Genomic DNA, 56,734 nt, shown 5'->3' on the forward strand with positions numbered 1-56,734 from the left:
GGCGGACGACGGCGACCAGGCGCTGCTCACCTGCCCCGGCGCGCCCGCGCCGGGGCCGTCGTACGGTCCGCGGGACTCAGCCGCGCCCGCGCCCGTGGTCCAGCCGGTCCAGCACGGCCCGCGCCATGGCGTCCTCGCCGCACGCGTTGGGGTGCGCGGGGGCCGCGGGCGCGGCCGGCCGCAGCGGCTCGATCCAGCGGTCGGCGGGTGCCTTGCACATGTCGTGGGCCACCGTGGGTCCGTAGGTGTCGACGTACTCGGCCCGGTTCCACGCGGCGACCGTGCGCAGCATCAGGTTCAGCCGCTTCTCGGTGTCCCGGAGGTAGGGGAAGTCCCTGGCCGCGAACGGCACCGCCGGGAAGCAGCCCACGCCGTCGTCGGGGAGCAGGTCCGGGTAGCCGACGAGGAGGACCCGCGCGTGCGGTGCGCGCCGGTGCACGGCCCGCAGCACCTGGTCGATCTTCGGCGCGGTGCGCAGGACGTTCAGCGCCAGCTGGTCGTACCCGCCGGCCTTGTACGAGCGCTCGCAGGGGTTGCCGGCCGGCTCCTGGGCGCCGAGACGGGCGCAGGTGCTGATGATCGAGCCGAACCCGACGTCGTTGCCGCCGATCTGGACCGTCACCAGGCCGGTGTTCCGGTCCAGCGCGTCGAGCTGCGCCGCGTTGCCGCCCTGCGCCTGCCACATCTCGTTCGTCGTGGCCCCGGCGCAGCTCACGTCCTTGAACGACTTCACCCCGCGCCACGACGCCAGCAACGAGGGGTAGTTCTGGTCGGAGCGGCCGCATTCGGCGTTCACCTGACGCGGGATGAGCGGGCCCGAGGTGTAGGAGTCCCCGAGGGAGACGTAGGTGAGCTCGTGGCCGTGTCCGGCGGGATGGGCGGCGGCGGGCACCGTGGCGGCGGCGACGAGGGCGCAGCCTCCGAGTGCCGTCCCCAGTACGGTCGTCCGCCGCCGGCCTCTCGCCCCGTCGGCCGCGCGCGTGTCGTTCGCCATGGTTCCTCCCCCAGAGGCCGGGCACACGGCCCCGCCCCGAGCGGCGGTCCGCGTTTCAACTGGGCCTGTATACCGCCCGGTAGGTCGCGCGGGCCATAAGCGGGAAGGAACATTCGCGGCCGCCGGGGGAGAGGCGGGCACGAATGCGCGCGCCGCCCCGGCGGCCGTACCGTCAGACCCCGGACGCCGGTTCCGCCATGGCGGCCGGGTCCGTCAGGCCGGCCGGCTCCACCGCGGGAGCCGGGTCCAGCACGGCCGTCGGCCACACCAGCGAGTCGTCCTCGGGGCGCGCCCCGGACAGCCGGTGCCGGGCGGCGATCAGCGCCATGTCGACGTCCTTGGTCCCCGTGGCCACGCACAGCGAGTAGGCGATGTCCGCCAGCCGCTGCCGGGCCTGCGGAGTGCTCTCCCCGGCTCCGAGCAGTGTGAGGGTCTCGTACTGGGCGATCAGGTCCTTCAGTACCGCGGGGTGTGCCATCAGCATGAGATCCGCCTTCCTGGTGCGAAGCCGAGGTCGATCAATTCGAGAGCCGACTACCCGCGCCCCGGCCCGGCATGTCCCCCGGTCCGCCGCGATACCGGCCCGCCCGGCGGCCCCGGCGAAGCCGATCACGCCGTCGCGGGGATGTGAAAAGCTGGAGGTGCCCATGTCCCCGCGACCCAGGAGGAGTTGCCGCGTGGCCGTCATCCACCGCACCACCCTCACGCCCACCAAGCTGGAACTCCTCGCCGAATGGCTGCCCACCCGCCCCTGGTACCGCGGGGGACCCGCGCCCGAACTGGAGAAGTCGGGCGGCTTCCGGCTGGACGACCCGGCGGGCGAGGTCGGGATCGAGTTCATGGTGACCACCGACACCTCCGGCCCCGAGCCGGTCGCCTACCTGGTCCCGCTCACCTACCGCGGCGCCCAGCGGGCCGGCGACGGGCACGGGCTGATCGGCACCTCGGAGCACGGTGTGCTGGGCAAGCGCTGGGTCTACGACGGCTGCCACGACCCGGTGCTGGTCACCGAGCTGCTCTCGCTGATCGAGGGCCGGGCCGGGGCCATGGCGCAGAGCATCACCGACACACCCGACCGGGAGGTGACCCGCGCCTACGCCGGCGAGCCGTTCCCCCGGACCGAACTCACCCCGCACCCCGCCGACGACGAACGAGGCACCCACCTGCCCGCGCCGCACGGCACGACCCTCCGTGTCCACCGTGTCCCCGTGCCCGTCGCCGGGAACCCGCCGCTCCCGGGCGGTGACCCGCTCGGTCATGTCGCCGGCGGCTGGGAGGGACCGGACGGCACCCGCCTCCGCGCCGTCCTCATGACCCTGGGCACCCGCTGAGCGCCGCACCCGCATGGCCCAATGTCCGGCCGGAGTGACACCGCACGGCCGTATCCGGAGTGCGGCCCGGCCCGACCCCGGGTCAGATGGATTGCGTGCGAAGCCATATAACCCTTCACCGCCGCCGCTCCCGCTGGTGTGTCACCGGCGCTCTGACCGGCCTTCTGCTCTCCCTGACGACACCCGCGGCCGCGCCCTCGCCGGCCGGCGGGTCCACGCCCGAGCGCGGCAGCGCCTACATGGGCATCGGAGTACTGACCCACGACGGCACCGGTCCCACGGACGAGGCCACGCCGACGGTCCCCCGGGCCACCCAGACCGAAGGCGTGGACGTCGCCAGCTACCAGGGCAACGTCGCCTGGCCGACGCTGTGGAACAGCGGCGTCCGCTGGGCCTACACCAAGGCCTCCGAGGGGACGTACTACACCAACCCCTACTTCACGCAGCAGTACACCGGGTCCCGTGACGCCGGCATGATCCGCGGCGCCTACCACTTCGCGACCCCCGACACCACCAACGGCGCCACCCAGGCCGACTACTTCGTCGACCACGGCGGCGGCTGGTCCAAGGACGGCAAGACCCTGCCCGGTGTGCTCGACATCGAGTGGAACCCGTACGGCGACGACTGCTACGGGAAGTCGAAGAGCGGGATGGTCACCTGGATCCGTGACTTCCTGAACCGCTACAAGACCCGCACCGGCCGCCACGCCGTCATCTACACGGCCACCAGCTGGTGGACCCAGTGCACCGGCAACTACAGCGGCTTCGGCGCGAACAACCCGCTCTGGATCGCCCGTTACGCCTCGTCGGCGGGGACACTGCCCGCGGGCTGGCCGGCCTACACCATGTGGCAGTACACCTCCACCGGTCCGACCGTCGGCGACCACGACAGGTTCGACGGGTCGGTGGACAAGGTCGCCGCGCTCGCCAAGGGCTGACGTGCCGCCGGCGGCGGGCGGCGGACCACGCCCGCCGCCCGGCCGGCGTCAGGACGGCACGACGAGGCGGTCGGCCAGCCGGTGGGCCTGGGCGAGCAGCGCCCCGTAGGTGGCGATGTCGTCAGGGTCGTCCGTCGTCGAACGGACCAGGTCCCGGCGCAGTTCCTCCAGCGTGTCGCGCAGGTCCGCCACGGCCTCACAGAGCCCGTCCTCGCTCGACTGACCGAACCGGCTGTGGCTGTAGAGCCGCAGGGCGTGGGCGGTCTGGTACAGGAACGCCGCGTAGCGCCGGGCGAGTTCCGGGTGCGGCCTCGGTGCCGGGCGGTCCTGCGCCGCGGCCTCGAGCACCGTACGGGTCACGCCCGCGGTGTGCACGGCCGCGTAGTCCAGCACCAGGACGGCGTCGTCGTACCCCTTGCCGGGCAGCGCCGTGGCTCCCCTCCGGCGGCGGGGATTGACCCGCAGGCTCTCCCTTCCGAGGTCCACCGCGGCATGGGCCCGGTCCACCCGTGAGCGCAGACGCAGGGCGCGCTCGTGCCGGGCACCGGCCTCCTCGGCGTCCCAGCGGCCCTCGGCCAGACCGTCGGCCACGTCACGCAGGATGGCGTGGGCCTCGTCGGTGGCGTCCCGCAGCACCGCACTGGTGTCGCGCAGGTACACCGGCGGCCGGATCAGCGCGTTGACGGTGATGCCGACCAGCGCGCCGAACAGGGCTTCACCGAGCCGGGCCGCCGAGGTGCCGACCGACACGGACCCCCCGGTCAGGACGAACAGGGCGCCGGTGGCCGCGTAGATCCCCTGGCTGCCCAGGCGCCGCCAGTACCCCAGCAGCATCGCCGCGGGCAGGACGATCGCCATCGCGGTCATCGTGTCGCGCAGCAGCAGCCCGACCGCGGTGGCGACGACCGTGCCCGCCGCGATCGCGCCGAGCTGCTGCAGTCCGCGCGCGATGGACCGGTACACGGTCGACTCCACCAGGACCACCGCAACCCAGGGCGCGACGAACGCCACCGGCGCCTTCAGCCACCAGCCCGCCACCGCCCACGCCACCCAGGCGGCCAGCGCTGCCTTCAGCGCCTGCACCACCAGATCCCGCTCGCGGCCGGGCCCCGCGGCGGCCCGGCGCACGGCCGCCACCGCCTCCGACAGGTCCCGCCGTACCCCTTGCCACATCAATCGCATTCCACGCACGACGCACCGAGTGCCACCCGGAGCGGGTACCCATGCCCGGGCAGCCCCGCTCAGGGCGGAGCCGGCCGCAGCGCGCGCAGCACCGCCCAGACCACCGAGACGAACGGGACGGCCACCACCGCCCCGATCACTCCCCCCACGATGCTGCCCGCGATGACGGACACGGCGACGACGAGCGGATGCAGGCGGACCGCCCAGCTCAGCACCAGCGGGTGCAGCACATGCCCCTCGAACTGGCCGATGACGACGATGAGCGCCAGCACGGCGAGGGCCGTCAGCGGCCCGCGCCCGGCCAGGGCCACCACGGTGGCCACCCCGAGCGCCACCGGCGAGCCGACCAGGGGCACGAACGCGGCGAAGAACTCCAGCAATGTCAGGGGCAGCGCCAGCGGTACCCGCAGCACGAGCAGGGCGATGCCCACGAGCACGGCGTTGGTGGCCGCGACGATGATGATCCCCCGGGTGTACCCGGCGAACGTCCGCCAGGCCGTGCTTCCCGCCCGGTCCCAGGCGACGCGGGCTCCGCTCGGCAGCAGCTGGTCGCGCACCCAGGACCACAGGCGCTCACCGGAGTGGATGAAGAACACCGAGGCGAAGAGCGCGAGCGCGCCGCCCGTGACCAGTTCCACCACCTTGCCCAGCTGGGTCACCGCGCTGCTGAGCAGCCTGGACCGGTGGGCGTCGAGGTAGTTCGTCACCTGGTTCTCCAGGGCGGAGAGCCGGCCCGGGCTGAGCCGCAGCGGTGGGCGCCGCAGCCACAGCTCGATCCGGTGCACCCCGCCGCGGAACTCACCCGCCAGCGTGGCCGACTCGCTCGCCACCGCGTTGCCCACGAGGGCGAGCAGGGAGAGCAGCAGCAACAGGCTGCCGGCCAGGGCGACGGCGACGCTCAGCGGCCGGGGCAGGACACGGCCGAGCAGATCGGCGAGCGGGCGCAGGACCGAGGTGACGACGAGAGCCAGGAACAGCGCCACTGCGATGAGCTGGAAACGGCCGAGCACGGTGAAGACGCCGTACACCACGACGCCGACCAGGATGAGCCGCCAGGCGTAGGCCGCGGTGATCCGCAGCCACGGAACCACCCGCGCCGCCACCGCGGCGTCGGGTCCGGTGCGGGCGCCCGGCGGCAGCCGTACGGAGTGCGCCGGGCGGCTGCCCGGCACCGTCCCACGCGTCCGGCGTCCCCGGACCGTCCGCCGTCCCGGACCGCCCATCCGGCCTCCCGTGCGCTCACCGTGCTCATGGTGTGACCATCGGTCACCGGCGAGAACGTTACGGGCAGCCGGGCGCCGTACCGGCACAACGCGCCCGTGCCCGGTCGGCGCCATCCGTTTCCACCGGCGCGCCGGGGCATCACAGGACCTTCACGCGCCGTGGACGTTGGGACGGCGGCGGCACGGGCACTCGCCTGCCCTACTCGCAGGGAGGAGTCCCTCCAGTGATCTTTGTCGCACTCCTGCTGCTTCCCGCGCTCGGCGTGCTGCTCTTCGGCCTCGACCAGGTCGAGGACCGCTGGGTCACCCGGCCGACCGGAGCACGGCACGCCCGGCGGCGGCCGTTCTTCCGGCGCCCCTGGACACGGGTACCGCACCAGCGGTGACGGCCGGCCGCTCCCGGCCGGCCGTCACCGTCCTCTCACTCCGCGCCCTCTTCCGCGGCGCGCTCCACCGGGAGCAGCTCCCGGATGTCCGCGGGGAGCGCGCCGGCCATCCGTTCGGTCAGTTCCGGGGCGAGGGCCGCGTCGAGCACCTCCAGAACGGCCGCGGCCTCCCTGAGGGCCGTGTCCTCGTCCGTGCCCGCCCGGTCGGCGATCCGGCCCGCGAACACCGCGAGACCGAAACGCTCACCCGCGTGACCCGAGTCGGCGCCGGCCTCGTCGGCCGCCCGGCGCATGGGGGCCGCCAGGTCCGGTGGCAGCTGGGCGGCCACATGGCGGGCCAGTCCGGACGGCAGCCGTTCCGACAGCGTGCACACCACCGCCCGCGTCGCCCGCTCCGCCGTGCCGCTGTCGGGCAGCCGGGCCAGCGTCCGCACCTTTCCGATCATCTCGTCGTGATGCATCAGATCGGTTCCTTCCTCGTGGGCGGCGGCCCGGCTGCCAGGACCGGCGGCCGGCTCAGTCGTCGGCCGCCTGCTGGGTCCACGTCCACGCGTACTGCAGCCAGTCCGCCACCGTCAGCGCGCCGAAGCCCCCGCCGACCAGCCGGGTCAGCCGCGGCGAGGCGGCGTAGGAGCACATCAGAGCCGTCGCCACCCAGGCCGAGGTGCAGAACGGGCACGCCAGCAGGTCGCCCACCGCCCTGCGCATGCCGGTGCCCCGCGGCTCGTCCATGACCTCGCCGGCCTCGCCCTCGTCGGCGCGGCGGGTGAACGGGGCGCGCAGAAAACTGGTGATCTTGTCCCTGGTCAGCAGCCGGGACACCTTGTACGTCGCCGTGCCCAGCAGGGCGACGTCCCACGGCGGCAGCTCCCGCGGCAACCGCACGCCCCGGCGCCGGGCGACCACCGCGTACGTGCCCACGCCCGTGGCGAACACGGAGGCGAGAGCGGCGTAACCCGCCAGGGGCACCTCGCCCCGGTCGTCGTACTGTGCGTCGTCCGTCGTCATGGGGCCTCCCGGTGCGCGCCCCGCCCGGCGGCGGGCCCGTCCCGAGTTCCCTGGGCGCCCCGGGCCACACGTCACCGCCGCGCCGTGACGTGGCCGAAGCCACATATGACGAACTTCCCAGCCGTCCCACGGCCGCCCGGCCCGGGGCTACCGTGGCGTGGAGCCCCCTGTTCCCATACTCATCTCGGACGGCCCGGCAGTGCTCACAGACCTCTCTCCCCTCATCGCCGCGACGGCCCGCTGGCTGACGGGCGCCTACCCGGCGAACGGCGGCGCGCTGGCCACGGCCCGCTGCGAGGCGCAGGCCCGGCAGGCCGTGACGGCCGCCGCGTGGCTGCGGTACCCGACCGAGATCGACGCGGCCCTGGTCGCCATGGCCGGCCCCGGCGGCGCGATGCGCCTGGACTGGGCGACCGGCGCGGACTCGGGCGGCGGCGGCACGGCCGAGGAGTGGGCCTGGCGCACCTGGGTCGACGAGGTCGTGGCCAGCTGGGCCGCGGGCCTGCTGACCGACCCCGCGCTGGCCGTGCTGGCCGTCGGCGCACTCGCCGGCTCGGAGCACACCTGCGGCCCGCCGGAGGAGTTCCGGCGCCTCCTCGCCCCCGACGACGGCGACCGCAGTGCCGCCGCGCTGCTGCGCCACCCCGACCTGCTCGCCCCCGTGGCCGCGCTCCACCACGATCAGCTCCTGGACCGCCTCACGGGCGGACCGGCGCTCGCCGCCTGACGGCCGGACCGGTCCTCAGGCGGCGAGCGCCCGACGGCCGGCCGAACCCCGCTTCCGCCGCGCGCCGCCCCCGGCGAACGCCAAGCGACACCGAACGTTCAGAAAGCGCGCGGTGCGAGCCGGTTGGCGGAAGGTATCCGACCGACCCTGACGAAACGCCGCACCGGTTCTTCACGGCACCCCGTGAAAGGGCGAACATGCCGCGTCATGGACATTCTGCTCGTCGCAAGCGCGTTCAACAGCCTCTCCCAACGGGTGTACGCCGAGCTGTCGGACCTGGGCCACCGGGTGGACGTCGTGCTCGCCACGCAGGGCACCGAACCGGTCCGGGCCGCCGTCCGCGAGCTGCGCCCCGACCTGGTCGTCGCGCCGATGCTGAAATCGGCCCTGCCCGAGGACGTCTGGCGCGACCACACCTGCCTGATCGTGCACCCGGGACCGCCCGGTGACCGCGGCCCGTCCGCACTGGACTGGGCGATCGCCGAACGGGCCCCGCACTGGGGCGTGACCGTCCTCCAGGCCGAGGCCGCCATGGACGCCGGCGACATCTGGGCCTCGGAACCCTTCCCGGTACCGCCCGTCGGCAAGAGCGACCTGTACCGCAACGAGGTCTCCGACGCCGCCGTGGCCGCCGTCCTGCTCGCCGTGCGCCGCTACGCCGACGCCTCCTACAAACCCCGCCCGCAGACCGGCGACCCGGGCACCACCCCGCACATCGTGTGGCGCGACTTCTTCCGGCAGGAACGGCGCCGCATCGACTGGGAGAACGACGGCACCGAGGACGTACTGCGCAAGCTGCGAGGCGCCGACTCCCAGCCGGGCGTCCTCGACGAACTCCTCGGCCGGGAGGTGTTCCTGCACGGCGGCCACCCCGAGGACCTGCTCCGCGGCCGCCCCGGCGACCTGCTCGCCACCCGGTCCGGCGCGGTCTGCCGCGCCACCCGCGACGGCGCCGTGTGGATCCCGGAGCTGCGCCCGCGCAGAGGCTCCGGCGACCCCGCGCCCTTCCGGCGCCCGGCCGTCTCCGTACTCACCTCCTTCCCGGACGCTCCCCGCCTGCCTGAGGACACCGTCCCCCTGGAACCGTCCCCGGGCCGGCGCACCTGGAGCGACATCCGCTACCGCACGCGCGGCGACACGGGCTTCCTGAGCTTCGCCTTCCCCGGCGGCGCGATGAGCACCGAGCAGTGCCGCAGGCTGCTCACCGCCTACCGGTACGCGCTCGCCCGCCCCACCTCCGTACTGGTGCTGGGCCCGGACCGGGACTTCTTCTCCAACGGCATCCACCTGAACGTCATCGAGGCGGCCGCCGACCCGGCCGAGGAGTCCTGGATCAACCTCAACGCCATGGACGACCTGGTGGAGGCGGTGCTGCGGACCACCGACCGGCTGGTGGTCGCCGCGCTCCCCGGCAACGCGGCCGCCGGCGGAGCCATGCTCGCCCTCGCCGCCGACGAGGTGTGGTGCCGCACCGGCACCGTCCTCAACCCGCACTACCGGCGCATGGGCCTGTACGGCTCAGAGTTCTGGACCTACACCCTGCCGCGCCGGGTGGGAGACGGCCTGGCGCACCGGCTGACCGGCGAGGCGCTGCCGCTCAGCGCCGCCTCGGCCGCCCGGATCGGACTGGTGGACCGGCTGGTGCCCGCCGCGCCCGGGGAGTTCGGGCCCCAGGTCGAGCGGCTGGCCGCGGACCTCGCCGCCGCCCCGGACCTCGCCCTGCGGATCGCCGCCAAGGACGCGGCCCGCCGCCTGGACGAGGCGCGGCGGCCGCTCGCGGAGTACCGGCGCGAGGAGCTCACCCGTATGCACGCCGTCTTCTTCGACCCCGGAGCCCCGTACCACGCCCTGCGCTCCGCCTTCGTGCGCAAGAAGCCGGCCGGTTCCGTCCGGCCACTGGCACCGGTCGCGGGAGACCTCGGATGAGCGCCCCGCCCGGCCGGCTGCTCGTGGCGGGCGTCGGCAACATCTTCCTCGGCGACGACGCCTTCGGCCCGGAGGTGATCACCGCCCTCGACCGGCGTCCGCTGCCCCCCGGCGCCACGGTGCGGGACTTCGGCATCCGCGGCATGGACCTCGCCTACGCCCTGCTCGGCGGCTGCGCCATCGCCGTCCTGGTCGACGCGGCCGCGCGCGGGCACCGCCCCGGCACCCTCACCCTGCTCGAGGCCGAACCGCCCGACGCGAGCGTCGCGCCCGAGGCGCACGGCCTCGACCCGGAGAAGGTGCTGGCCCTCGCCACCCACCTGGGCGAGGAGCCACTGCCCCGCGTCCTCGTGCTCGCCTGCGAACCCGCCGTCCTGCCCTCGGGCGACGAGGACATCCTGCCGGGACTGAGCGCACCGGTGCGGGAGGCCGTCGACCGGGCCGTCGACGCGCTGCACACGCTCGTCCCCGTCCTGCTGGCCGATCCAGCCGCACCCGCGCCGCCGTTGGGCCGCCCGATGGAATCCGGGCCCCCGCACACGGCTGCGCTGCCCCGCCTCACGGCCGGAGCGGCCGAAGATCGGTGAGACCCCGGGCCGCACAGGGCGTGGCCGGGACCTTCCGCCCCACGACCGCGAGGAGCTGCGCCCATGTGCCGGTCCGACGTCAAGCAGGCCGTCCTGGCGAAGAACGACGACCTGGCCGCGAGTCTGCGCGAGGACCTGGCGCTGAGGGGCGTGGCGGTGGTCAACCTGCTGTCCAGCCCCGGCAGCGGCAAGACGGAACTCCTCGGCCGGGTCCTGGCGCGGGCGGTGGAGCGGGGCGTGCCCGTCGCCGCGCTCACCGCCGACCTCGCCACCGAGAACGACGCCGTCCGGCTGGCCCGCTCGGGCGCGCCGGTCCGGCAGCTGCTCACCGACGGACTGTGCCATCTGGAAGCCCGGCAGGTGCGCGGGCACCTGGAGGGCTGGCTGCCGGATGACACCGCGGTGCTCTTCGTGGAGAACGTCGGCAACCTCGTCTGCCCGGCCTCCTACGACCTCGGCGAGACCCTGCGGATCGCGCTGATGGCGGTCACCGAGGGCGAGGACAAACCGCTGAAGTACCCGACCGCGTTCGGCTCCGCCCATCTGGTCGTCATCACCAAGACCGACCTGGCCGAGGCGGCCGGCTTCGACGAGGACGCCTTCCGGGCCAACGTCCAGCGCGTCAACCCGGGCGTGCAGATCGTACGGTCCTGTGCCCGCACGGGCGACGGTTCCGACACCCTCCTGGAGCACGCCCTCGCCGCCCGCGACACGGCCCCGCCGCACCGGCCGCCGCTCGCCCCGCACCCCCACGGGCACCACCACCCCGCCTCCGCCCCCGCCTCGTGACCGCGCCCGTCACCGGCCGGGTGCGCCGCCGGATCACCGTGTACGGCACGGTGCAGGGCGTGGGCTTCCGGCCGTACGTGCACCGCCTGGCCGCCGAGCTGGGCCTGGCCGGGTTCGTCGGCAACAGCGCGAGCGGCGTGCTCATCGAGGTCGAGGGCCGGGCGGAGGACGTGGTTCTCTTCCACGACAGGCTGGTGAAGGAGCCGCCCCCGCTGGCCGTCGTGACCGGCGTCGGCTGCGAGGACGTCCCCGCCACCGGTGCCGCCGGACCCTTCACCATCCGTCCCACCGGTGCGTCCACGGGCCGCACCCAGCTCCCGCCGGACACCGCGACCTGCCCGGACTGCCTGCGCGAGCTGGCCGATCCCGCGGACCGCAGACACCGGCACCCGTTCATCACCTGCACCCACTGCGGCCCCCGCTTCACCATCGCCACCGCGATGCCCTACGACCGCGCCGCCACGACCATGGCCGGCTTCCCGCTCTGCCCCCCCTGCGCCCGGGAGTACGGCGACCCCGCCGACCGGCGCTTCCACGCCCAGCCCGTCGCCTGCCCCGACTGCGGCCCCCGGCTCACCCTGATCCCGGCCGCCGGTACCGGCGTCCGCCCGGCCCGGGACGCCGGTGCCCTGGCCACGGCACGGGCGCTGCTGGCCGCCGGCCGGATCGTCGCAGTCAAGGGCGTCGGCGGCTACCACCTGGCCTGCGACGCCACCGACGCCCGGGCGGTCGCCGCCCTGCGGGACCGCAAGGAGCGCGGCGGCAAGGCCTTCGCCGTGATGTGCGCCGACCTCGGCACCGTCCAGGACATCGCCGTCCTCGCCCCCGCCGAACGCGCCGCCCTCACCAGTGCCCGCCGCCCCATCGTCCTGCTGCGCCGCCGCCGGACCACAGCGGGCCCCCGGCTCGCCGACCAGGTCTGCCCGGGCAGCCCGCACGTGGGCGTCATGCTGCCCTACACCCCCCTGCACACCCTGCTCCTCGGACTGCCCGGCGATCCGCCCGGGCCGCGCGTCCTGGTCATGACGAGCGGCAACCGCTCCGGCGAACCCATCGTCACCGACGACACCGAGGCGCTGGACCGCCTCGCCGGCCTCGCCGACGCCTGGCTCGTCCACGACCGGTCCATCGCCTCCCCGTGCGACGACTCCCTGCTGCGGGTCCGCGCCGACGGCAGCGAACAGGTGCTGCGCCGCTCCCGCGGCTACGTCCCCCGCCCGCTGCGCCTGCCGGTACCGGTGCGCCCCGTGCTCGCCGTCGGCGGGGACCTGAAGAACGCCCTGTGCCTCGGCGACGGCGACCAGGCCTGGTTCGGGCCGCACATCGGCGACATGGGCGACCTCGCCACCCTCGACGCCGCCGCGCGGGCCGAACGCCATGTCACCGGCCTCACCGGCGTCACCCCCGCGCTGGTCGCCGCCGACCGGCACCCCCGCTACCACTCGACCGGCTGGGCCCGGCGGCTGTCCGCGGACCGCGGCCTGCCGGCGCCCGCGCTGGTCCAGCACCACCACGCCCACATCGCCGCCGCGATGGCCGAACACGGCCTCGACGGCAGCACACCGGTGATCGGCGTCGCCTTCGACGGCACCGGCTACGGCGACGACGGCACGGTGTGGGGCGGCGAGGTGCTGCTGGCCGACTACTCCGGCTTCCGCCGCTTCGCCCACCTGGCCACGGCCCCGCTGCCCGGCGGCGACGCGGGCGTGGCCAACCCGTGCCGGCTGGCGCTGGCCCGGCTGTGGGCCGCCGGACTGCCGTGGGAACCGGACCTGCCGAGCCTGCTCGCCTGTACCGACGCCGAACTCTTCGTACTGCGGCAGCAGTTGGAACGTGACGTCGCCTGCGTACCCACCTCCAGCATGGGCCGCCTCTTCGACGCCGTGTCCTCACTGGCCGGGGTCTGCCACCGCACCGGGTACGAGGCGCAGGCCGCGCTGGAGCTGGAAGCCGCGGCGGCCGAGGCCTGGGGCGCGGACACCGGGGCCTACCCCTTCCGCTTCGGCGCCGGCCACCGGATGGAGGCCGCGCCCCTGCTGGAGGCGCTCCTCGCCGACCGGCGGCGCGGCACCCCCGCGCCGGTGCTCGCGGCCCGCTTCCACCGCGGGGTCGCACGGGCCGTCGCCGAGGTCTGCCGGCGGGCCCGCCGGTCCGCCGGCCCGACCACCGTGGCCCTCACCGGCGGTGTCTTCGCCAACGGACTGCTGGAGGAGGACTGCGCCGCCCTGCTGGACGCGGACGGCTTCACCGTCCTGCGGCACCACGAAGTGCCGCCCAACGACGGCGGGCTGGCGCTCGGCCAGCTCATGGTCGCGGGAACGGCAAACCACCACGAGACGGAGTGACCCATGTGTCTGGCAGTGCCCGGCAAGGTCGTGTCCATCGACCATCGTGCCGACCCGCTCACCGGGCTGATCGACTTCGGCGGAGTGCAGAAACAGGCGTGCCTGGAGTACCTGCCCGATGTGCGGGTGGGGGAGTACGTCATCGTCCACGTCGGCTTCGCCCTGCAGCGTCTGGACGAGGAGTCCGCCCGGGCCTCCCTGGAGCTCTTCGAGCAACTCGGACTGCTGGAGGAGGAGTTCGGCGACGCCTGGGAGCAGGCGGCCCGGCAGGAGAGCGGGAGTGAGGTCCAGTGAAGTACATCGACGAGTTCAACGACCCGGAACTGGCACGCCGGCTGCTGGACGAGATCCGCGTCACGGCCACCCGTCCCTGGGCGCTGATGGAGGTCTGCGGCGGCCAGACGCACTCCATCATCCGGCACGGCATCGACCAGCTCCTGCCGGAGCAGGTGGAGTTGATCCACGGGCCCGGCTGCCCCGTGTGTGTCACGCCGCTCGACGTCATCGACAAGGCGCTCGCGATCGCCGCCCGCCCCGACGTCATCTTCTGCTCCTTCGGCGACATGCTGCGGGTGCCCGGCACCGACCGCGACCTGTTCCGGGTCAAGAGCGAGGGCGGTGACGTACGGGTGGTGTACTCGCCGCTCGACGCCCTCGAACTCGCCCGCAGGAACCCCGGCCGGCAGGTCGTGTTCTTCGCGATCGGGTTCGAGACCACCGCCCCCGCCAACGCCATGGCCGTCCACCAGGCCCGCCGGCTGGGCCTGACCAACTTCAGCCTGCTGGTCTCCCACGTCCGGGTCCCCCCGGCGATCGAGGCCATCATGACCGCCCCCGCCTGCCGGGTGCAGGGCTTCCTCGCCGCCGGGCACGTGTGCAGCGTGATGGGCACCGCCGAGTACCCGGAACTGGCCGAGAAGCACCGGGTGCCGATCGTCGTCACCGGCTTCGAACCGCTGGACATCCTCGAAGGCATCCGCCGCGCCGTCCACCAGCTCGAACGCGGTGAGCACCGCGTCGACAACGCCTACGCCCGGGCCGTGCGCGACCAGGGCAACCCGGCGGCCCAGCGGATGATCGAGGACGTCTTCGAGGTCGCCGACCGCAACTGGCGCGGCATCGGCCGCATCCCGGCCAGCGGCTGGCGGCTCAGCGAGGCCTTCCGCGACCACGACGCCGAGCACCGCTTCGACGTCACGGACATCCGCACCGAGGAACCCGCCGTGTGCCGCGCCGGCGAGGTCCTCCAGGGCCTGATCAAGCCGACCGAGTGCGAGGCGTTCGGCAAGGCCTGCACCCCGCGCACCCCGCTCGGCGCCACCATGGTCTCCAGCGAGGGCGCCTGCGCGGCCTACTACCTGTACCGCCGGATGAGCGGCGGCCCGGCACCCCGGGGATCCCGCATTCCGCAGGAGGAGATGAACCCCGTTGGCTGACCTCGCCACCGAAAAAGCCCCCGACCCCGCGCAGGCGCCCGCGGACACCGCCGCAGCGCCCGTCGATCCCGCGAACTGGACCTGTCCCGCCCCCCTGCGCGACCAGCCGGTCGTGGTCATGGGCCACGGCGGGGGCGGCGCGCTGTCCGCCGAGCTGATCGACCAGGTCTTCGCCCCCGCCTACGGCAACCCCACGCTCGCCACGATGGCCGACTCCGCCGTGTTCGACCTCGGCGGCGCCCGCCTCGCCTTCTCCACCGACTCCTACGTCGTACGGCCGCTGTTCTTCCCCGGCGGCTGCCTCGGCGACCTCGCCGTCAACGGCACCGTCAACGACCTGGCGATGAGCGGCGCCCGGCCGGCCTACCTCTCCACGGCCTTCGTCCTGGAGGAGGGCGTGGAACTGGCCGTCGTCGGCCGGATCGCCCGCGCCATCGGCTCGGCGGCCGAGGCGGCCGGGGTCACCGTCGCCACCGGCGACACCAAGGTGGTGGAGTCCGGACACGGTGACGGCGTCTACGTCACCACCGCCGGCGTCGGCCTCGTCCCCGACGGGGTCGACATCCGCCCGCAGCGCGCCCGGCCGGGCGACGCCGTCATCGTCAGCGGGCCGATCGGGCTGCACGGCGTGGCGATCATGAGCGTGCGGGAGGGCCTGGAGTTCGGTGTGGAGATCGCCTCCGACACCGCGCCGCTGGCCGGTCTGGTGGCGGCCATGCTGACGGTCACCAAGGACATCCACGCACTGCGCGACCCCACCCGGGGCGGGCTCGGCGCCTCGCTCAACGAGATCGCCCGCGCCTCCGGCACCGGCGTACGGCTCCAGGAGCGCGCGCTCCCCGTGCCCGACGAGGTCGCGAACGCCTGCGGTTTCCTCGGCCTCGACCCGCTCTACGTCGCCAACGAGGGACGGCTCGTCGCCTTCGTGCCCCAGGACCGGGTCGAGGCCGTGCTCGCGGCGATGCGGGAACATCCGCAGGGCGCCGGGGCGACGGTCATCGGCAGTTGCGTCGAGGAACACCCGGGCATGGTCGTCGTCGCCACCGGACTCGGCGGCACCCGGGTGCTCGACCTGCCGCTCGGCGAGCAACTGCCGCGCATCTGCTGAAACGGCCCCGTGACGGGAACGGCCCCGCGCTCAGCGCGGGGCCGGCACCGCTTCCACTTCCGTGATCTCCAGCTCCCGTCCGCTGCGCAGCTCCTGCGAGGGACGGTCGCAGCGCGGGCACCAGAAGAACGGCGGCATGCCCACCGCGAACTCCTCGGCGCACCCGCCGCACCAGGCCCGTGCCGTCACCTGTTCGACGACGAGCCGGGCCCCGGACAGTGCCGTACCGTCCCGGGCCATCTCGAAGGCGAACCGCAGCGCGTCGGGCACCACACCGGCCAGTTCCCCGACCCGGACGGTCACCGCCGACACACCGTCGGCGCCGTCCGCCCGGGCGATCTCCTCCGCCTGCTCCACGATCGCGGTCGCGATCGACAGCTCGTGCATGCGGCGGACTCAGGGGTACCGGCGGTGCGCGCGGAGCCCACCGGTCATCCGGTAGATCCGCACCTCCCGCAGCAGGCCGGGCAGCTCCTTCAGGAACAGGGCCACCACCACGCCGCCCGCCAGGGCGGCCTGCGCGAGCAGCACCTGCCGTCCGGTCGTCACCGACCTCGTCGGCGTCCTCGCCGTTTTACAGCGCTTCGTCACGTTCCGCCCTCTCATCCCGGTGAGATGTTCGGCATGGCGTCGATCAGGGCGTCATGCCGCTTCCAGTGGATCCCGGTGGAGCGGCGGGCGTCGGACGTGCCGTCCTCGTGGAATCCGGTCTGCCGGTCGCGCGGGCCGATGTTGCCCTGGTGCAGACCGGGCACATGGCTGGGTGTGTCGGGCTTCGCCTGGGGGCGGCCCACTCGGATGCTGCCCATCGTGTCTCTCCTTCCAGGTTCTCAGCGCCGCTCGGTGAGCTCCGCGAAGAACCGTTCCACGGCCGGCCAGACCAGGCCGCCACCGGACAGGCCCCGCCACTCGCGGCGGACCAGGGCGACCATCCGGAAGCAGTCGTCGACCGGCACGATCCAGTGTTGCTCGGAACCGCGCGCCGTGTTCACCAGCAGCGCCTCCACATCGGGTGCCATCCCGGCGAGCGGCGCACAGGTGCCCGCCAGTCGCTGCCAGGCCGCCGCGTCCACCTCCCACCGCATGGCCCCGGCGGGGCTCGGGCCCTGCGCGGTGACCGTGCCGTCGGAGCGCGGCACGAAGAACACCAGGCCCACCGGCACGCCCAGCACCGCCGTGTCGACCGGCGGCAGCCGCAGCCTGCGCCGCGGCACCAGCCGGTAGCGGCCCTCGCCCGCCCCGTCGTCGGCGAACAGCACCGAGCAGGGGCCGCACACGCACCGCACGTCCGCGTCCGCGGTGTCGTACAGATGCGGGTGCGTCTCGGCCACCGGGGCGGCGCACAGCTCGCACGCCTCGGTCTCGGCGGCCGCCCGGCTCCCGGCCGAGCGGATGACCCGGGCCAGCGCTCCCTCGGCGGTCACCGGGTCTCCTGTGCCGCGGCCCGGCGCCTGATCGAGCCCAGCGGTACGAACGCGGGGGCGGCCCGCCGCTCCTCGGCGACCGGCTCCACCGCCGTCAGTTCCGGGGCGGCGGCCAGCACCGCAGCCCGGACGACCTCGGTGACGTCGGCGGACCCGCCGCCGCACCCGGAGCCGCATCCGCCGCCGCCCGTGACCCGCACCCGGGCCACCTGACCCTCGATGCCGGCCCACTCGAGGTCGCCGCCGCGCTCGCGCACCGCGGGGCGCAGCTTCTCGACCGCGCGGGCGGCCCGGCGCTCGGCCGGTTCGGGGTGCACGGAGTGCAGCACCAGCAGGTGTCCCAGCAGCTCGTCCTCGGCCAGCCGTTCGCTCAGCCGCTCGTCCGCCACGTCGACGACCCGGGCCAGCGCCTCGCCGTAGACCTCGGTCAGCAGCCGCACCGACTCCAGGGCCTCGCGGGCGGCCGGGCCCGGCGCGGACTCCAGTCCCGCCAGCACCTCGTCGAGCCGGGCGAGCCGCGCCTCCACCGCCGGGTCCGGGAGCCGGACGGCGGCCTCAGCCATGGTTGGCCCCGTACGTCGGCGAGTGCACGGTGGTCAGGGTCTTGCCCTTGCCCATGTACATGTGGACGCCGCACGGCAGACAGGGGTCGAAGCTGCGCACGGTGCGCATGATGTCGACGCCCTTGAAGTCGTCCGGCCCGTTCTCCTCGAAGATGGGCTGGCCCTGCACGGCGTCCTCGTACGGCCCGGGGGTGCCGTAGATGTCGCGGGGGCTGGCGTTCCACGGGGTGGGTGGGTACGGGTGGTAGTTGGCGATCTTCTTGTCGCGGATCACCAGGTGGTGCGAGAGGACACCGCGGACCGCCTCGTGGAACCCGCAGCCGATCGCGTCGTCCGGCACCTCGAAGTTCTCGAAGACCTTGGTGTCGCCGTTGCGCAGCATGCCCATGGCCTCCTCCAGGAACTGCAGGGCCATGGCGGCGGCGTAGGCCACGAAGTACGGCCGGGCGCGGTCCCGTTCGATGGTGTTGCTCCACTTCGGGATGTGCCACTCCAGCGTGGTCTCCGGCAGCGACTCGCCCTTGGGCAGCGAGATCCGCACGCTGTTGCCGGTGGCCTTGACGTAGGGGGTGTCGACCAGGCCGCTCAGCGCGGTCGACCACAGACGTGCCAGGGGGCCGCCGCCGGTGTCCAGGGCGAGGTGCTCGCCGCTGTCCTGGTGGTACCAGCGCGGGCTCATCACCCAGCTGTAGTTGCCGTCGAAGTCGCGCTTCTGCGGTACGGGGACGGTGGTCTGGTTCCACGGGTGGCGCATGTCGACGGGGTTGCCGAGCGGGTCGTGGGTGACGAACGGCTGCTCGTTGACCCAGTCCTCGTAGAAGGAGCTGCCCAGCATGATGCGCAGGCCCAGGTTGATGTCGACCAGGTTGTTGGTGACGAGCTTGCCGTCCACGATGATGCCGGGGGTGACGTACATCGCCTTGCCCCACCGGTTCATGTTCTCGTACCGGTAGTCGACGACGTCCGGGTTCTGCCAGGCGCCCCAGCAGCCGAGCATGATGCGGCGCTTGCCGACCTCCTCGTAGCCGGGCAGCGCCTCGTAGAAGAAGTCGAAGACGTCGTCGTTCATCGCCACCGCCTTCTTCACGAAGTCGATGACGTGCATCAGCCGGCTGAGGTAGTCGGTGAAGGTGTTCGGCTGCGGCATCGTGCCGACGCCGCCCGGGTACAGCGTGGAGGGGTGCACATGGCGTCCCTCCATCAGGCAGAACATCTCCCGGGTGACCCGGCTGACCTTCAGCGCCTCCTTGTAGACCTCGCCCTCGAAGGGGTTGAAGGCCTTCATGATGTCGGCGATGGTCCGGTAGCCGTGGATGTCGCCGCGGGGCGCGTCGGTCCGCTCGGCGCGCGCCAGCACCCCGGGATTGGTGGCCTTGACCATCGCCTCGCAGAAGTCCACGAACACCAGGTTGTCCTGGAAGATCGTGTGGTCGAACATGTACTCGGCGGCCTCGCCGAGGTTGGTGATGTGCTCGGCCAGCTTCGGCGGCTTCACGCCGTACGCCATCTGCTGGGCGTAGTTGGAGCACGTGGTGTGGTTGTCGCCGCAGATACCGCAGATGCGCGAGGTGATGAAGCCCGCGTCACGCGGGTCCTTGCCCTTCATGAACACCGAGTAGCCGCGGAACAGCGACGAGGTGCTGTGGCATTCCACGACTTCCTGGTTCGCGAAGTCGATCTTCGTGTAGATGCCCAGGTTGCCGATGATCCGGGTGATCGGATCCCAGGACATGTCCACGATCTGGGCGGGTTTGCGCTGTGTCTGCCGGGACTCGGTGGTCGTCATCTGCGGTACTGCCCCTCGCTGTTCGGGATCGGCGGTTCGGTGGGGGGTGCGGGACGAAAGCGGTCACGGGCGGTAGCGCGGGTCGTAACCGCTGGTGAGCTTCCGCTTGTTGTGGCGCCACCTGGGCTCGTGGTTCACCATGTCGTTGGTCAGGCCGCGCAGCCGGCGGATGACCGCCCCGTAGGGCTTGATGACCATGGACGAGAGCGTGCCGCCGGGCGGCTCGTCCATGAACGGCATGAAGGCGTCGGGGAAGCCGGGCATCGTGCACCCGATGCAGATACCGCCGACGTTGGGGCAGCCGCCGATCCCCGCCATCCAGCCGCGCTTGGGCACGTTGCAGTTGACGACCGGGCCCCAGCAGCCGGTCTTCACCAGGCACTTGGGTGAGTTGTAGTCGAGCCCGAAGTCGGCCTGCTCGTAGTACGAGCCCCGGTCGCAGCCCTCGTGCACCGTCTTGCCGAACAGCCACTGCGGACGCAGCATGTGGTCCAGCGGGGGCGGGGGAGCGGAACCGGCCGCGTGCTGGAGCACCCAGATCAGGGTCTCCATGAAGTTCTCCGGCTGGATGGGGCAGCCGGGCACGTTGACCACCGGCAGACCGGCCTGCGACTTGAACTCCCAGCCCAGGTAGTCCGCGAGGCCCATGCAGCCGGTCGGGTTGCCGGCCATGGCGTGGATGCCGCCGTAGGTCGCGCAGGTGCCGGCGGCCACCACCGCCCAGGCCTTGGGCGCCAGTTGGTCGATCCACCAGTTCAGGGTCTGCGGTTCCCCGGTCTCCGGGTCGTTGCCGAACGACGTCCAGTAGCCGTCGCCGTCGATGATGTTCTGGTTCGGGATCGAGCCCTCGATCACCAGGATGAACGGGGCCAACTCGCCTCGGGCCGCCGCCCGGTAGGGCGCCAGGAAGTCCTCGCCGCCCAGGCTGGGCGAGAGCACCTTGTTGACCAGGTTGACCTTGGGCAGGCCCGGGATGAGGCCGAGGACGACGTCCTCGATCGAGGGCTGGTCGGCGGCCGTCAGGGAGACGGTGTCGCCGTCGCAGCTCATTCCCTCCGAGATCCAGAGGATGTGGATCTCGTCGATCCCCTCACGCGCCTCGGCCCGGCTGGGCTCGCGGCTGACTTCGGTGGTACCGCTCTGGGTGCTCATGTCGTCGGCCTTTGCTGCAGTCGGTCGGGGAGTCGGCCGGCTGCTTGCGCCGGCGTCTCGGAGGCGTCCGTCGCGCCGTCCATCGAGCCGTCCCTCCTCCGGCCTGCCGGCCGGACGTCGGGGCCGCGTGGACCGCGGCCGGGTGGGGCAACCGGGTCCACGGAGGCGAGTGGTTCGACCTCGTCGGGCCGGAAGTAGTGGAATCGGCCGTACCAGCCGTGTAGTTCGGCCGCGGGATCGTCGTCCACGGTCACCGCGAGGTGTGTGCTGCCGTCCACGTCGTGGAAGACCGCCGCCACCCGCGCGGTCCGGCCGGCCAGGAACATGTCCTGGGCGTCGGCGCCCCGGCCGCGCGGCCGCAGCCGCACCCGGCTGCCGCCGCCCACGTCGACGCCGTCGACCACGACCGTGTCGGTGGCCGGGGACAGCCCGTCGTCGGCGCCCTCCTGCCACCAGGCGGGCCGGGTGGCGGGGGCGCCGGCCGGGGCGGGCCGCGCCGGGGTGAGCGAGCGGATGGCACCGTGCAGCCGGGCGAAGACCTCGGGAGGCATGCTGTCGACGCGGTCCAGGATCCGGGCGGCGCGCGGGTCGGTGGCGCGGGCCTCGGCCTTCTCCTCGTCGGTCAGCAGCATCGTGCGCAGCGTCAGGATCTCGTCGATCTCCGCCGCGTCGTGCAGATCGCCCGGACTCTCCGGCGCCACCTGGGGACGGTCCGGGAGGATGATCGGACAGGACAATACGACCGGCCCGGTGGGGCCCGTGTCCTCGGGCGCGCCGCCCAGCACCGGGTACGTGAACGCGTTGACGCAGCCGCGTGCCTGCTCCGCCAGGCCGGCCGGCGGATCGACGAGCGACACGAACTCCAGGCCTTCGCCGCCGACCAGGGTGTGCGCGGCGAGCAGCGCGTGCCGCAGCGCCTCGCCGCGCACGGCCCGGACATCCGGTGCCCGCCCGGTGTTCTCGGTGCGCACCCGCAGCCGGTACACGTCCTCGGTGAGCCGCTCGGCGACCACCGCGGTGTGCGCCCGGATCTCCTCGCGCCGTCGCACCACCCGCCCGGCACCGCCGGGCAGTACCTCCGTCTCCTCACCGGCCGGCGCCCCGGCCGCGGCGCCGCACTCGCCGCGCAGCAGATCCGCCAGCGGCCACGCGAGGTCGACCTCGTGCGGCACCGCCTCGTCGAAGGTGAGGTGGTCGCGCCCGTCGTCCGTCCGCAGCGACTCGACCGGGAGGTCCCGGCCGTCCGGGCCGGCCGCCCGCACCTGTTTGTGCTGCATCTGCAGATACCGCACGCGCACCCGTACGACCGCGCCGGGGCGCCGCACGCGCACCAGGCACTCGGTGCGCTGGTACCAGGAGTCGGCGGAGCCGGAGATGCCCGGGACCACGGGGCCGTCCGCCTCCGCCCAGTCCCGGGGCAGCAGCACCCCGAACTGCCACCGCACACGGTTCTTGGCCGAGGAACGGCGGTAGGGGTAGAGCAGATAGCCCTCGTAGAGGACGGCGTCGGCGACGCCGCTCACTCGTGCGAAGGCGTCGCCGGGACCGCCGTCCGGCGTGTCACCGCCCATCAGGGCGGCACCCGCCACGCCGCCAACGCCGCCCGACTCCGGCATACCGCCTCCTCGTCACAGGTGTACCGGCCCATCCCTTCCACCACGGAAACACCCCTCACCGGACCTCGCCCCTCCGGCGGAGCCTCGTTGGGCCGGTCAGGCGATGGCTGAATTCTCGAGGGCTTCGAAACTTTCGAATCTAGTTGATCAGATGTCGATCACATGGGACTCGGATGCGAGGGTCGCTTTCGGCAGGAGTCTCGAACATGGGATTTGAACTGCTACTTGTCGCTCACATTGCCGGAAGGTCGAGTGCGAATGTTTCGAAACATCTACCGAAACCATTGACAGTCCCCGCGGCCGATCCAACACTCCTCGACGTCGGCGGAGACCTGAGGAGGCTGCCTTGGCATGCGCACGTCTTACTTGAACGGCCGCGGAGGCGATCGCCTCATGTCACTCGTCAGGAGCGCCTGCGCCCTGGTGCTGGTGGCCATGGCGGCGCTGCTCCTGCCCGGCACCGCGAGCGCGGACACCGTGATCACGTCCAGCCGGACCGGCACCGACAACGGGTACTACTACTCGTTCTGGACCGACGGCGGCGGTTCGGTCTCCATGAACCTGGGCTCGGGCGGGGCTTACGGCACCAAGTGGAGCAACAGCGGGAACTTCGTCGCGGGCAAGGGCTGGAGCACCGGGGCCCGCCGGAACGTCACCTACTCGGGCAGCTTCAACCCGTCGGGCAACGCCTACCTCGCCCTCTACGGCTGGACCACCAGTCCGCTCGTGGAGTACTACGTCGTCGACGACTGGGGCACGTACCGGCCCACGGGAACCTACAAGGGCACCGTCACCAGCGACGGCGGCACGTACGACATCTACGAGACCACCCGGGTCAACGCCCCCTCCATCGAGGGCACCAGGACCTTCAACCAGTACTGGAGCGTCCGGCAGTCCAAGCGCACCGGCGGGACCATCACCGCCGGCAACCACTTCGACGCCTGGGCGCGCAACGGCATGAACCTGGGCACCTTCAACTACCAGATCCTCGCCACCGAGGGGTACCAGAGCAGCGGGAACTCCAGCATCACGGTGGCCGACTCCGGCTCCTCCGGCGGTGGCGGCACCGGCGGCGGTGGCAGCGGCGGCGGCTGTACGGCGACCCTGTCCGCGGGGCAGCAGTGGAGCGACCGCTACAACCTGAACGTGTCGGTGAGCGGGGCCGCCAACTGGACCGTCACGATGAAGGTCCCGTCCCCGGAGAAGGTCCTCTCCACCTGGAACGTCGGCACCAGCTACCCCGACGCGCAGACACTCGTCGCGAAACCCGACGGCAACGGCAGCAACTGGGGCGTGACCCTGCAGACCAACGGCACCTGGACCTGGCCCGCCGTGACGTGCGTCGCGAGCTGAAGTGACCACCGGAGCAACGGAGTCGAGGAGGAACGAACCCCCATGCGAACCAGCCCGCGCCTGCCCTTACGGGCCCTCGTCACCACACTCGCCGTAGCCGTGACGGCCGTGGCGAGCACCATGACCGCCGCCGGCGCCACCACTCCGCGCGCCGCCGGCTGCGCCGGGTACGTCGGACTCACCTTCGACGACGGCCCGTCCGACGCCCACACCCCCGCCCTGCTGGCCGCCCTGCGGCAGAGCGGGCTCAGGGCCATCATGTTCAACGAGGGCCAGTACGCCGCCGCTCACCCGGCCCAGGTGCGGGCCGAGGCCGCCGCCGGCATGTGGATCGGCAACCACAGCTACACCCATCCGCACCTGACCCGGCTCGGCCAGGCGCAGATGGACTCGGAGGTCTCCCGCACCCAGCAGGCGATAGCGGGCGCCGGCGGCGGCACCCCGCGGCTGTTCCGCCCGCCGTACGGTGAGACCAACGGCACGCTGCAGGCCGTGGAGGCCGGATACGGCCTGCGGCAGGTCATCTGGGACGTCGACTCGCAGGACTGGAACGGGGCGAGCACCGACGCGATAGTCCAGGCGGTCTCACGGCTGACCAACGGCCAGGTCATCCTGATGCACGAGTGGCCGGGCAACACGCTCGCCGCCGTCCCGCGCATCGCCCAGGTGCTGGCCTCCCGCGGTCTGTGCGCGGGGATGATCTCCCCGCAGACCGGCCGCGCGGTCGCACCCGGCAGCGCCGTCCTCGGCACGCGCTGAGCACACCGGCCACGATCGCCGCACCACCGGGGACGGCCCGGTCTCCGGTGGGCGATCGTGGCCCACTCGCGGGCTCGGCCGCGCCCGGGGCCCGCTGACGCTCAGCCGTCCCGCCGGCGTTCCTCGTCCCGCCGGAGGCGACGCGTCCGGCGGGCCTCCGCGAGCAGCGGCAGCAGCGAGAGCGCCACGATGACGGCGACCAGCGGCAGCAGGTAGTCGTCGACGTGGGAGACCGACGAACCCAGGAGGTACCCGGCCAGCACGAAACTCTGGGACCACAGCAGCCCGCCCACCGTCTGCCAGAACGTGAACGACCGCACCGGCACCCCCAGCGCGCCGGCCGCCGGATGCAGCACGGTGCGCACCATCGGGACGAAACGGCCGATCACCAGCGCCTTGCCGTATCCGTACCGGGCCAGGAGCTGCTCCGCCCGCGCCGTGCCGGCCTTCACCCGCCGGCTCGACGAGCGCTCCAGCAGGGGCCGCCCGCCGTGCCGCCCGAGCAGATAGCCCACCTGGCCGCCCACCACGGAGCCGACGGCCGCGCACAGCATCACCTGCCACAACTCCAGCCGCGGCCCCTGGCCGTCGCCCGCCGCGCACAGCACCCCGGCGGGGAACAGGAGCGTGTCGCCGGGCAGGAAGAACCCCACGACGAGCAGGCCCGACTCGGCGAAGATCACCGCCAGGACGCCCAGCGCCCCGAAGGCAGCGAGCAGTGAGGCGCTGTCCGTCGGATTGACGGCGATCACCACGCTCGCCTCCCTGCACTCGCTCGGCGGCCCGCTTTCCCCAGTGTCCCGTGCCCGGGGTCCTACGCCTTTCCGACAGCCCGACCAGGCATTCCATCGTCCGGAACCGACGCTCTTTGTCCTGGGAGAGGAAAAAGTCTGCGGGAATCCGTGCACGACTTCTTCCCAGGTTCAACGACCACTGCTACTTTCCCTGTGAAAGCCAGCCACTGGCGGCCGAAAACTGGCGGGGAGGGGCACGTGAGACGCATGACGGCACGACCGGCGAACACGCACCAGGCCCGCCTGCTGAAGCTGCTGCGTGACGGCGGCCCCAACTCCCGTGCCCAGCTCGGCGACCAGGTCGACCTGTCCCGGTCCAAGCTGGCGGTGGAGGTGGACCGGCTGCTGGAGACCGGCCTGGTGGTGGCCGACGGGCTCGCCGCCTCGCGCGGTGGCCGCCGCTCCCACAACGTCCGGCTCAACCCGGGCCTCAGGTTCCTCGGTGTCGACATCGGCGCGACCTCGGTCGACGTCGCCGTCACCAACGCCGAGCTGGAGATCCTCGGTCATCTCAACCAGCCGATGGACGTCCGTGAGGGCCCCGTCGCCGTCTTCGAGCAAGTCCTTGACATGGCTGGGAAGTTGAAGGCCACCGGGCTCGCCGAGGGCTTCGACGGCGCCGGCATCGGCGTCCCCGGACCGGTCCGGTTCCCCGAGGGCGTCCCGGTCGCCCCGCCGATCATGCCGGGCTGGGACGGCTTCCCGGTCCGGGAGGCGCTCAGCCAGGAACTCGGCTGCCCGGTCATGGTCGACAACGACGTGAACCTCATGGCCATGGGCGAGCAGCACGCCGGAGTCGCCCGCACCGTCGCGGACTTCCTCTGCGTCAAGATCGGCACCGGCATCGGCTGCGGCATCGTCGTGGGCGGGACCGTGCACCGCGGTACCACCGGCAGCGCGGGCGACATCGGCCACATCCAGGCCGTGCCCGACGGCCGTCCCTGCGCCTGCGGCAACCGGGGCTGCCTGGAGGCCCACTTCAGCGGCGCCGCGCTGGCCCGGGACGCGGTGCAGGCGGCCGGCCAGGGCCTGTCCGCCGAGCTCGCGGCCCGGCTGGCGGCGAACGGCACCCTGTCCGCCGTCGACGTGGCCGCCGCGGCCGCGGCGGGCGACGCCACCGCGCTCGACCTGATCCGCGAGGGCGGCACCCACGTCGGCCAGGTCATCGCCGGCCTCGTCTCCTTCTTCAACCCCGGCCTGGTGGTGATCGGCGGCGGGGTGACCGGCCTCGGCCACACCCTGCTCGCCGCGATCCGCACCCAGGTCTACCGCCAGTCGCTGCCCCTGGCGACCGGCAACCTGCCCATCGTCCTCGGGGAGCTCGGACCCACCGCCGGTGTGACCGGCGCGGCCCGGCTGATCAGCGACCACCTCTTCTCACCCGCGTAACGAGCGACCGCCCACCCGTCCGAGCCGCCCGCACCGCCCGCACTGACTCGTGTAGACAGCACCACCGCCCGCGCCCCCGAGCCCACCCCGTCCGCCGCACCCGAGCACGCTCCACCCCGAGCACACCCCACCGCCTCACCGCCCGGCAGCCAAGGCGGCCGGCCCTGCCACGGGCCCGCTCCGCCCTGCCGTCTCCACCCACACCCACACCCGCACCGACAGCGCTCAGCCCTGCCCGAACGACGTCTGCCCGGCACCGCGCCCGGCAGCAGGCGCGGCACGCCCTGACACCGGCCCGCACGTCCGCCGAGGGGTATCCGATGGCACCAGAAGCACCGCTGCTCAGCATGACCGGCATCACCAAGTCGTTCCCCGGCGTCCGCGCCCTCGACGGTGTCGACCTCGACGTCCAGGCGGGAGAAGTGCACTGCCTCCTCGGCCAGAACGGCGCCGGGAAGTCCACCCTCATCAAGGTCCTGGCCGGCGCCCACCAGCCGGACGGCGGCACCATCCACTGGCGCGGCGAACCCGTCACCCTGCGCTCGCCGATCGCCGCCATGCGCCTCGGCATCGCCACCATCTACCAGGAACTCGACCTGGTGGAGCACATGTCGGTGGCCGAGAACGTCCACCTCGGCCACGAGCCGACGGCCGCCGGGTTCGTCGTACGCGGGAAGACCGCCCGTACCTCGACGAGCGCGCTGCTGGGCCGCCTCGGGCATCCCGAGATCGATCCGGGCCGCCTGGTCGGGGACCTGTCGGCGGCCCAGCAGCAGATCGTCTCCATGGCCCGGGCGCTCTCCCACGACGTGCGGCTCATCGTGATGGACGAGCCGTCCGCCGCGCTCGACCCCGACGAGGTCGACAACCTCTTCCGGATCGTCGGGAACCTCACCGCCGAAGGCGTCGCCGTCGTCTACATCTCGCACCGGCTGGAGGAGATCCGGCGCATCGGCGACCGGGTGACCGTCCTCAAGGACGGCCGGGCCGTGGCCCGCGGACTGCCCGCCAGGACCACCCCGACCAGGGACGTCGTCGCCCTGATGACCGGACGCGACGTCGAGTACGTGTTCCCCGCCCGGCCCGCGGCGCCACCCGCCGGAGAGCCCGTGCTGCGGATCCGCCGGCTGGCCCGGGACGGCGAGTTCGCGCCGCTCGACCTCGACGTACGGCCGGGAGAGATCGTCGGCCTGGCCGGGCTGGTCGGATCCGGGCGCTCCGAGATCCTGGAAACGGTCTACGGGGCGCGCAGGCCCAGCGCGGGCCAAGTCCTGGTCGACGGCAAGTCGTTGCGGACCGGCAGTGTGCGCGCCGCCGTACGGGCCGGGCTCGGGCTGGCCCCCGAGGAACGCAAGGCGCAGGCGCTGCTGATGCTGGAGTCCGTCACCCGCAACGTGTCCGTCTCCACCCTCTCCCGCTTCTCCCGGGCCGGCTGGGTCGACCGGGGAGCCGAGCGGGGCGCCGCACACGCCGCCACCCGCGAGCTGTCGCTGCGGCCCGACAACCCGGACGTGCCCGTGCGCACCCTGTCCGGTGGCAACCAGCAGAAGGCGGTCCTCGCCCGCTGGCTGCTGCGCGGCTGCCGGGTGCTGCTGCTGGACGAACCCACCCGCGGCGTCGACGTGGGCGCCCGCGCCGAACTGTACGCCGTCGTCCGCCGCCTGGCCGAGGAAGGCCTCGCCGTGCTCCTCGTCTCCAGCGAGGTGCCCGAGGTCCTCGGTCTCGCCGACCGCGTCCTGGTGCTCCGCGAGGGCCGGGTCGTGCACACGGCACCCGCCCAGGAACTCGACGAACACCAGGTCCTCGACCTCGTCATGGAAGGAAGCCCGGCGTCATGACGCAGCCCGTCTCCCCGCCCCGGGACACCACCGGCAAGCCACCGTCCGCCGGCCGGCTCCCCGCCTGGCGCGGCCTGCCGGCCCGCGCCGACGTGCGCACCCTGTCCCTGCTCGGCGTGCTCGCCGCCCTCGTCGTCATCGGCGGCGTCACCAGACCCGACGAGTTCCTGGACACCCGCAACCTCCAACTCGTCCTCACCCAGGCCTCGGTGATCGGCGTGGTCACCGTCGGCATGACCTTCGTCATCACCGCCGGCGGCATCGACCTCTCCGTGGGCGCGATCGTAGCCCTCGCCTCGGTGTGGGCCACCTCCGTCGCCACCCAGGACTACGGTTTCACCGGCATCCTCTTCACCGCGCTGGTCGTGGGCCTCGGCTGCGGACTGGTCAACGGGCTGCTGGTCGCCTACGGCGGCATGGTCCCGTTCATCGCCACCCTCGCCATGCTCGCCTCGGCGCGCGGCCTCGCCCTGCAGATCACCGACGGCCGCACCCAGGTCGTCACCGTCGACGGCGTCCTGAAGCTCGGCGAGCGCGACTCCTACGTCCTGGGCGTCCCGCCGCTCGTGCTGGTCTTCGCGCTGGTCACCATCGCCGGCTGGCTGCTGCTGAACCGCACCACCTTCGGCCGCCGCACCGTCGCCGTCGGCGGCAACGCCGAGGCCGCCCGGCTCGCCGGCATCGACGTCCGCCGGCAGCGCCTCTACCTGTACCTGCTGTCCGGGCTGTGCTGCGGCATCGCCGCCTTCCTGCTGATCGTGCTCTCCGGCTCCGGCCAGAACACCAACGGCAACCTCTACGAACTCGACGCCATCGCCGCCGCGATCATCGGCGGCACCCTGCTCAGCGGCGGCCGCGGCACCATCACCGGCTCCGTGCTCGGCGTCCTGATCTTCACCACGATCACCAACATCTTCGCCCTGAACAACCTCCAGAGCGACGTCCAGCAGATCGCCAAGGGCGCGATCATCGTCGCCGCCGTCCTGGTCCAGCGCCGCACCGCGAGAACGAGCTGAGGAAGGGTCCACCGCCATGCCAGAGCACACCAGCCCCACCACGAACGGCCGCACCAGCCGCAGAGGACTCCTCTTCGGGACCGCGGCGGTCTCCGCCGGCGCCTTCCTCACGGCCTGCACCAGCAACGACACCAAGGACGAGAGCGCCGCCGCCGACACCCGCCCGGCCGCCGACGACAAGCCCGGCAAGCACGTCACCATCGGCTTCGCCGGCCCCCAGGCCGACCACGGCTGGCTCAACGCCATCAACGACAACGCCAAGAGCCGGGCGAAGAAGTACTCCGACGTCACCCTGGAGATCACCGAGGGCTCCAACGACACCGCCCAGCAGATCGGCCAGATCGAGACCCTCATCAACAAGAAGGTCGACGTCCTGGTCGTGCTGCCCGCCGACGGCAAGGCCCTCACCCAGGTCGGCCTGAAGGCGATGCGCGCCGGCATCCCGGTCGTCAACCTCGACCGCATCTTCAACTCCGCCCAGGCGTACCGCTGCTGGATCGGCGGCGACAACTACGGCATGGGCCTGAGCGCCGGGAACTACATCGGCGAGAAGCTCAAGGACAAGCCGAACGCCCGGGTGATCGAACTGGCCGGCCTGGACAACCTGGAGCTGACCAAGCAGCGCACCCAGGGGTTCGACGACGCCCTGAAGAACTACCCCAACATCAAGAAGGTGGCCCGGCAGGCGGCCGACTTCACCGTCGAGTCCGGGCAGGCCAAGATGGCCCAGCTCCTGCAGGCCCAGTCCGAGTTCGACGCCCTGTGGAACCACGACGACGACCAGGGCGTGGGCGCGCTGCGCGCCATCGAGCAGGCCGGCCGGGACGGCTTCCTGATGGTCGGCGGGGCCGGCGCGCTCTCCGCCTTCCAGGCCATCAAGCAGGACAACGGCGTACTCAAGGCCACCGTCCTCTACCCGCCGACCATGGCCGCCTCCGCGATCGACCTCGCCCGCGCCCTCGGCCAGGGCAAGGGTGTCGGCGGCCTCGCCGAGTACGAGATCCCCGCCTCGATCACGCTCTACTCGGCCGTCGTGGACAAGGACAACGTCGACCAGTACATGCCCACCGGCTTCCGGTGAGCCCGGGGCCTTCCGGTCCTCGCCCGCACCCCCCACCGCGCCACCACGAAGAGGAGGACGAGCGCATGGAACAGCCGCAGGACTCGACGGAGCAGGCGGCCCCGGCCGGGGACCCGCCGGAGGGGAAACCCCCGCTGCGCGTCGGCATGGTCGGCTACGCCTTCATGGGCGCCGCCCACTCGCAGGGCTGGCGGACCGCGGGCCGGGTCTTCGATCTGCCCCTGCGGCCCGTCCGGGCCGTGATCTGCGGCCGCGACGAGGCCGCGGCCCGCGCGGCGGCCGACCGGCACGGCTGGGCGGCGGTGGAGACCGACTGGCGCGCCCTGATCGCCCGGGACGACATCGACCTGGTCGACATCTGCACCCCCGGCGACAGCCACGCCGAGATCGCACTGGCCGCGCTCGCCGCCGGCAAGCACGTGCTCTGCGAGAAGCCCCTCGCGAACACCGTGGCGGAGGCCGAGACCATGACGGCCGCGGCCGAGGAGGCCCAGGCCCGCGGCCGGGTGGCGATGGTCGGCTTCAACTACCGCCGGGTGCCGGCCACCGCGCTCGCCCGGCGCATGGTCGCCGGCGGTAGGATCGGCACCCTGCGCCATGTGCGGGTGACCTACCTCCAGGACTGGCTGGTGGACCCCCAGTTCCCGCTGACCTGGCGGCTGCGCAGGGAGCTGGCCGGCTCCGGTTCGCTCGGCGACCTCGGCGCGCACATCGTGGACCTCGCGCAGTACCTGGCGGGGGAGCGGCTCGCCGGGGTGTCCGCCCTCACCGAGACCTTCGTACGGGAGCGGCCGCTGCCCGGCGGCGCGGGCAGCGGCCTGACGGCGATGCCGGCGGCCGGCACCGGCACGGTCACCGTCGACGACGCCGCCCTGTTCACCGGCCGGTTCACCTCCGGCGCCCTGGCCTCCTTCGAGGCCACCCGCTACGCCACCGGACGGAAGAACGCCCTGCGCATCGAACTCAACGGCGAGAAGGGCTCGTTGTCCTTCGACCTGGAACGCCTCAACGAGCTGTGGTTCCACGACGCCACCGAACCGGGCGCCGAGGCCGGCTTCCGCCGCATCCTCGTCACCGAACCCGAACACCCCTATCTACAGGCCTGGTGGCCGCCGGGCCACGGACTCGGCTACGAGCACACCTTCGTCCACCAGGTCCGCGACCTCGTCCACGCCATCGCCGAGGGCCGCAGCCCCGAGCCCTCCTTCGCCGACGGACTGCAGGTGCAGCGCGTGCTGGCCGCGGTCGAGGAGAGCGCCGAGAAGAACTCCGTCTACACGTCCGTCGCGGACTGAGGAGGCCCGCCCATGCCGCGCCCGTTCACCCTGTTCACCGGCCAGTGGGCCGACCTGCCCCTGGAGGAGGTCTGCCGGCTCGCCCGCGACTTCGGCTACGACGGCCTCGAACTCGCCTGCTGGGGCGACCACTTCGAGGTGGACAAGGCCCTGTCCGACCCCGCCTACCTCGCCTCCCGCCATCAGCTCCTCGACAAGTACGGCCTGAAGTGCTGGGCCGTCTCCAACCACCTCGTCGGCCAGGCCGTCTGCGACGCCATCATCGACGAGCGCCACCGGGCCATCCTGCCCGCCGCGGTGTGGGGCGACGGCGACCCCGAGGGGGTGCGGCGGCACGCGGCCGACCGGATGCGGGACACCGCCCGCGCCGCTGCCGCCTTCGGGGTCGACACCGTCATCGGCTTCACCGGCTCCGCGATCTGGCATCTCGTCGCGATGTTCCCGCCCGCCCCCGAATCGATGATCGAACGGGGCTACGAGGACTTCGCGACGCGCTGGAACCCGATCCTCGACGTCTTCGACGCCGAGGGGGTGCGGTTCGCCCACGAGGTCCATCCGAGCGAGATCGCCTACGACTACTGGACCACCCATCGCGCACTGGAGGCGATCGGCCACCGCCCCGCCTTCGGGCTGAACTTCGACCCCTCCCACTTCGTCTGGCAGGACCTCGACCCGGTCGGCTTCCTGTGGGACTTCCGCGACCGCATCTACCACGTGGACTGCAAGGAGGCCCGCAAGCGGCTCGACGGCCGCAACGGCCGGCTCGGCTCCCATCTGCCCTGGGGCGACCCGCGCCGCGGCTGGGACTTCGTGTCCGCCGGGCACGGGGACGTGCCCTGGGAGGACGTCTTCCGCATGCTGCGCTCCATCGACTACCGGGGCCCCGTGTCCGTCGAATGGGAGGACGCCGGCATGGACCGGCTGCAGGGCGCCCCCGAGGCCCTGGCCCGCCTCAGGGCCCATGACTTCGAGCCGCCGTCGGCCTCCTTCGACGCGGCCTTCTCCAACTGACCCGCATCTGAAGGTCAGTTCGCAACTCCGGGATGACGGCGCATCCCGGCGCTCGCACCCGCCCGTACAACCAGCCCCTTCTGGAGGCATTTCGTGCACGGGAACGATCGCACCAACCGCACCGGAACCCACAGAACACGTCTGCGCAAGGCGGTCGCGCTGCTGAGCGGCGCCCTGCTCGCCGGCGCCACCCTGACCCTGACCACCCCCCAGGCCGGCGCAGCCGTCACCGGCCAGGACACCACCGCGGCGGCCGAGGACTTCCAGCAGGTCACCCTCGCCAAGGGCGAGGCCGAGGTCGGCGAGCCGATGTCGCTCGCCGTCCTCCCCGACCGCTCGGTGCTGCACACCTCCCGCGACGGCGAGCTCCGCCTCACCGACGCGGCCGGCAACACCAGGATCGCCGGCAAGCTCGACGTGTACTCCCACGACGAGGAGGGCCTCCAAGGTGTGGGCGTCGACCCGGACTTCGCCGACAACCGCTTCATCTACCTCTACTACGCACCCCCGCTGGACACCCCGGCCGGCGACGCCCCCGAGACCGGGACGGCGGCCGACTTCGCGCCCTTCGACGGCGTCAACCGTCTCTCCCGCTTCGTGCTGAAGAGCGACGGCACCCTCGACAAGGCCAGCGAGAAGGAGATCCTCGACGTCAAGACCACCCGTGGCCTGTGCTGCCACGTCGGCGGTGACATCGACTTCGACGCGGCCGGCAACCTGTACCTGTCGACCGGCGACGACTCCAACCCCTTCCAGTCCGACGGCTACAGCCCCCTCGACGAGCGCGCCGACCGCAACCCCGGCTTCGACGCCCAGCGCACCGCGGGCAACACCAACGACCTGCGCGGCAAGATCCTGCGCATCAAGGTCAACGCCGACGGCTCCTACTCCATCCCCGACGGCAACCTCTTCGCGCCGGGCACGGCCAAGACGCGGCCCGAGATCTACGCGATGGGCTTCCGCAACCCGTTCCGGTTCAGCGTCGACAAGAAGACCGGCGTCCTCTACGTCGGCGACTACGGCCCCGACGCCGGCGCCGCCGACCCCAGCCGCGGCCCGGCCGGCCAGGTCGAGTTCGCCCGCGTCACCAAGCCCGGCAACTTCGGCTGGCCGTACTGCACCGGCGCCAACGACCCGTACGTCGACTACGACTTCGCGACGAAGGCCTCCGGCGCCACGTTCGACTGCTCGGCACCGAAGAACGACTCGCCGCACAACACCGGTCTCACCGACCTGCCCCCGGCCCAGCCGGCCTGGATCCCGTACGACGGCCCGTCCGTCCCGGAGTTCGGCACCGGCTCCGAGTCCCCGATGGGCGGCCCGGTCTACCACTACGACGCCACGCTCGACTCACCCGTGAAGTTCCCCGAGGCCTACGACGGCGACTTCTTCGCCGGTGAGTTCGGCCGTCGCTGGATCAAGCGCATCACCAGCGACGCCGACGGCAAGGTCCAGTCGATCAACGACGTCCCCTGGAGCGGCACCCAGGTGATGGACATGGCCTTCGGCCCCGACGGCGCCCTCTACGTGCTCGACTACGGCACCTCCTGGTTCGGCGGCGACGACAACTCGGGCCTGTTCCGCATCGAGAACGCCACCGACGGGCACTCCCCGGTGGCCCAGGCCGCGGCCGACCGCACCTCGGGACAGGCGCCGCTGAAGGTGGCCTTCTCCTCGGCCGGCTCCAGCGACCAGGACGGCGACGCGCTCACCTACAGCTGGGACTTCGGCGACGGAGCCACCTCGTCGGCCACCGACCCCACGCACAAGTACAAGAAGAACGGCACCTACACCGCCACGGTGACCGCCAAGGACACCACCGGCCGCACCGGCAGCGCGAGCGTCCAGGTGGTCGTCGGCAACACCGCGCCCAAGGTCACCCTGGAACTCCCGCAGGACGGACAGCTGTTCAGCTTCGGTGACGCCGTGCCGTTCAAGGTGAAGGTCACCGACCCCGAGGACGGCAAGGCGGTCGACTGCTCCAAGGTAACCGTCAACTTCATCCTCGGCCACGACACCCACGGCCACCCGCTGACCTCCGCACAGGGCTGCTCCGGCACCATCCAGACCAGCGCCGACGGCGGACACGACGAGGACGCGAACATCTTCGGTGTCCTCGACGCCCAGTACACCGACGGCGGAGGCGGCGGCCAGGACGCGCTCACCACGCACGCCCGCAGCGTCCTGCAGCCCCGGCACCGCCAGGCCGAGCACTTCAGCACCTCCTCCGGCGTCACGGTGACCGCCCGGACCGGCGCTCACGGCGCCAGGACCGTCGGCGACATCCACAACGGCGACTGGATCGCCTTCACCCCGTACGTCCTCTCCGACGCCAAGAAGATCACCGCGCGCGTCGCCTCCGCCGGCGCCGGCGGCACCCTCGAGGTCCGCGCCGGATCGGCCACCGGCACCCTGCTCGGCAAGGCCACAGTCCCCGTGACCGGCGGCTGGGACACCTACCAGGACGTCACCGCCGGTCTGTCCCGCGCACCCGGCGGCACCACCACTCTCCACCTCGTCTTCAAGGGCGGCAGCGGCGCCCTGTTCGACGTCGACGACTTCACCTTCACCACCGGCTGAGAGGAGGACACACCGTGCGACCAACAGGCAGGATCACCACCGCGGCGCTCGGCGCCGCCCTGCTCCTCGGCTGCGTGACCGCACCCGCCGTGTCGGACCCGGCCCACGCCAAGCGTGTCCTGGTCTTCTCCAAGACCGCCGGCTTCCGGCACGACTCGATCCCCGAGGGCATCACGGCCGTCAGGCAGCTCGGCGCGGCGAACGGCTTCACCGTCGACGCCACCGAGGACGCCGGAGCCTTCACCGGCAAGAACCTCAGCCGCTACGACGCCGTGCTGTTCATGGCGACCACCGGTGACGTCCTCGACACCGCCCAGCAGGAGGCGTTCGAGGGGTACATCCGGCACGGCGGAGGCTACGTCGGCGTCCACGCCGCCGCCGACACCGAGTACGACTGGGCGTTCTACGGCGGCCTCGCGGGCGCCTGGTTCCAGAACCACCCGGCGATCCAGCCCGCCACCGTGAACGTCGAGGACCGCGCCCACCCGGCCACGGCGCACCTCGGGCGTACCTGGGAGCGCACCGACGAGTGGTACAACTACCGCTCCAACCCCCGCGAGCGGGCGCACGTCCTCGCCTCGCTCGACGAGGCGTCGTACTCCGGCGGCACCATGGCGGGGGACCACCCCATCGCCTGGTGCCAGGAGTACCAGGGCGGCCGCGCCTTCTACACCGGGGGCGGCCACACGAAGGAGTCGTACACCGACCCGGCGTTCCGCGCCCACCTGCTGGGCGGGCTGCGGTACGCGATCGGTGACGTGCGGGCGGACTGCCGCCCGGAGAACGGATACAGCCGGCTGTTCGACGGCACCTCCGCCTCCCTGGACGGCTGGAAGCAGGCCGGCCCCGGCTCCTTCACCCTCTCCGCCGACGGCACGCTCACCTCGACCGGCGGGATGGGCCTGCTCTGGTACGCGGGCAGGAGCTTCGGCTCGTACTCGCTGAAGCTCGACTGGAAGACGGCCGGCGACGACAACTCCGGTGTGTTCGTGGGCTTCCCGCCCTCGGACGACCCGTGGTCGGCCGTGGACAACGGTTACGAGATCCAGATCGACGCCACCGACGTGCCCGAAAAGACCACGGGGTCCGTCTACGGCTTCAAGTCCGCCGACCTGAAGAAGCGCGACCGCGCGCTGAACCCGCCGGGGGAGTGGAACACGTACGAGATCCGGGTCCAGGGCGAACGCCTGCGGATCTGGCTCAACGGCGTGAAGATCAACGATTTCACCAACACCGACCCGGCCCGGAGCCTCACCGACGGACACATCGGCCTGCAGAACCACGGGGCCGGCGACCAGGTGTCCTTCCGTGACGTCCGGATCAAGGAACTGCCCGGCAAGGGCCACTGAACGGCGGCGGGCGGGAGACGCCGGACTCCCGCCCGCCGTCACCTTCCCTTCCCTCACGGGGAGTTCATGCCCTGGACAAGGAGGCTGCTCATGTCCGCGTCCCTCTCCCGCCCCCCTCGCACCGGCGTCTGGCTCGTCGGGGCCCGTGGCTCGGTCGCCACCACCGTCGTCGCCGGATGCGCCGCCGTGACGGCGGGCCTGCGCCCGCCCACGGGTCTGGTCACCGAGGCGCCCGCCTTCGCCGGCAGCGGCCTGCCCGCGTGGTCGTCCCTGGTCTTCGGCGGCCATGACATCACGGACTGCCCGCTGCCCAAGCGCGCCGAGGAACTGGCCGCGGGCGGCGTCCTCCCGCCCGGACTGCCCGCCGCCGTCGAGGCCGAACTCGCCGAGGCCGAACGGGAGATCAGGCCGGGCGGCCCGCTGCCCGGCGACACCCGGGACGAGGACGGGCTGATCGCCGCGTTCGCCGCCGACATCCAGGACTTCGTACGACGGCACGGGCTGGCCCGCGCGGTCGTCGTGAACGTCGCCTCCACGGAACCGGTCCCGGCCGGACCGCACTTGCCGCCCAGCGCCCTGTACGCGGCGGCCGCCCTGCGCGCCGGCTGCCCCTACGTCAACTTCACCCCGTCGGCCGGCCTGCACCACCCGTCCCTCGCCCCGCTCGCCGCGTCGAGCGCGGTGCCGTACGCGGGCCGTGACGGCAAGACCGGCCAGACCCTGCTGCGCTCCGTCCTCGGCCCCATGTTCGCCCACCGGGCACTGGACGTCCGGGCCTGGTCCGGCACCAACCTGCTCGGCGGCGGCGACGGCGCCTCGCTGGCCGACCCGGCCGCCGCCGCGGCCAAGAACGCGGGCAAGGAACGCGTGCTCACCGACACCCTGGGCGGCACGCCCGAGGGCGAGGTCCACATCGACGACGTGCCGGCGCTCGGCGACTGGAAGACCGCCTGGGACCACATCGCCTTCGACGGCTTCCTAGGCACCCGCATGATTCTGCAGACGATCTGGCAGGGCTGCGACTCGGCCCTCGCCGCACCCCTCGTCCTCGACCTGGCCCGCCTCACGGCCCGCGCCCACGCACGCGGCCTGACCGGACCCCTCGCCGAACTGGCCTTCTTCTTCAAGGACCCGGTAGGCAGCGCCCCGGCGGCACTGGCGGAGCAGTACGCGGAACTGGTGCGGTTCGCCGCGCGGCTGGGGGAGGGCGAGTGATCCGGTTGCCTGGATGGGCCGCGGCACCGGGCCCGCGGACGCTGTCCGCCACGCGGGCCCGCCCGGCCGCGGGAGCGGCCCCGGTCACCGCCGCCCGGTGCCGTCGGGCCGGGGACGGATCGGAGGACGGGCGCACCCGAGCGGTCGCGGCCGGTGGAACCCGCGCGGCCGGCCCGGTCGCGGTGCCGGGGGACTCCGCCGGCTCCCGTCCCCCCTCGGCCACCACACCCCCTTCCGGCCTTTCCGGCCGGCTGAAGGCCTGGGCCGAACTGCTGCGGCTGCCCGCGCTGTTCACCGTTCCGGGGGACGCGCTCGCCGGTGCCGCCGCCGGGGCCGGGCGGCCCGGCCGGCGCGCGCTGCTCGCCGTCGGCTGCTCGCTGTGTCTGTACGAGGCCGGGATGGCGCTCAACGACTGGGCGGACCGGGCGGAGGACGCCGTCGAACGCCCGCACCGGCCCCTCCCGTCGGGCCGGGTCCGCCCCGCCGCGGCCCTCACCGCGGCCTGCGCGCTCACGGTCGCCGGTCTCGCGCTGGCCACCCGCGCGGGCCGCCCCGCGCTGACGGTCGCCGTGCCGCTCGCGGCCACCGTCTGGTCGTACGACCTCGGCCTGAAGCGCACACCCGCCGGCCCGGGCGCGATGGCCGCCGCCCGCGGCCTCGACCTGCTGCTCGGGGCCGCGGCCACCACCGGCCGCGTCCGCCCGGCGCTGGCCCCGGCCGCACTGCTCGGCACCCACACCCTCGCCGTCACCGCCGTCTCCCGCCAGGAGACCCGCACCGGCTCCCCGCTCGTCCCGCTCGCGGCCCTGACCGTGACGGCGCTGCTGGCGCGGGCACTGCCATCGCGACCGCCCACCCTCCTCGGCACCGCCCTCGCCGCCGGCTACGCCGCGACCGCCGCCCGCCCCTACCTGCACGCCGCGCTCAACCCCTCGCCGCCGCTCACCCAGCGCGCGGTCGGGGCCGGCATCCGCGCCACGATCCCGCTGCAGGCCGCCCTCGCCGCCCGCGCCGGAGCCACCACGACCGCCCTCGTCACGGCGGCCCTCGGCCCACTGGCCCGCCGGTTCGCGAGGCGGGTGAGCCTCACATGACGCCCGGGCGACCGGCGTCCCCGCCCCGCGCATCCGTACCGACGTCCCGGCCGGCAGGAAGGTGAACCCCGCATGACCCCCCAGCCATCGGCCCTGCGCTTCGGCTACGGCACCAACGGCCTCACCGACCTCCGGCTCGGCGACGCCCTCGCCCTCCTCGCCGATCTCGGCTACGACGGTGTCGGACTGACCCTCGACCACATGCACCTCGACCCGCTCGCCCCCGGCCTCGCCGACCGCACCCGGCAGGTCGCCCGCCGCCTCGCCGAACTGGGGCTCACGGTGACCGTGGAGACCGGTGCCCGCTACGTCCTCGACCCGCGCCGCAAGCACGGCCCCTCGCTCCTGGACCCGGACCCGCGGGAGCGTCTGCGGCGCGTGGACCTGCTGCTGCGCGCGGTCCGGGTGGCGGCCGACCTCGGCGCGCACGCCGTGCACTGCTTCAGCGGAATCGTTCCGCCTGGCAGCGACCGCGCCACGGCCTGGCCCCGGCTCGCCGCCGCCCTGGCCCCCGTCGTGGAGGCGGCCGACGCCGCCGGGGTCCCGCTCGCCGTCGAACCCGAACCCGGCCATCTGCTGGCCACCCTCGCCGACTTCCACCACCTGCGCGGCCTGCTGGGCGACCCGCCCGCCCTCGGCCTCACCCTCGACATCGGCCACTGCCAGTGCCTGGAACCCCTGCCGCCCGAGGACTGCGTGCGCGCCGCCGCGCCCTGGCTGCGGCATGTCCAGATCGAGGACATGCGGCGCCCGGTCCACGAGCACCTCCCGTTCGGCGAGGGAGAGATCGACTTCCCGCCCGTCCTCGCCGCCCTCGTATCGACCGGATACCGCGGACTGACGGTCGTGGAACTGCCCCGCCACTCCCACGCCGGCCCCCGGTACGCGGAGGCGTCCCTGCCGTTCCTGCGCGCCGCGGCCACCGGTGGCCCGGACACCGCGGCCGTGCCAGAACGGAGCACCGCATGAACACCCCACCCGTCGCGGACACCGGACCCGAGGCCCTCCGCGACCACCTCGACACCCACCTCGACCCGGACGCCCGCGCCTGGTTCCACCGGGCCCTTGAGGAGGCCGCCGCCCATTCCGGCGGGCGCGGGCCGATCTCCGTGTGGGAGCTGCGCCTCGCGGAAGCCGGCCGCCGCTGCGGCACCCGGCACGCCGACGCCGTCCGCGTCCTCATCCTGCACGCGGCCCGCGCCGACGCGACCGTGCTCAGCCGCGTCTACCACCAGGGCACCGCCGCCGAACGACGGGCCGTCCTGCACGCCCTGCCCCGTCTCGTCCCCGGGCCCGACGCCGTCGGGCTGGTCGAGGACGCCCTGCGCACCAACGACACCCGCCTGGTCGCCGCCGCCCTCGGCCCCTACGGAGCCCGCCACCTCGAACCCCACGCCTGGCGGCACGCCGTCCTCAAGTGCCTGTTCACCGGAGTCCCCGTCGACCTGGTCGCCGGCCTCGACGAACGGGCCCGCGGCGACACCGAACTGGCCCGCATGCTGGCCGACTTCGCAGCCGAACGCACGGCCGCCGGCCGGCCCGTGCCCAGCGGCCTCCACCACCTCCTGACCCTGGCCGCGCAGCCCCGCGAGGAGTCCTGATGCGCCTGTTCGACCCCCACATCCACATGACCTCCCGCACCACCGACGACTACGAGGCCATGCGCGCCGCGGGCGTCCGCGCCGTCGTGGAGCCCTCGTTCTGGCTGGGCCAGCCCCGCACCTCGCCGGCCTCCTTCCTCGACTACTTCGACTCGCTGCTCGGCTGGGAGCCGTTCCGCGCCGCCCAGTACGGCATCGCCCACCACTGCACGCTCGCCCTCAACCCCAAGGAGGCGAACGACCCCCGCTGTCTGCCCGTCCTGGACGAACTGCCCCGCTATCTGGTCAAGGACCACGTCGTCGCCGTCGGTGAGATCGGCTACGACTCCATGACCCCGGCCGAGGACAAGGCCCTGGCCGCACAGCTCCAACTGGCCGCCGACCACGGTCTGCCCGCGCTGGTGCACACCCCGCACCGCGACAAGCTCGCCGGGCTGCGCCGCACCCTCGACGCCGTCCGCGAGTCCGCCCTGCCCCTCGACCGGGTCCTCGTCGACCACCTCAACGAGACGACCGTCGAGGAGGCCAAGGACAGCGGCTGCTGGCTGGGTTTCTCGGTGTACCCCGACACCAAGATGGACGAGCACCGGATGGTGGCGATCCTGCGGGCGTACGGACCCGACCGGGTGCTGGTGAACTCCGCCGCCGACTGGGGAAGGAGCGACCCGCTGAAGACCCGCCGGGTCGCCGATCTGATGCTCGCGGAGGGCTTCACCGAGGACGAGGTCGACCGGGTGCTGTGGCGCAACCCCGTCGCCTTCTACGGCCTCAGCGGTCGCCTCGAACTGGAGACCCGCCCGCCGGAGGCCACCCACGAGGGCAACTCCCTGCTGCGCGGCGGGGAGTGACCGCGATGCGGCTGCGCCACCCCGACGGCACCACCGTCCACCTCGCCTACTGCACCAACGTCCACCCCGCGGAGACCCTGGACGGCGTCCTCGCCCAGCTCCGCGACCACTGCGAGCCCGTGCGCCGCCGCCTCGGCCGCGACCGCCTCGGCATCGGCCTCTGGCTCGCCCGCGACGCCGCCCGCACCCTGGACGGCGACCCCTCCGCCCTGCGCACCCTGCGCCGCGAACTGCGCCGGCGCGGCCTGGAGGTCGTCACCCTCAACGGCTTCCCGTACGAGGGGTTCGGCGCCGCCGAGGTCAAGTACCGCGTGTACCGGCCCGACTGGGCCGACCCGGAGCGCCTCGCGCACACCACGGCGCTGGCCCGGATCCTCGCCGCGCTGCTGCCCGAGGACGTCACCGAGGGCAGCATCTCCACCCTGCCGCTCGGCTGGCGCACCGCCTGGAGCGCCGACCGGGCCCGCGCCGGGCACCAGGCCCTGCTGACCCTCGCCGAGCGCCTGGACGCCCTGGCGGAACTGACCGGCCGCTCCGTCCGGGTCGGTCTGGAGCCCGAGCCCGGCTGCACCGTGGAGACCACCGGCGACGCCCTGGCCCCGCTCACCGCCGTGGCACACCCCCGCATCGGCGTCTGCGTGGACACCTGCCACCTCGCCACCTCCTTCGAGGAGCCGCGCGCCGCGCTGGACGCCCTCGCAGCCGCCGGCGTACCCGTCGTCAAGTCCCAGCTCTCCGCCGCGCTGCACGCCGAACACCCCGCACGGCCGGACGTCCGCACCGCCCTCGCCGCCTTCGCCGAGCCCCGCTTCCTGCACCAGACCCGCACCGTCACCGAGACCGGACGGCACGGCACCGACGACCTCGACGAGGCCCTCGGCGGCGACACCCTGCCCACCGGCACCCCCTGGCGGGCCCACTTCCACGTCCCGCTGCACGCGGCCCCGGCGGCACCCCTGACCGCCACCCTCCCCGTGCTCAAGACCGCGCTCGCCCGCCTCGTGGGCGGCCCCCGCCCGCTCACCCGGCACCTGGAGGTCGAGACCTACACCTGGCAGGCGCTCCCGCCCGGGCTGCGCCCCAGCGCCCGCGACCGGCTCACCGACGGCATAACCGCCGAACTCGCCCTCGCCCGCGACCTGCTGACCGACCTCGGCCTGAAGGAGCTGCCATGACCGCGACCGGCCGGCCCACCCCACTGCTCGTCCTCGACGTCGTCGGTCTCACCCCGAAACTGCTCCACCACATGCCGCACCTCCAGGCCCTCGCCGCCGCAGGCTCCCGGGCCCACCTGGGCACCGTCCTGCCCGCCGTCACCTGCGCCGCCCAGTCCACCTTCCTCACCGGCGCCCCGCCCGCCGAGCACGGCATCGTCGGCAACGGCTGGTACTTCCGCGAACTCGGCGACGTCCTGCTGTGGCGCCAGCACAACGGGCTGGTCGCCGGGGACAAGGTGTGGGACGCCGCCCGCCGCGCCCACCCCGGCTACACCGTCGCCAACATCTGCTGGTGGTACGCGATGGGCGCTGACACCGACATCACCGTCACCCCGCGCCCGGTCTACTACGCCGACGGCCGCAAGGAACCCGACTGCTACACCCGGCCCCCCGCCCTGCACGACGAACTCACCGAAAAGTTCGGCACGTTCCCGCTCTTCCACTTCTGGGGGCCCGGCGCCGACCTGGTCTCCAGCCGCTGGATCATCGACGCCACCCGGCACGTGATCCGCACCCGCCGGCCCGACCTGACGCTCTGCTACCTCCCGCACCTCGACTACGACCTCCAGCGCCACGGCCCCGACGACCCCCGCGCCCTGCGGGCGGCCGCCGACCTCGACGCGGCCATGGCCCCGCTGCTGGACGACGCCCGGGAGGAGGGCCGTACGGTCGTCGCCCTGTCCGAGTACGGCATCACCCCGGTGAGCCGGCCCGTCGACATCAACCGGGCCCTGCGCCGCGCCGGTCTGCTGGAGGTGCACACCCAGGACGGCATGGAGTACCTCGACCCGATGGCGTCACGCGCCTTCGCCGTCGCCGACCACCAGATCGCCCACGTCTACGTCCGCCGTCCCGAGGACCTCGCCGCCACCCGGGCCGCGCTCGACGGGCTCCCCGGCATCGGCGAACTCCTCGACGACGAGGGCAAGAAGGCCCGCCACCTGGACCACCCCCGCGCCGGCGAACTCGTCGCCGTCGCGGAACCGGACTCCTGGTTCACGTACTACTACTGGCTGGACGACGACCGCGCGCCCGACTTCGCGCGGCTGGTCGAGATCCACCGCAAACCCGGATACGACCCGGTCGAGCTGTTCATGGACCCGCTCGACCCCTATGTGAAGCTCAGGGCCGCCGCCGCCCTCGCCCGCAAGAAGGCCGGGCTGCGCTACCGCATGGCGGTCGTCCCCCTGGACCCCTCACCCATCCGCGGCAGCCACGGCCGGCTGCCCACGAGCGACGACGACGGTCCGCTCCTCCTGTGCTCCACCCCCCCGCGCCGTCGGCGACCGCATCGCGGCCACCGACGTGAAGTCACTCCTGCTCGAACTCGCCGGCCTCGGCACCGGCGACCCGTCCTGAGGGAAGGCACCCGTGAACAACACCCATGACACCGACGACCAGTTGCGTCGCAGCCTCGGCATCGGCCGCCGCGGCTTCCTGAGCACCTGCACCGCCGTCGCGGCGGCCGCGATCGCCGCGCCCGTCCTCGGCGCCGCCCCGGTGCACGCCGCGCCCAAGGCGGCGGCCGACACCGGCGAGGGCCACACGCTGGTGCCCGCGGACAAGCGCGGCATCATCCTCTACACCGTGCGCGACGCGATCGGCCGTGACCCGCTGACCACCTCCCTCCCCTCCGGCTTCCGCGCCGTGTTCGAGCAACTGGCCCGGTTCGGCTACCGCCAGGTCGAGTTCGCCGGCTACGGCCAGCACGCCAACGCGCCCGGCGGCGGGAACCTGGAGTCCGTCGAGGGTGCCAGGCTGCTGCGCCGCTGGCTGGACGACAACGGACTGCGCGCCCAGGGCAACCACGGCTTCATCCCCGGCTCCTGGCCGCTCGGCAGCGCCGACCTGGACACCTTCAAGAAGCACCTGGAGATCGCCAACATTCTCGGCATGGCCCACGTCGGCACCGGCGGCGACCCCACCAGCAGCTCCTACAAGGCCGACTGGGACGTGGCCGCCGACAAGTGGCACGCCCTCGGCGCGCTCGCCCGCCGCGAGGGACTGAAGCTGTACACCCACAACCACGACGCGGCCTACGGCTTCCTGCTCGACGGCGGCCCGCTCGACGCCCAGGGCCGCCCCACCCGCAGCTCCGGCATCCGCAAGCTGGAGTACTTCCTGTCCATCACCGACCCCAAGCTGGTCTGGCTGGAGATGGACATCTTCTGGGCGCACGTGGCCCAGTACAAGTTCCGTACCTACACCGCCCACGACGGCTCCACACCGACCGACATCTTCGACCCGGCCGGCCTGGTCGAGCGCCACGACAAGCGCTACCCGCTGTTCCACGCCAAGGACGGCGTCGTCAACAACACCAACGGGATGGGCTACGACATGGTCCCGTTCGGCACCGGCGTCATCGACTACACGACGTTCTTCTCCCGTGTCGGCCACCGCAACTACCACAACCCGATGGTCGAGCAGGACAACGCCCCGAGCGGCACCAAGCCGGGCCAGTCCCTGGAGCACGCCGCGATCGGCTACCGCAACCTGGCGGCCCTGCGCTGCTAGCGACGGGCCGCGGCGCAGGGCCGTGCCGTACCCCGGTACGGCCCTGCGCCGCCCCGGCGGACACCGTCCCGGACTCCCTCTGTCGGGTCCGTCCCACCGGCCCTACACTGCCCATCCGCAGACATGTGGGGACAGTTGACGGGGGGAGCCGCCATGTCCGGAAATCCGTACGGCCCGGGACCGGGATTCGCCGTACCACCCATGCCCCGCACACCACCGCCCGCACCGCCCGACGGCTTGCGGGCGGCCGCCGTCGCGGTGCTCAACCTGAGCGGCCTCGGCCTCGGTTACGCACTGGTCCGCAGATGGCTGCCGATGGCCGCCTGCTGGGTGGCGACCGCGGTCCTGCTGTTCGTCGCCCTGCCCGCCGACGCGGACGGCGTCCCGGGACCCGCCCTCGTCCTCTACGGTGTTCTGCTGCTGCTCGCGGCCGTGCACGGCGCGGTCGTCGGACTGCGCACCCGGCTCACCGGACCGGCCGGCGCACCCCTCGCCCTGCCGCTCGCCGTGCTGCTGCTCGCCGTACCGGCGGGCGGTGCCCTCTGGTACCAGGACGCCAAGGAAGAGGCCGTGCAACAGGCGCTCCTGGGCCGTCTCGAACGGGCCGACCACCTGGTGACGGCGGCCGGCCGGCAGTCCTTCGCCACCGCCCGGTCCGACTACCGGAGCGCCCTCGACGTCTACCGCGACCTCGCGGTGAACCACCCCGGCTCCCGCGCGGCCGGCCAGGTCCCCGACCGCATGCGGACCTACTACACGACGGTCGGCGCCGCCTACGGCCACCGGGACTACTGCGCGGCCGTCGAGCCGCTCACCTACCTGCGCACGGTGCCCCGCACCATGCCGAAGCGGCAACTCGGCTCGCTGGCGCGGTGGCCGGACGACCGCCTCGCCACCTCGCTGTACGAGTGCGGCTCGGCGGGACTGACGGACGGTGAGGCGGACTGGGTCGCGCGCTTCGGCGACCTGCTGACCACCTTCCCGTCGTCCGCCCCGGCGGCCAGGGTGGCGCCCGCGGTGGACGCGGCGGTGAGCAAGGCCGAGAAGGGCGTCCGCGGTGGTGAACCCTGCGCCGCCGTGGAGCGGTTGAACACCCTGAACGGCCGGATCACCGACCTCGCGCGCAGCGCGTCCGGCGCGGCGGACACGGCGGACGATCTCACCAGGACCGCCGGCCGGGCGGGCCGCAGCGGGAACGCCGGGCAGTACTCCTGCGGCGTCGACCAGTTCAAGGACGGCGACTTCGACGCGGCGCGGAAGACGATGGAGGGTTACCTCGACGGCAACAAGCACGGCGGGAACCTGGAGCGCGCCAAGAAGATAGCCATCGGCGCCGAGGTGGCCCGGACCCTGCCGGCCGCCGGGAAGAAGCTGCCCACCACCGCCTCCGGCGGCAGCATCTCCGTCACGGTCAAGAACGACAGCCCCGACGACGTCACCGTCCTGTACACGGGACCGGTCACCGGCAGCTTCACCCTCAAGGGATGCGGCGCCTGCAAGGCGTACTCGCTCTCCAGCACGCTCATGACCGGCTTCAAACCCTGTGACGACAGCGGCCGGCACTATCCGCAGCGCACGCTGAGCCTGCCGGTCGGCACCACGTACTTCGTGCACAAGCCGCACGGCGGCAGCACCGCCACGCCCGCCTCCGACACCGCCACGCTGCGGTCGGGGTACGTCTACACGGAATGCGCCTACACGACCCGGACCCTGGGGTCCAGCTACTGACCGCGCGGGGCGGGCCCGGCCCGCCCCGCGTCCGGCCGTACCGTCAGCGCTGCCGGGCGGCGCGGCGGCGGACCGCCAGCACGGTTCCCGCGCCGAGGACCACGGCCCCGGCCGCCGCGCCCGCAAGCGGCAGGGCGGGCCCGGCGCCGGTGTCCGCCATCCCGCCGCCGGTGGCGGCCGTCCCCGCGGTGCCGGCCGTGGCGGTGCCGCCGGTGCCGCTCGACCCGGACCCGGACGCCGAGCCGCCGCTGGTTTTGGTGCCGGAGCCGCCGGTGGAGGACGTCGAACCGCCGCCCGCCGTGGAACCCGCGCCGGTGGCGTCGAGCACGATGTCCGCGGTGTCGTTCGCCTTGTGGACGTCGAACGGCCGCGGCTGCCCGGCGAGCGCCACCGAGCCCTTGGCCCCCGGCACCGCCTTGTCGATCCTCAGCTCGAACCGGTAGGTCCCGCCGCCGCCCTCGTTGATCCAGGCCTGGGCGGTGCCGCACTCGTACGTGCCCGACCCCAGGCTCTTGCAGAATCCGTCGGTCTTGGTGACCGAGGTTCCGGCGGGCATCCTCACGCGGATCCGGGTCGCCCCGGCACCGATCTCCCGCAGCACCCAGCCGGGCCCGGCGTTGGTGAACTTCACCACCAGCGGCACCGTGTCACCGGCCCGGCCCTTCAGCCGGGCACCGCTCACCTGGAAGTCCGCGGTGTTCCGCGCGGTCACCTTCACGGTCGCCGCGCCCCAGCCGGAGCCCTGGGAGCTGCCCGGGGCGGCCGGGGTCTCGTCGGGCCGCTCCACCAGCTTCAGCGCGGGCCCGGTGCCCTTCACCGGCTCGGAGGCGCCGTCGCCCGGACCGGTCTCGGTGCTGTCGACCGTCACCCGCAGCTCGTCGTAGAGGGCGTGGTCGAGCGCCTTCAGGGTCAGCGGCCGCTCGGGGGCGTAGACGACGCCCGGCCTGACCGTCTGGTCGAACTCGCAGAGCACCACCGAGCGGCTCGGCTCCTCGTCGAAGTCGGTGATCTCGTAGCGGGAGCAGTTGGAGGGCACCTCGGTGTGGGCGAGCCCGCGGGTGACGGAGTACGACATCCAGACCTTGCCGAGCGCCGCGGTACCCGTGTTGGTGAAGGAGGTGGGGACCGAGAACCGGCTGTCGGGCCGCAGCCCGTCGATCGGGCCGATCTGCCCCAGGACCAGGGAGGGTTCCGGGTCCGCGGCGCCGGCGGGGGCGGCACCGAGGGCGATCAGGGCGACGGCGCCGACGGCACCGGCGGTTCGGCGCGGTAGACGGGAGCCGGAGAGCGTGGGGGGCATGGAGTCCTCGTGGGCGGAGCGGCTGTTGCGGACAGGTGAACCTGGAGGGAACGCGCGTTCCCCGAAGGAAGACCTCCCTGACCGCCCCAGGGTTGTATCCGGATCCGGTCCGGGTGTCGGGTGCCGGGCGTCGGGTGCCGTCATTCCCCGGCCCGCCGGGCCAGCCACTCCAGGGCGCCGGCCGCCGCGGCCAGCACCGAGATGTGGCCGTCGGCGGGCCGGGGCCGGAGTTCGGCGGAGGGGCAGCGGCTCGCCAGCCACTGTCCGTGGGCGAAGGGGACGACCCGGTCCCGCCCGCCGTGCAGGAGCAGCACCGGAGCGGTGACCGACGCCGGATCGCACCCCCACGGACGCACGTAGGCCAGATCGTCGTCGATGAGCCCGCCGGGACCGGCGGCGACGGCCGGCCGGACGACCTTGTCGAACCAGGACCAGTCACCGGCGAGCGCCGCGTGGTCGGCCGGGGTGAACATCTCCGGGTCGTACTCCGCGTCGGCCTCGTGCCGTTCCTTGGCCTCGCGGCCCGCCGCGGCCGATGTGAGCGAGGCACGGCAGGACGGGGCCATGCCCGCGAACCAGTCGAGCCCCCCGGCGCCGAACGGGGCGAGCCCCGACACGGCGACCACGCCCAGCACCCGCTCGCGCAGCACCGCGGCACAGGCCAGGGCGTGCGAGGCACCGCCGGAGTGGCCCATGACCGCGAACCGGCCGAGGCCGAGCGCGTCGGCGACCCGGCGGGCGTCGTCCGCGGCCGACGCGACGCTACGGCCGGGGACCGGGTCGGACCCGCCGTACCCGGGCCGGTCGTACGACACCCAGCGGATCCCGAGCCGGGCGGAGACGGCGAAGAGCGGCTCGGGCGGCAGGCCCACGTTGGGCGTGCCGTGCTGCCACAGGACGGGGAGACCACCGGTCCCGGTGTCGTAGACGCGCAGCCTGCGGCCACCGGGCGAATCCACGGTGGACTCGCCGACTCGAACGTTCTCCATGGTGCGGTTCCTCCCGGAGGGGCGCGGACGGGGACACTGCCGGCGTAGTGACCCCGCGGCCGCCCGGAAGTCATCGCTCCTCAGGCGCCCACCGCGCGCAGTGTCTGCGCGGGCCGCCCGGCGGCCCCGCGTGCCAGCCACTCCTGGTACGCCGGCGCCTGCCGGGCCGCCTCCCAGTAGGCCTCCTCCAACTCCGGGCACCCGGCCTTGAGTTCGTCGGCCGTCCGGGCCGCGAGCAGCAGCCGCACTCCTATCGGGTCACCGTGCAGGGGCCGGATCACCAGGTCGGAGCGGGGCGGGACCGCGGTCGGCTGGCTGACCGTGACCACCTCGCCGATGGCGGCCAGGAAGTAGGCGGTGAGGTAGTCGCCGTGCAGCAGATCGGGCTCTATCCCGGCGGCGCGCAGCACCCGGCAGACCCCGTCCCACTCGCCGTCGACCGTGGCGTCCACCATCCAGCGGTCGTGCGCCAGGTCCGCGAGACGCACCTCGCGCCGGGCCGCGGCGGGGTGGTCGGCGGCCATGGTGACGAACTGGGGCTCGCGCTCCACGAGAACCCGCAGACACAGCCCGTCCGGGACGCGCAGCGGGCTGCCCTCGACCTCGTGCACGAACGCCAGGTCGAGCCTGCCCTCGGCGACCTGCCGCAGCAGGGCGTTCGCGGACACGTCCATCTGCAGGCTGGGCGCGACGGGTGGGACACGGGCACGCAGCCGGCTGAGCCAGCCCGGGATCGCCCGGCTGGCCGTGGCGCCGATACGCAGCCGGGGGACGCCCGCCGCGCGGGCGGCCGCGGCCCGTGTCTCGGTCACGATCGCGGTGAGCTCGGCGACCAGCGGCCGGGCGCGGCTCACCACGATGTGTCCCAGCGGCGTGGGGCGGCTGCCCGTGCGGTCGCGGGTGAACAGCCGGCCGCCCAGCAGCTGCTCGATACGGCGCAGCTGGGTGCTCAACGAGGGCTGGGCCATGCCCAGTTCACGAGCCGCCTTGTGCAGGCTGCCGACGTCCGCGATGGCGCACAGCACGCGTAAGTGCCTCACCTCGAGCTCCATGCGCGGAGCGTAAGGGCTGTGTCTGATGAGGCGCCAGATGTTCAAACGCCAACGGAACAGCACGAGTCGCCCTGATAGCCGGGAGCTATCCCCAGTTGCCATCATCCGCTCGGGCACCGGGCTGACCCAGACTCTTGGGCGACCGATCGTTCACCACCCCACACGAACGAGTAGGAGCCCCCCACATGACGTCCACCCGTACGTCCTCCACGTCCGCGAAGGCCTCCAGGAGACTGCTGGCGCTCGGCCTGGGCGTGACGTTCGCGGCCCTGGGCGGCGCGATCCCGGCGAGCGCCCAGACCACCGGCTCCACCGCCACCGTCCGGGCCGGCTACACCGGCTCGGCCCACGAGGCGGCGAACAACAAGGCGTTCTTCGAGGCCGTGCTCGACTCGGTCGCCAAGAAGCAGGCGGCGCACCCGAACCTGCAGTCGGTGACCGTGTACTACAACGCCTCCCAGGCGCCCTCCTTCCGCTCCCAGATATCGAGCGCCGCCTCGATCTGGAACAGCTCCGTGAGCAACGTCAAGCTGGCGTCCACCTCGGGCAGCGCCGACTTCTCGTACTACGAGGGCAACGACTCGCGGGGCTCGTACGCCTCCACCAACGGCCACGGCAGCGGCTACATCTTCCTCGACTACGCGCAGAACCGGCAGTACGACTCGATCCGCGTCGCCGCGCACGAGACCGGTCACGTGCTGGGGCTGCCCGACCACTACAGCGGCCCGTGCAGCGAGCTGATGTCGGGCGGCGGCCCCGGCACCTCCTGCACCAACCGCTACCCCAACTCCACTGAGCGGGCGCGCGTCAACCAGCTGTGGGCCAACGGTCTCGCCAAGGCCCTCGCCAAGCTGAACAAGGTGAGCTGACACCCCGGGGCATCCTCCGCCCCCGGCCGCGAGCGGGCCGTGCCACCGGCGGCACGGCCCGCTTCGCCGTACCGCCCCGCCGCCCGCCGGCAGCGGGACTAGGCGGGTTCCTCCGCCCGCCGCGGGCGCGGCCGGTTGAGCTCCGCGGTCAGCAGGTGGGCGTCGAGCAGCGCGACGTCGGCGGTGCGGGCGGCCCGTGAGTGGCCCGCGAGCATGCGCTTGGTGAGGGTGACGGCCTCCGGCGAGCGCCGGACGAGCGGCCTCACCCACGCCTGGACGGCGGCGTCCAGTTCGCCGGGCGGGGCGACCTTGTGCAGCAGACCGATCCGGTGCGCGGTGGCCGCGTCGAAGAGGTCGCAGGTGAGCATGAGTTCACGGATCCGCGCGGCACCGCCCTCCACGATGAGGCGGCCCATCGCACCTCCCCAGGCCGGCGGCAGCCCCACGCCGATCTCGGGCATGCGGAACCGGCAGGTGTCGGCGCCCGCGCGCAGATCGCAGAACGAGGCGAGCGCGAGGCCGGCGCCGATGACCCGGCCGTGCAGCCGGGCGATGGTGACGGCGTGGGTGTTCTCCAGGGCGTCGCACACCCGGTGGGCCTTGTCCGCGATCCGGCGCATGACGGCCCCGGTCGGGTCCTCCTCCAGCGCGGCCCGGTACTCGTCGCGGTCGGCGCCCAGACAGAAGTCGTCACCGGCGGCCGACAGCACCAGCACCCGGACGTCGGGGCGGTCGTGCAGCCCGTACAGCAGGTCGGCGAGGTCGTCGAGAGCGGCCACGGTCAGCGTGCTGTCCCGCCCCGAGGGGTTGAGCCGCACCCGCAGGACCGGCCCGTCCTGCTCGGCGTCCAGCGCCCTGCCGTCGAACGCGGCGGCGGGGGAGGGGGTGATGATCTCGGTCATGAGAGGGCGACGTCCAGGTTCAGCAGGCGCCGGAAGGCCACACGCGGTGCCCACGACGGCCGGCGTACGAGGGTCAGGCAGGGGAAGCGCCGGACCAGGTGGTGGAGCAGGGTCTGGGCCTCCAGGCGGGCCAGCGGCGCGCCGAGGCAGTAGTGGATGCCGCCGCTGAAGGACAGGTGGCCCGGTTTGCGGTGCAGGTTGAACAGCTCCGGGTCCGGGTGCCGGGCCGGGTCGCGGTTGGCCGCGCCCACCATGAGGTGGACCATGTCGTCCTTGCGCACCCCGGTGCCGCCGAGCACCTGGTCCCGGGAGGCGACACGGCTGATGACGTGTGTGGGCGGGTCGTAGCGCAGCGACTCCTCGACGGCCGCCGGGACGAGATCGGGGCTGACGGCGAGCCGGTCCCACTGGCGGGGGTGCTCCAGCAGCAGCAGGGCCGTCGTCGACAACAGGGTGGACGTGGTCTCCAGCGCCGCCAGCAGGAAGAACAGCGCCAGGTGGTAGACCGCTTCGTCGGCCTTGTCGCGGTCGCTCTCCATGCCGTCCCACACCGCGATCCAGCGGGACACGGGGTCGGTACCGGGATGCGCCCGCCGGTCGCGGACCAGTTCGGTGAAGTAGGTCCGCAGCTCGGCCGTGGCCGCGTCGGACAGGGCCAGCTGGCTGGCCGAGGGCAGCAGTTCCTGGGTGAAGACCTGGTCGTGGGTCAGCTCCCGCAGCCGTGGGAAGTCGGCGGCGGGCAGCCCCATCCAGTGGCCGATGACGGCCACCGGCAGCTCCTCGCTCACCAGGGCGTTGAAGTCCGCCTCGCCGTCGCGCAGCCGCTCGGCGAGGGTGTCGAGGAGTCCGCCGGTGATCTGCTCCACCGTCCCGCGCAGTTCCTCCAGGGAGGATCGGTCGAACATGCCGGCCGACCGGCGCACCCAGGTGTGGTCCGGCGCGTTGAGCGCGGGCAGCGTCCTGCTCATCTCCCGTGAGGAGGGCGCCGTCCAGCGCGTTCCGTCGCCCTGCTGCTCCCGCCAGCGCGTGTCGGGTTCCAGCCACTCGCGGCTGCGCAGGACCTGGTCGCACAGGCCGAAGCCGGTGACGAGATGGCCTCCCCAGGGTGCCGCGACCACTCCGCCCCTCGACCGCAGCTCCGCATAGATCGGGAAGGGATTCGCCTGGCCTTTCGCCGTCCGCAGCCGGGAGAAGAGCGAGACGGCGAAGCGTCTGTCTGCGGGCGGAGTTGTCGCGAGTTCCACGACGGTCCCTTCTTGATCGTCAGCATCGGGCGCGCCATGCATACCCCACCGATGGCTGATACATACAAGATGACTATGTGGGGCGGGAGTTGCCTATGTCACTCTCCTCTGGTCCATGCCAGGAACCGGCTGAACAGACCGGGCCTCGCCTTGGCCGCGGCCGGCGCCACCGACTGCGGCGCGGAGCTCGGAACCAGGTGCGCGGTGCTCGTGGCCGGCTGGGGTTCCGGCGACCGCGCGGGCGTGACGCTGCGGGGCGTGAACCGGACCGGCAGGTTCACCAGGGACCGGCTCCAGGGGGCCGGCACCCAGTTCAGGTCCTTGAAGGGAACCCGGACCTCGACGTCGGGCAGCCGGTTGAGCAGCGTTTCGACGGCGGTGACCGCGATCACGAACGCCGGGTCCTTGGCCGGGCAGGCGTGCGGCCCGGCCCCGAAGGCCAGATGGGCCTTGGCGCTGAGCTGTTCGCGGTGCTCGGCCAGCCGGGGGTCGGTGTTGGCCGCGGCGAAGGAGATGAGCACCGGGTCGTTGGCGCGGACCGTCCTGGCGCCCAGCTCCACGTCGTGGGTGGGGTAGTGGGCGGCGTAGTTGGCGATCGGCGCGTAGTTCCACAGCACCTGGGTGACGGCGTCCTCGACCGGCAGGCCGGCCTGCCAGTCCTCGCCGAGGATCAGGGCGCCGGCGCTGCCTATGGTCGCCGACAGGGGAGCGGTGCCACCGGAGAGCAGGGTCACCAGCTGGTGCAGCACCTCCTCGTCGGTGAGCTGCGCGGAGTGCTCCATCAGACGGGTCGTCAGGTCGTTGCCGGGCCGGCGCCGCTTCAGCGCGATCAGCTCGCCCAGCGCCTCGCCCAGCACCTGGTCCGCGCCCGCCGTGCCGTCGAAGATACCGCTGATGCCGACGATGACACGGTCACCGATCTCGGGCGGGCACCCGAACAGGTCGCTGAACACCAGCAGCGGCAGCGGCTGGGCGTACTCCGCCATCAGCTCGGCCTGCCCGAGCCGGTCCGAACTGAACCGGCTGATCAGGTAGTCGGCCGACTGCTGGGTCTGCCGCACGAGCTGCATCTCGTTGACGCCGGCCAGACTGTCGGTGACCGCCTGGCGCAGCCGGGCGTGCGCCGCCCCGTCGCTGAACAGCGCGTTGGGCCGGTACCCCATCATCGGCACGGCCGGGCTGTCCGCGGGCACGCGTCCCTCGTTCAGCGCGCGCCAGCGCCGGGAGTCCCGGACGAACGAGGCCGGGTTCTGCAGGATGTACAGGGCGGCGTCGTAGCTGGTGACCAGCTCGACCTCCACTCCCGGGGCGATGTCCACCGGTGCGCTCGGGCCGAGTCGGCGCAGCTGTTCGTAGTGGGCGTCCGGATCGGAGCCGAACGCGGGCCCGTAGAGCGGGACGTTGCCGTGCGCGGGGCAGCCGGGCGGTGGCCCCTGGATGCCGGGAGGCTGCTGCATGTGGGGGTGGCTCCTAGTCGAGAAGGGACAGAAGGTGGTGGACGAGGGTGATCAGAGCCTGTGCCGAGGACTGCTGGTCGCGTACGTCGCAGGCGACGACGGGGGTCCGCTCGGACAGGTTCAGCGCCTCGCGGATCTCCGCGAGCGGGTAGTCGACCGTGCCGTCGAAGTGGTTGACGCCGATGGCGTACGTCAGGCCGAACCGCTCGACCAGGTCGAGGACGGGGAAGGAGTCCGACAGCCGCTCGGGGTCGACGAGCACAAGCGCGCCGAGCGCGCCCCGGGACAGTTCCTCCCACATCTCCTTGAAGCGCTCCTGACCCGGCGTGCCGAAGAGGTAGAGCACCACCTCGTCGCTGATGGTCAGGCGGCCGAAGTCCATGGCGACCGTCGTGGTGATCTTGTCCGGGGTACCCGACAGATCGTCAAATCCCACGCTGGCCTCGGTGATCTCCTCCTCGGTCTGCAAGGGCTCGATCTCCGAGATGCTCCCGATGCACGTGGTCTTCCCGACCCCGAAGTGCCCCACCACAAGGACCTTGACCGCGGTGAGAACACCTGAATCCAGGTACACGAATCACGCTCCGAATCGGGCTTTGAGGCCGTCGAGTACGGCGTTGAGCACTTCCCGGTCGACACGTTCGGCGGGCGGAACCGGCTTACGCGCGATGATGTGACCGCTCTCCTCCATCTGCGCCAGGAGAATCCGCACGATCCCCAGGGGCAGATGTGTGTGGGCGGCCACTTCGGCCACGGAGAGAAAACCCTCCGCCACCAGATCCAGAACCCGGCGCGCCTCCGGTGAAAGGGTGCGCACCGATGCGGCGGCACCCTCTTGCGCGGACACCAGTGTGGTGCGCTCGTAGGCATTCTCCGGTGGCAGGGCCCGCCCGTTCGTGATCACGAAGAGCGGGACTAATGCCGAGGTCAGCTCGAGTTCCTCGTGCGGCTCGTCATTCACGTACGGCTCGCCTCCCCGCGTGGTGCCAGATATCCGTTCAGCCGGGGTACCGCCTGATGCAGACGAGTGGTGAACTCCTCGATATCGGCCTCGTGTTCGGCGGCCGCGGCCAGGAAGGCACCGTGCCCGGCCGAGATCAGGAAGATCCAGCCGTGCTGGAACTCGATGACCGTCTGCCGCCACTGCGCCGCCGGATCCGGCCCGGCGAACTGCGAGGTGGCCCTGCTGTAGGCGTGGATCCCCGTCATCGCCGCCGAGATGGTGTCCGCCAGATCCTGGCTCATGCCCGTGGTGGCGCCGCGGGGCAGGCCGTCGTGGCCCAACAGGACGGCGTGGCGGGCGCCTTGCACCTCACCGACCGCCGCGTCGAGGTCCGCCAGGGGGATCCCCGTGCCGCCCACCGCCACCTGCCGGCCCCCGCCGAGACGCCCTTCGGCGCTCTCCGTGTGCACGCGCGGCGGCGAGGTGAGGTTGTTGCCCAGCCGGGCGACGAGCCGGTGCATGCGGAAGGAGATCTGCTGCATGTCGACGTCGGGCGCCGCGGCGGCGGCGAGATAGGCGCCCTGGCCGGCGCCGATCAGGAAGATCCAGCCGTGCGAGAACTCGATGATCGTCTGGTTCCACTGCCTGTCCGCCCCGGGCCCGGCGAAGTGGGCGGTCGCCCGGCTGAGCGACTGCATGCCCGCCATGGCGGCGGAGATCGTCCGCACGTCCTTCTGGTCCATGCCCTCGGTCGCGCCCCGGGGCAGGCCGTCAG

General features: G+C 73.1%; 53 protein-coding genes and 2 pseudogenes (1 of these 55 cut by a window edge). 31 read left to right on the plus strand and 24 right to left on the minus strand.

What is annotated here, in order from left to right:
- Positions 1-76: 76 nt before the first annotated feature.
- Together ABZ478_RS34100 and ABZ478_RS34105 are read right to left on the minus strand one after the other, a co-directional pair.
- The gene (locus ABZ478_RS34100; protein WP_359555707.1) at positions 77-994 is read right to left on the minus strand and encodes an SGNH/GDSL hydrolase family protein; all 918 of its coding nucleotides are present in this window, start codon (positions 992-994) and stop codon (positions 77-79) included.
- A gap of 172 nt (positions 995-1,166) precedes the next feature.
- Complete coding sequence (locus tag ABZ478_RS34105; protein WP_359555710.1) at positions 1,167-1,478, minus strand: DUF5133 domain-containing protein; 312 nt, start codon at positions 1,476-1,478, stop codon at positions 1,167-1,169.
- Between the two features lie 193 nt (positions 1,479-1,671).
- On the opposite strand from ABZ478_RS34105, the gene ABZ478_RS34110 reads away from it, so the two are divergent.
- Both ABZ478_RS34110 and ABZ478_RS34115 read left to right on the plus strand, forming a co-directional pair.
- Positions 1,672-2,325 (plus strand): 1,4-alpha-glucan branching protein, encoded by a 654-nt coding sequence (locus tag ABZ478_RS34110; protein ID WP_359555712.1) that lies wholly within the window; start codon positions 1,672-1,674, stop codon positions 2,323-2,325.
- A gap of 86 nt (positions 2,326-2,411) precedes the next feature.
- Complete coding sequence (locus tag ABZ478_RS34115) at positions 2,412-3,263, plus strand: lysozyme (RefSeq protein ID WP_359555715.1); 852 nt, start codon at positions 2,412-2,414, stop codon at positions 3,261-3,263.
- 48 nt (positions 3,264-3,311) lie between these two features.
- Here ABZ478_RS34115 and ABZ478_RS34120 read toward each other — a convergent pair whose 3' ends face one another.
- A complete protein-coding gene (locus ABZ478_RS34120; RefSeq protein WP_359555717.1) occupies positions 3,312-4,436 on the minus strand; it encodes an aromatic acid exporter family protein in 1,125 nt (374 codons plus the stop codon).
- Positions 4,437-4,504: 68 nt separating this feature from the next.
- Positions 4,505-5,668 carry an AI-2E family transporter gene (locus ABZ478_RS34125; protein WP_359555720.1) on the minus strand — a complete coding sequence of 388 codons (1,164 nt, stop codon included), beginning with the start codon at positions 5,666-5,668 and terminating at the stop codon, positions 4,505-4,507.
- A gap of 224 nt (positions 5,669-5,892) precedes the next feature.
- Between ABZ478_RS34125 and ABZ478_RS34130 the strand changes: the two genes are divergently transcribed.
- Entirely contained in the window at positions 5,893-6,054 is a 162-nt protein-coding gene (locus ABZ478_RS34130; protein WP_359555722.1) for a hypothetical protein, read from the plus strand.
- Positions 6,055-6,089: 35 nt separating this feature from the next.
- Here ABZ478_RS34130 and ABZ478_RS34135 read toward each other — a convergent pair whose 3' ends face one another.
- Positions 6,090-6,515 (minus strand): DUF2267 domain-containing protein, encoded by a 426-nt coding sequence (locus tag ABZ478_RS34135; RefSeq protein ID WP_359555724.1) that lies wholly within the window; start codon positions 6,513-6,515, stop codon positions 6,090-6,092.
- 55 nt (positions 6,516-6,570) lie between these two features.
- Positions 6,571-7,062 carry a DUF1360 domain-containing protein gene (locus ABZ478_RS34140; RefSeq protein ID WP_359555726.1) on the minus strand — a complete coding sequence of 164 codons (492 nt, stop codon included), beginning with the start codon at positions 7,060-7,062 and terminating at the stop codon, positions 6,571-6,573.
- 199 nt (positions 7,063-7,261) lie between these two features.
- On the opposite strand from ABZ478_RS34140, the gene ABZ478_RS34145 reads away from it, so the two are divergent.
- From ABZ478_RS34145 to hypE, 8 genes are all read left to right on the plus strand, one after another.
- Positions 7,262-7,789: a hypothetical protein gene (locus ABZ478_RS34145; RefSeq protein WP_359555729.1), complete on the plus strand. Its 528-nt coding sequence runs from the start codon at positions 7,262-7,264 to the stop codon at positions 7,787-7,789.
- Between the two features lie 207 nt (positions 7,790-7,996).
- Positions 7,997-9,715, plus strand: a complete 1,719-nt coding sequence (locus tag ABZ478_RS34150) for an enoyl-CoA hydratase-related protein (RefSeq protein WP_359555731.1) — start codon at positions 7,997-7,999, stop codon at positions 9,713-9,715.
- Positions 9,712-10,302 (plus strand): hydrogenase maturation protease, encoded by a 591-nt coding sequence (locus tag ABZ478_RS34155; RefSeq protein WP_359555734.1) that lies wholly within the window; start codon positions 9,712-9,714, stop codon positions 10,300-10,302. Before ABZ478_RS34150 ends, ABZ478_RS34155 begins: the two co-directional genes overlap by 4 nt.
- Before the next feature lie 63 nt (positions 10,303-10,365).
- Positions 10,366-11,091 carry a hydrogenase nickel incorporation protein HypB gene (gene hypB / locus ABZ478_RS34160; RefSeq protein ID WP_359555737.1) on the plus strand — a complete coding sequence of 242 codons (726 nt, stop codon included), beginning with the start codon at positions 10,366-10,368 and terminating at the stop codon, positions 11,089-11,091.
- Entirely contained in the window at positions 11,088-13,436 is a 2,349-nt protein-coding gene (gene hypF / locus ABZ478_RS34165) for a carbamoyltransferase HypF (protein ID WP_359555740.1), read from the plus strand. Before hypB ends, hypF begins: the two co-directional genes overlap by 4 nt.
- 3 nt (positions 13,437-13,439) lie before the next feature.
- The gene (locus tag ABZ478_RS34170) at positions 13,440-13,730 is read left to right on the plus strand and encodes a HypC/HybG/HupF family hydrogenase formation chaperone (RefSeq protein ID WP_359555742.1); all 291 of its coding nucleotides are present in this window, start codon (positions 13,440-13,442) and stop codon (positions 13,728-13,730) included.
- Complete coding sequence (hypD, locus tag ABZ478_RS34175) at positions 13,727-14,872, plus strand: hydrogenase formation protein HypD (protein ID WP_359555745.1); 1,146 nt, start codon at positions 13,727-13,729, stop codon at positions 14,870-14,872. Before ABZ478_RS34170 ends, hypD begins: the two co-directional genes overlap by 4 nt.
- A 118-nt stretch (positions 14,873-14,990) precedes the next feature.
- Positions 14,991-15,980: a hydrogenase expression/formation protein HypE gene (gene hypE, locus ABZ478_RS34180; RefSeq protein ID WP_359555878.1), complete on the plus strand. Its 990-nt coding sequence runs from the start codon at positions 14,991-14,993 to the stop codon at positions 15,978-15,980.
- Between the two features lie 30 nt (positions 15,981-16,010).
- On the opposite strand, the gene hypA is transcribed toward hypE, so the two are convergent.
- The 8 genes from hypA to ABZ478_RS34220 form a co-directional block, all read right to left on the minus strand.
- Complete coding sequence (gene hypA / locus ABZ478_RS34185) at positions 16,011-16,367, minus strand: hydrogenase maturation nickel metallochaperone HypA (RefSeq protein WP_359555748.1); 357 nt, start codon at positions 16,365-16,367, stop codon at positions 16,011-16,013.
- A 9-nt stretch (positions 16,368-16,376) separates the two neighbouring features.
- A complete protein-coding gene (locus tag ABZ478_RS34190) occupies positions 16,377-16,529 on the minus strand; it encodes a hypothetical protein (protein WP_359555750.1) in 153 nt (50 codons plus the stop codon).
- 53 nt (positions 16,530-16,582) lie between these two features.
- Entirely contained in the window at positions 16,583-16,789 is a 207-nt protein-coding gene (locus ABZ478_RS34195) for a hypothetical protein (protein ID WP_143634219.1), read from the minus strand.
- Between the two features lie 21 nt (positions 16,790-16,810).
- The gene (locus tag ABZ478_RS34200) at positions 16,811-17,404 is read right to left on the minus strand and encodes a DUF5947 family protein (protein ID WP_359555754.1); all 594 of its coding nucleotides are present in this window, start codon (positions 17,402-17,404) and stop codon (positions 16,811-16,813) included.
- Positions 17,401-17,967, minus strand: a complete 567-nt coding sequence (locus ABZ478_RS34205) for a NifU family protein (protein WP_359555757.1) — start codon at positions 17,965-17,967, stop codon at positions 17,401-17,403. Before ABZ478_RS34205 ends, ABZ478_RS34200 begins: the two co-directional genes overlap by 4 nt.
- On the minus strand, positions 17,960-19,753 hold the full coding sequence (locus ABZ478_RS34210; RefSeq protein WP_359555759.1) for a nickel-dependent hydrogenase large subunit: 1,794 nt from the start codon (positions 19,751-19,753) through the stop codon (positions 17,960-17,962). The genes ABZ478_RS34205 and ABZ478_RS34210 overlap by 8 nt, the downstream gene beginning before the upstream one ends.
- A 63-nt stretch (positions 19,754-19,816) precedes the next feature.
- The gene (locus ABZ478_RS34215) at positions 19,817-20,905 is read right to left on the minus strand and encodes a hydrogenase expression protein HypE (protein ID WP_359555761.1); all 1,089 of its coding nucleotides are present in this window, start codon (positions 20,903-20,905) and stop codon (positions 19,817-19,819) included.
- On the minus strand, positions 20,902-22,476 hold the full coding sequence (locus ABZ478_RS34220) for a hypothetical protein (protein WP_359555881.1): 1,575 nt from the start codon (positions 22,474-22,476) through the stop codon (positions 20,902-20,904). The genes ABZ478_RS34215 and ABZ478_RS34220 overlap by 4 nt, the downstream gene beginning before the upstream one ends.
- A gap of 438 nt (positions 22,477-22,914) precedes the next feature.
- Between ABZ478_RS34220 and ABZ478_RS34225 the strand changes: the two genes are divergently transcribed.
- Both ABZ478_RS34225 and ABZ478_RS34230 read left to right on the plus strand, forming a co-directional pair.
- On the plus strand, positions 22,915-23,874 hold the full coding sequence (locus tag ABZ478_RS34225) for a glycoside hydrolase family 11 protein (protein WP_359555764.1): 960 nt from the start codon (positions 22,915-22,917) through the stop codon (positions 23,872-23,874).
- A 42-nt stretch (positions 23,875-23,916) separates the two neighbouring features.
- Positions 23,917-24,606 (plus strand): annotated as a pseudogene (locus tag ABZ478_RS34230) (polysaccharide deacetylase family protein); the annotation flags it as partial.
- Positions 24,607-24,734: 128 nt separating this feature from the next.
- Here the strand turns inward: ABZ478_RS34230 and ABZ478_RS34235 are convergent.
- Positions 24,735-25,385 carry a DedA family protein gene (locus ABZ478_RS34235; protein ID WP_359555884.1) on the minus strand — a complete coding sequence of 217 codons (651 nt, stop codon included), beginning with the start codon at positions 25,383-25,385 and terminating at the stop codon, positions 24,735-24,737.
- 249 nt (positions 25,386-25,634) lie between these two features.
- Here ABZ478_RS34235 and ABZ478_RS34240 point away from each other — a divergent pair, with 249 nt between their 5' ends.
- The 17 genes and pseudogenes from ABZ478_RS34240 to ABZ478_RS34320 all read left to right on the plus strand — a co-directional run bounded on the left by ABZ478_RS34240 (position 25,635) and on the right by ABZ478_RS34320 (position 47,203).
- The gene (locus ABZ478_RS34240; RefSeq protein WP_358932871.1) at positions 25,635-26,816 is read left to right on the plus strand and encodes an ROK family transcriptional regulator; all 1,182 of its coding nucleotides are present in this window, start codon (positions 25,635-25,637) and stop codon (positions 26,814-26,816) included.
- Between the two features lie 320 nt (positions 26,817-27,136).
- Positions 27,137-28,654, plus strand: a complete 1,518-nt coding sequence (locus ABZ478_RS34245; protein ID WP_359555767.1) for a sugar ABC transporter ATP-binding protein — start codon at positions 27,137-27,139, stop codon at positions 28,652-28,654.
- The gene (locus ABZ478_RS34250) at positions 28,651-29,670 is read left to right on the plus strand and encodes an ABC transporter permease (RefSeq protein WP_359555770.1); all 1,020 of its coding nucleotides are present in this window, start codon (positions 28,651-28,653) and stop codon (positions 29,668-29,670) included. Before ABZ478_RS34245 ends, ABZ478_RS34250 begins: the two co-directional genes overlap by 4 nt.
- 16 nt (positions 29,671-29,686) lie before the next feature.
- Positions 29,687-30,751, plus strand: coding sequence for a substrate-binding domain-containing protein (locus ABZ478_RS34255; RefSeq protein ID WP_359555772.1), 1,065 nt, complete (start codon positions 29,687-29,689; stop codon positions 30,749-30,751).
- A gap of 65 nt (positions 30,752-30,816) precedes the next feature.
- Complete coding sequence (locus ABZ478_RS34260) at positions 30,817-32,046, plus strand: Gfo/Idh/MocA family oxidoreductase (protein ID WP_359555775.1); 1,230 nt, start codon at positions 30,817-30,819, stop codon at positions 32,044-32,046.
- 12 nt (positions 32,047-32,058) lie between these two features.
- The gene (locus ABZ478_RS34265; RefSeq protein ID WP_359555777.1) at positions 32,059-33,057 is read left to right on the plus strand and encodes a sugar phosphate isomerase/epimerase family protein; all 999 of its coding nucleotides are present in this window, start codon (positions 32,059-32,061) and stop codon (positions 33,055-33,057) included.
- Between the two features lie 93 nt (positions 33,058-33,150).
- Entirely contained in the window at positions 33,151-35,637 is a 2,487-nt protein-coding gene (locus ABZ478_RS34270; RefSeq protein WP_359555780.1) for a PQQ-dependent sugar dehydrogenase, read from the plus strand.
- Between the two features lie 14 nt (positions 35,638-35,651).
- Positions 35,652-36,986, plus strand: a complete 1,335-nt coding sequence (locus tag ABZ478_RS34275) for a ThuA domain-containing protein (protein WP_359555783.1) — start codon at positions 35,652-35,654, stop codon at positions 36,984-36,986.
- A gap of 90 nt (positions 36,987-37,076) precedes the next feature.
- The gene (locus tag ABZ478_RS34280) at positions 37,077-38,201 is read left to right on the plus strand and encodes an inositol-3-phosphate synthase (RefSeq protein ID WP_359555786.1); all 1,125 of its coding nucleotides are present in this window, start codon (positions 37,077-37,079) and stop codon (positions 38,199-38,201) included.
- A 251-nt stretch (positions 38,202-38,452) separates the two neighbouring features.
- The gene (locus ABZ478_RS34285) at positions 38,453-39,295 is read left to right on the plus strand and encodes an SCO3242 family prenyltransferase (protein WP_359555886.1); all 843 of its coding nucleotides are present in this window, start codon (positions 38,453-38,455) and stop codon (positions 39,293-39,295) included.
- Between the two features lie 72 nt (positions 39,296-39,367).
- Positions 39,368-40,264: a sugar phosphate isomerase/epimerase family protein gene (locus ABZ478_RS34290; RefSeq protein WP_359555789.1), complete on the plus strand. Its 897-nt coding sequence runs from the start codon at positions 39,368-39,370 to the stop codon at positions 40,262-40,264.
- The gene (locus ABZ478_RS34295; protein WP_359555792.1) at positions 40,261-40,896 is read left to right on the plus strand and encodes an EboA domain-containing protein; all 636 of its coding nucleotides are present in this window, start codon (positions 40,261-40,263) and stop codon (positions 40,894-40,896) included. Before ABZ478_RS34290 ends, ABZ478_RS34295 begins: the two co-directional genes overlap by 4 nt.
- Positions 40,896-41,744, plus strand: a complete 849-nt coding sequence (locus ABZ478_RS34300; protein WP_359555795.1) for a TatD family hydrolase — start codon at positions 40,896-40,898, stop codon at positions 41,742-41,744. Before ABZ478_RS34295 ends, ABZ478_RS34300 begins: the two co-directional genes overlap by 1 nt.
- A 5-nt stretch (positions 41,745-41,749) precedes the next feature.
- A complete protein-coding gene (gene eboE / locus ABZ478_RS34305) occupies positions 41,750-42,919 on the plus strand; it encodes a metabolite traffic protein EboE (RefSeq protein WP_359555798.1) in 1,170 nt (389 codons plus the stop codon).
- Positions 42,916-44,320, plus strand: a pseudogene (locus tag ABZ478_RS34310) (nucleotide pyrophosphatase/phosphodiesterase family protein). Before eboE ends, ABZ478_RS34310 begins: the two are co-directional and overlap by 4 nt.
- Before the next feature lie 12 nt (positions 44,321-44,332).
- Positions 44,333-45,475: a sugar phosphate isomerase/epimerase family protein gene (locus ABZ478_RS34315; protein ID WP_359555801.1), complete on the plus strand. Its 1,143-nt coding sequence runs from the start codon at positions 44,333-44,335 to the stop codon at positions 45,473-45,475.
- Positions 45,476-45,676: 201 nt separating this feature from the next.
- Entirely contained in the window at positions 45,677-47,203 is a 1,527-nt protein-coding gene (locus ABZ478_RS34320) for a hypothetical protein (RefSeq protein WP_359555805.1), read from the plus strand.
- Between the two features lie 43 nt (positions 47,204-47,246).
- Here the strand turns inward: ABZ478_RS34320 and ABZ478_RS34325 are convergent, their stop codons facing one another.
- The 3 genes from ABZ478_RS34325 to ABZ478_RS34335 all read right to left on the minus strand — a co-directional run bounded on the left by ABZ478_RS34325 (position 47,247) and on the right by ABZ478_RS34335 (position 50,544).
- Positions 47,247-48,503 carry a hypothetical protein gene (locus ABZ478_RS34325; RefSeq protein ID WP_359555808.1) on the minus strand — a complete coding sequence of 419 codons (1,257 nt, stop codon included), beginning with the start codon at positions 48,501-48,503 and terminating at the stop codon, positions 47,247-47,249.
- Positions 48,504-48,643: 140 nt separating this feature from the next.
- Positions 48,644-49,492, minus strand: a complete 849-nt coding sequence (locus ABZ478_RS34330; protein ID WP_359555811.1) for an alpha/beta hydrolase — start codon at positions 49,490-49,492, stop codon at positions 48,644-48,646.
- 80 nt (positions 49,493-49,572) lie between these two features.
- Positions 49,573-50,544 carry a LysR family transcriptional regulator gene (locus tag ABZ478_RS34335; protein WP_359555814.1) on the minus strand — a complete coding sequence of 324 codons (972 nt, stop codon included), beginning with the start codon at positions 50,542-50,544 and terminating at the stop codon, positions 49,573-49,575.
- 185 nt (positions 50,545-50,729) lie between these two features.
- Between ABZ478_RS34335 and snpA the strand changes: the two genes are divergently transcribed.
- A complete protein-coding gene (gene snpA / locus ABZ478_RS34340) occupies positions 50,730-51,413 on the plus strand; it encodes a snapalysin (protein WP_359555817.1) in 684 nt (227 codons plus the stop codon).
- A gap of 98 nt (positions 51,414-51,511) precedes the next feature.
- Here the strand turns inward: snpA and ABZ478_RS34345 are convergent, their stop codons facing one another.
- From ABZ478_RS34345 to ABZ478_RS34370, 6 genes are all read right to left on the minus strand, one after another.
- Positions 51,512-52,315 (minus strand): enoyl-CoA hydratase/isomerase family protein, encoded by an 804-nt coding sequence (locus tag ABZ478_RS34345; RefSeq protein WP_359555820.1) that lies wholly within the window; start codon positions 52,313-52,315, stop codon positions 51,512-51,514.
- Complete coding sequence (locus ABZ478_RS34350; protein WP_359555822.1) at positions 52,312-53,559, minus strand: cytochrome P450; 1,248 nt, start codon at positions 53,557-53,559, stop codon at positions 52,312-52,314. The genes ABZ478_RS34345 and ABZ478_RS34350 overlap by 4 nt, the downstream gene beginning before the upstream one ends.
- Positions 53,560-53,657: 98 nt before the next feature.
- Entirely contained in the window at positions 53,658-55,016 is a 1,359-nt protein-coding gene (locus ABZ478_RS34355) for a cytochrome P450 (protein WP_359555825.1), read from the minus strand.
- Positions 55,017-55,029: 13 nt separating this feature from the next.
- Positions 55,030-55,590: an ATP/GTP-binding protein gene (locus tag ABZ478_RS34360; RefSeq protein ID WP_359555827.1), complete on the minus strand. Its 561-nt coding sequence runs from the start codon at positions 55,588-55,590 to the stop codon at positions 55,030-55,032.
- Between the two features lie 3 nt (positions 55,591-55,593).
- Positions 55,594-55,977 carry a DUF742 domain-containing protein gene (locus ABZ478_RS34365; RefSeq protein WP_359555829.1) on the minus strand — a complete coding sequence of 128 codons (384 nt, stop codon included), beginning with the start codon at positions 55,975-55,977 and terminating at the stop codon, positions 55,594-55,596.
- Positions 55,974-56,734: the 3' portion of a roadblock/LC7 domain-containing protein gene (locus ABZ478_RS34370; RefSeq protein WP_359555832.1), read on the minus strand. 79 nt of this gene lie beyond the right edge of the window; 761 of the gene's 840 nt are visible here — the last part of the coding sequence; its start codon lies off the right edge, out of view; the stop codon is at positions 55,974-55,976. Before ABZ478_RS34370 ends, ABZ478_RS34365 begins: the two co-directional genes overlap by 4 nt.

Source organism: Streptomyces sp. NPDC005706 (assembly GCF_040631045.1).
Classification (GTDB): Bacteria; Actinomycetota; Actinomycetes; order Streptomycetales; family Streptomycetaceae; genus Streptomyces.

Excerpts from the sequence above, each read along its gene's own strand:
- ABZ478_RS34100 (WP_359555707.1), bottom strand. The coding sequence starts at position 994 with ATGGCGAACGACACGCGCGCGGCCGACGGGGCGAGAGGCCGGCGGCGG.
- ABZ478_RS34105 (WP_359555710.1), bottom strand. The coding sequence starts at position 1,478 with ATGCTGATGGCACACCCCGCGGTACTGAAGGACCTGATCGCCCAGTAC.
- ABZ478_RS34115 (WP_359555715.1), top strand. The coding sequence starts at position 2,412 with ATGGATTGCGTGCGAAGCCATATAACCCTTCACCGCCGCCGCTCCCGC.
- ABZ478_RS34120 (WP_359555717.1), bottom strand. The coding sequence starts at position 4,436 with ATGTGGCAAGGGGTACGGCGGGACCTGTCGGAGGCGGTGGCGGCCGTG.
- ABZ478_RS34125 (WP_359555720.1), bottom strand. The coding sequence starts at position 5,668 with ATGGGCGGTCCGGGACGGCGGACGGTCCGGGGACGCCGGACGCGTGGG.
- ABZ478_RS34135 (WP_359555724.1), bottom strand. The coding sequence starts at position 6,515 with ATGCATCACGACGAGATGATCGGAAAGGTGCGGACGCTGGCCCGGCTG.
- ABZ478_RS34140 (WP_359555726.1), bottom strand. The coding sequence starts at position 7,062 with ATGACGACGGACGACGCACAGTACGACGACCGGGGCGAGGTGCCCCTG.
- ABZ478_RS34150 (WP_359555731.1), top strand. The coding sequence starts at position 7,997 with ATGGACATTCTGCTCGTCGCAAGCGCGTTCAACAGCCTCTCCCAACGG.
- ABZ478_RS34155 (WP_359555734.1), top strand. The coding sequence starts at position 9,712 with ATGAGCGCCCCGCCCGGCCGGCTGCTCGTGGCGGGCGTCGGCAACATC.
- hypB (WP_359555737.1), top strand. The coding sequence starts at position 10,366 with ATGTGCCGGTCCGACGTCAAGCAGGCCGTCCTGGCGAAGAACGACGAC.
- ABZ478_RS34170 (WP_359555742.1), top strand. The coding sequence starts at position 13,440 with ATGTGTCTGGCAGTGCCCGGCAAGGTCGTGTCCATCGACCATCGTGCC.
- hypE (WP_359555878.1), top strand. The coding sequence starts at position 14,991 with ATGGGCCACGGCGGGGGCGGCGCGCTGTCCGCCGAGCTGATCGACCAG.
- hypA (WP_359555748.1), bottom strand. The coding sequence starts at position 16,367 with ATGCACGAGCTGTCGATCGCGACCGCGATCGTGGAGCAGGCGGAGGAG.
- ABZ478_RS34195 (WP_143634219.1), bottom strand. The coding sequence starts at position 16,789 with ATGGGCAGCATCCGAGTGGGCCGCCCCCAGGCGAAGCCCGACACACCC.
- ABZ478_RS34205 (WP_359555757.1), bottom strand. The coding sequence starts at position 17,967 with ATGGCTGAGGCCGCCGTCCGGCTCCCGGACCCGGCGGTGGAGGCGCGG.
- ABZ478_RS34210 (WP_359555759.1), bottom strand. The coding sequence starts at position 19,753 with ATGACGACCACCGAGTCCCGGCAGACACAGCGCAAACCCGCCCAGATC.
- ABZ478_RS34215 (WP_359555761.1), bottom strand. The coding sequence starts at position 20,905 with ATGAGCACCCAGAGCGGTACCACCGAAGTCAGCCGCGAGCCCAGCCGG.
- ABZ478_RS34220 (WP_359555881.1), bottom strand. The coding sequence starts at position 22,476 with ATGGGCGGTGACACGCCGGACGGCGGTCCCGGCGACGCCTTCGCACGA.
- ABZ478_RS34225 (WP_359555764.1), top strand. The coding sequence starts at position 22,915 with ATGTCACTCGTCAGGAGCGCCTGCGCCCTGGTGCTGGTGGCCATGGCG.
- ABZ478_RS34240 (WP_358932871.1), top strand. The coding sequence starts at position 25,635 with ATGACGGCACGACCGGCGAACACGCACCAGGCCCGCCTGCTGAAGCTG.
- ABZ478_RS34245 (WP_359555767.1), top strand. The coding sequence starts at position 27,137 with ATGGCACCAGAAGCACCGCTGCTCAGCATGACCGGCATCACCAAGTCG.
- ABZ478_RS34250 (WP_359555770.1), top strand. The coding sequence starts at position 28,651 with ATGACGCAGCCCGTCTCCCCGCCCCGGGACACCACCGGCAAGCCACCG.
- ABZ478_RS34255 (WP_359555772.1), top strand. The coding sequence starts at position 29,687 with ATGCCAGAGCACACCAGCCCCACCACGAACGGCCGCACCAGCCGCAGA.
- ABZ478_RS34260 (WP_359555775.1), top strand. The coding sequence starts at position 30,817 with ATGGAACAGCCGCAGGACTCGACGGAGCAGGCGGCCCCGGCCGGGGAC.
- ABZ478_RS34265 (WP_359555777.1), top strand. The coding sequence starts at position 32,059 with ATGCCGCGCCCGTTCACCCTGTTCACCGGCCAGTGGGCCGACCTGCCC.
- ABZ478_RS34280 (WP_359555786.1), top strand. The coding sequence starts at position 37,077 with ATGTCCGCGTCCCTCTCCCGCCCCCCTCGCACCGGCGTCTGGCTCGTC.
- ABZ478_RS34290 (WP_359555789.1), top strand. The coding sequence starts at position 39,368 with ATGACCCCCCAGCCATCGGCCCTGCGCTTCGGCTACGGCACCAACGGC.
- ABZ478_RS34295 (WP_359555792.1), top strand. The coding sequence starts at position 40,261 with ATGAACACCCCACCCGTCGCGGACACCGGACCCGAGGCCCTCCGCGAC.
- ABZ478_RS34300 (WP_359555795.1), top strand. The coding sequence starts at position 40,896 with ATGCGCCTGTTCGACCCCCACATCCACATGACCTCCCGCACCACCGAC.
- eboE (WP_359555798.1), top strand. The coding sequence starts at position 41,750 with ATGCGGCTGCGCCACCCCGACGGCACCACCGTCCACCTCGCCTACTGC.
- ABZ478_RS34320 (WP_359555805.1), top strand. The coding sequence starts at position 45,677 with ATGCCCCGCACACCACCGCCCGCACCGCCCGACGGCTTGCGGGCGGCC.
- ABZ478_RS34325 (WP_359555808.1), bottom strand. The coding sequence starts at position 48,503 with ATGCCCCCCACGCTCTCCGGCTCCCGTCTACCGCGCCGAACCGCCGGT.
- ABZ478_RS34330 (WP_359555811.1), bottom strand. The coding sequence starts at position 49,492 with ATGGAGAACGTTCGAGTCGGCGAGTCCACCGTGGATTCGCCCGGTGGC.
- ABZ478_RS34335 (WP_359555814.1), bottom strand. The coding sequence starts at position 50,544 with ATGGAGCTCGAGGTGAGGCACTTACGCGTGCTGTGCGCCATCGCGGAC.
- snpA (WP_359555817.1), top strand. The coding sequence starts at position 50,730 with ATGACGTCCACCCGTACGTCCTCCACGTCCGCGAAGGCCTCCAGGAGA.
- ABZ478_RS34345 (WP_359555820.1), bottom strand. The coding sequence starts at position 52,315 with ATGACCGAGATCATCACCCCCTCCCCCGCCGCCGCGTTCGACGGCAGG.
- ABZ478_RS34355 (WP_359555825.1), bottom strand. The coding sequence starts at position 55,016 with ATGCAGCAGCCTCCCGGCATCCAGGGGCCACCGCCCGGCTGCCCCGCG.